Raw genomic sequence first — 53,398 nt, 5'->3', positions numbered from 1 at the left:
CTGTATGTGATGACGCGGCTGCATCTGGACCTGTTTGCCGGCCTGCCGGGCACGCTGTTTCTCGGCTTCATGGGGCTGCTGCTGGTCGTCGCCATCGTGTCCGGTGTGGTTCTCTATGGTCCGTTCACGCGGCGCCTCGACTTCGGTGTGGTCCGGACGGACGGCAGCCGCCGACGCACTTGGCTCGATCTGCACAATCTGCTCGGCATCGCGACGCTGGCCTGGTTCGGCGTCGTCGGCTTCACCGGCGTGATCAACACGCTGGCGGCGCCCATCGAACTGGCCTGGCAGGCCAATCAGCTCGTCGAGATGGCGGCGCAGGCGAAGCCGGCGTCCGGCGAGAGCCGGCACGCTTCGATCGACGCCGTGCTGCGCGAGGTCCGTGCTGCGGTGCCCGGCATGAACGTGATGACGGTGGCGTTTCCCGGCACGCCGTTCGCGACGCCGTCGCACGTCGCGATCTTTCTCACCGGCGACACGCCGATCACCAGCCGCATTCTCAAGCCGGCGCTCGCCGACGCCTCAACTGGGCACGTGGTGTCGGTGCGCGACATGCCGTGGTACGCGACTGCGCTGTTCATGTCGCAGCCGCTGCATTTCGGCGACTATGGCGGGCTGCCCTTGAAGATCATCTGGGCCCTGTTCGACGTCGCGACCATCGTGGTCCTGATCAGCGGTCTGTATCTGTGGGGAGCGAAGCGCCCGCGCCGCGGCGATGCCGAGCCTGCTGGAAGCACGGCCTCATGAGCGCGTCGCGACGACAGTGGCTGTGGCCACTCGCGCTCGCGGCTTCGACCGTGTTCGGATTGCTGTCCGCGCTGGTCGGCGAGGGCGGCCTGTGGTGGCTGCTGTGCTGGGTCGCGCTGGCATTGCCGTTGGCGACGATCGCGCTGTGCGTTGTCAGACGCCGCCTCAGCAACGATCCCTGATCTGGTGGTCCCCTCAGGTCTCCACTGGGACCGTCGCCTTCGGCTGCGGGACGGCTTCTTCGATCGTCTCGCGAATCGAGTCGATGGCGCGCTCGGCGGCGCGGGCGCCGTGGGCGATGATCTCGTCGGCGCGGTGGAAGTCGAACCAGCCGATCCGGCCGACCCGCGGCGAGATCAACAGGTCCGGCGGATCGCCGGCCAGCCGCGCCCGGGTGATGCGGTCCTGCATAATGTTGAAGGCGTCGGTCATCACCTTGGAGATGCCCGGCCGTTCCGGGCTGCCGAACAGCTCCTGCTTGACGAACCGCTCCGGCGAAAAGAACCGCGTGAATCCGCGCTTCGGCGCGGGCGGCTCCTCCGGCTCCGGTTCTGGCTCGGCTGCTGCGACATTGCCGTGCGAGAAGATCGTGGTGCCGTGGCCGAACACGTCGCTGGAGACGTTGGCGGCGATCACAATTTCGGCGCCGAGCGCACGGGCCGCGGAGACCGGCACCGGATTGACCAGCGCGCCGTCGACCAGCCAGCGATCGCCGATCAGCACCGGCGAGAAGATGCCGGGCAGGGCGTAAGATGCACGCACCGCATCGACGATGCGACCTTGCGTCAGCCAGATCTCGTGGCCGGTCGCCACTTCGGTGGCGACGCTGGCGAATTTCTGCGTCAGATCCTGTATCAGGATCTGGCCGAGCGTGGCGTCGAGCTGCGCCGCCAGCTTGCTGCCGCCGATCAGCCCGGAGCCATTGAGCCGGATGTCGAGATAACCGAAGATGTTGCGCGGCTGCAGTCGCCGCGCCCATTCCTCCAGCGTGTCGAGATGGCCTGCGACATACGCGCCGCCGACCACCGCGCCGATCGAGGTGCCGACCACCACGTCGGGCGTAATCCCATTGGCCAGCAGGGTACGAAGGATGCCGATGTGAGCGAAGCCGCGCGCCGCACCACCGCCCAGCGCCAGCCCGATCACCGGCCTGCGGATGCTGTCGAGGCCGACCTTGCCCAGTGCCGGCGGGCTCGCTTGCCCGCGTCCGATCAGATTTTCCAGCACGGCTGTCTCCTGAACTCGTCTTCCACTACGGTCGGGGCCGACCCGGCTTGCGACTCGCGTCGCTCCATCGTGCCACGGCGTTCTGAAAGCATGAATAATGCCTTGGGCGGCCGGGACTAGGGGAGAATCGTGACGCAATCACGAACCACACGTCCATACCGTTCGGTTCTGGGCCGGCTCAGCCCGGCACCGGACCGGCTTGAATTTGCCGCGTTTTCGGTGAAAACCATCGCGATGAAATTCAGGGGTAACATCATCGGGAGCCGGCTGCGCGGAATAGCCCATTGGGGGATGGTCGGGGCGTGCGTGTTGGCGCTCACCCAGCCTGCGACTGCGCAATTGTTTGGTGAGCGGCCGCCGCCGGTGCCGCCGGCCTCGGTTCCCGAGCCGCCTGCCGGTGGAGCGATCAGCCTGGCGCCGCAAAGCGGTCCCGCTGCGGCCCCGAATCTGCCCGCACCACTCACTCAGCCGCCGGTCGCCGCGGTCACGCCGCCTGCGATGTCGCCGCTGCCGCCTGTCGCCGCCGCCCCGCAGGGCGTGCTGGCGCTGACCGCGCGCTACGGCAAGGACCAGCCGGTGATCAACAGCGGCCTGGTGTGGCGGGTCTATTCCGATCGTCCCGACGACAGCGGCTCGATCAAGCTGGTGCGCGAGGACCACGGCGCCAACCCGAACATCCTGCTGCCACCGGGCAACTACGTCGTGCATGTGGCGCTCGGTCTGGTCAGCGCGGTGCGACCGGTGACGGTAAAAGCCGATACCGAGCGCGAGAATTTCGTGCTTCCAGCCGGCGGCCTGCGCATCGAAGGCAAGGTCGGCAGTTCGCGGATTCCGTCGAACCAGATCTCGTTCGCGATCTACAAGGGCAGCCAGTTCGACAACGCCCAGCGCGCCCCGCTGCTCCCCAACGTTGCCGCCGGCGACGTCGCTCTGGTGCCGGAAGGCACCTACTACATCGTCTCCAACTATGGCGATGCCAATTCGGTGGTGCGCTCCGACATTCGCGTCCAGGCCGGCAAGCTCACCGACGTCACCATCACGCACCGCGCGGCGGTGATCACCTTGAAGCTGGTCAGCGAGAAGGGCGGCGAAGCGCTCGCCAATACCTCGTGGTCGGTGCTGACGCCGGGCGGCGACGTGATCAAGGAATCGATCGGTGCCTTCCCGCGGGTCGTGCTGTCGGAAGGAGAGTACCGCGCCATCGCCAAGAACGAGGGCAAGGTGTTCGAGCGTGGCTTCAACGTCGTCAATGGCGTCGACGGTGAAGTCGAGGTGCTGGCGCGCTGAAGTCTGGCTCCGGGACTGCGCCTCACGCGATCGACGCGACGCTTCGCAGCGGCCGCGCGCAGTGTCACCATGCAGTGTCACAATGGTGAATGCGAAATAACCATTACGCGACTTAAAATCTTCATAATCAGTGGTTTGGCCGTCGTCAGGCGCTGCGTTTACATCGTCTTAATCGGGAATAGCTCGACTGCACCGCAGTTCTCATCCGCGGGGCGCTACTCGTGTCGGCTGCCGTTCCTCAACTTTCCGAAAATTCGATCAGTCAGCTTGCTGCCGATTTGACCGTGCTGCAGCGCAAGTGGCACGCGGCGATTCAGCCGGGACAATCGCTGCCGAGCTACGAAGAGGTGATGCTGGGCAGCCTCGGCCGGCTCGCGGATCATCTGGTGCTGCTGGAGATCGACGGCGAGACCCCCGAAGTGTCGCGCACCGGCCGCTACGCCCAGCGTTGGCTCGGCGACGAGCGCTGGGACATTCCGCTCGACGCATTGTCGCCGGATTGCGGCACGGCGCTGGCGCAGGCGGCATCGGGCGCGCTGCAGAACAAACGACCGCATCTCGGCACCGCGCATTGCGTCCGCGACGGTATCGTCCAGCGCTACACCATGCTGGCGCTGCCGACCGCGTCGCGCTGGGGCGGTACGCTGGTCGGCGTCTATGTCAACGAGGAGGCGCAGCGCTACAACCTGCTGGATGCGATCTTCTCCTCGACCGACGACGGCATCGTCGCGCTGACCGCGATCCGCGGTCCCGACCGCAAGCCGTTCGATTTTCAGATCGTGCACGTCAACCAGGGCGCTTCGCAGTTGCTACGCCGGCCGGTCGCCGAGCTGCGCTGGAGCCGGCTGGCGGTCGGACATCACCTCTTGTGCGCCCCTGACGTCGCGGGGCGATTGATCGATCTGGTCGATTCCGACGCCAGCGTCACCTTTGCGGTCGACAGTGGAGATCGCAATCTCAGCCTCAGCGCGACCGCATTCGGGGACGTGGTGTCGGTGACGATCTCCGACGTCACCTCGCTGAAGAAGCGCGAGGAGTCGTTCCGGCTGCTGTTCGACGGCAACCCGATGCCGATGTGGGTGTTCGACGCCCAGACCTTCGAATTCCTCAGCGTCAACGACGCGGCCGTGGCGCATTACGGCTATCCGCGCGAACGGTTCCTGCGGATGTCGCTGCGCGAGATCTGGCCGCGCGAGGAGTGGATCGCGCACGGCCAGACGCTGCTGGAGATGCGCGACAGCTATCAGTCCGAAGGCAATTGGCGCCACATCAAAGCCGATGGCTCGGAGATCCATGTGCTGACCTTCGGTCGCCGCGTGATGTTCGACGGCCGTGACGGCTTTCTGGTCGCGGTGGTCGACGTCACCGAGCGCCGCAAGGCCGAAGCCAAGATCGCCCACATGGCGCATCACGATGGGCTCACCAATCTGCCGAACCGTGCGCTGTATCAGCAGCGGCTGGAGCAGGCGCTGGCGCAGGCGCGCGGCAGCGGCGCGATGGTCGCGGTGATGTGCGTCGATCTCGATCTGTTCAAGAACGTCAACGACTCGTTCGGCCATCCGATGGGCGATCGGCTGCTGCAATGCGTCGCCGAGCGGCTGCGGCAGCAGATCGGCGACGGCGACCTGGTGGCGCGGCTCGGCGGCGACGAATTCGCGATCGTGCTGACTTCGCTCGCCACGCCGAACGAAGCCAGCACCTTCGCTGCGCGGCTGATCGAAATCCTGAGCGCGCCCTACGACATGGACGGGCTCGAAGTGGTGATCGGCGCCTCGATCGGTATCGCGCTCGCGCCGTCCGACGGCGACGAGTGCGAGGCGCTGTCGCGCAACGCCGATATGGCGCTGTACCGGGCCAAGTCTGCGGGCGGCGGCTGCCACCATTTCTTCGAGAAGGAAATGGATCGTCAGGCGCAGATCCGCCGCGACATGGAGCTCGATCTGCGGCAGGCGTTCGCGCGCGGCGAGTTCGAACTGCACTACCAACCGCTGATCGATCTGGCCGAAGACCGGATCGGCGGATTCGAAACGCTGCTGCGCTGGCGCCATCCCGAGCGCGGCATGATTTCGCCGTCCGACTTCGTCCCGGTGGCCGAAGACATCGGCCTGATCGTCGGTCTCGGCGAATGGGTGTTGCGGCAGGCGTGTCTGGAAGCGGCGAGCTGGCCGTCGGACGTCAAGGTCGCGGTCAATCTGTCGCCGGTGCAGTTCCGCAGCCGCAATCTGGTCCAAGTGGTGATCTCGGCGCTGGCGCAGTCGAGCCTGGTGCCGCACCGGCTCGAACTCGAGATCACCGAGTCGCTGTTCCTCGCCGACAGCGAAGCCAATCTGGCGACGCTGCATCAGCTCCGCAGCCTCGGCGTGCGGATCTCGATGGACGATTTCGGCACCGGCTACTCGTCGCTCAGCTACTTGCGCAGCTTTCCGTTCGACAAGATCAAGATCGACCGCTCGTTCGTGAAGGATCTCACCGAGCGGCCGGACTGCCTCGCGATCGTCCGCGCCATCGCCGGGCTCGGCCGCAGCCTCGACATCACCACGCTCGCCGAAGGCGTCGAGACCGTCGAACAGCTCGACGCGCTCCGCGCCGAAGGCTGTCACGAGGTGCAAGGCTTCCTGTTCAGCCCGGCGCGCCCGGCCTCGGAGGTTCGCGGCCTCCTGACGCGGTTCGGACGCCAGGCGTCGCAGGCGGCGTAGGACTCACCAAACCGTCACGCGACGCCGTCGCTCCCCTGCGTGCGCACCGCGCGCTCCCTCTCCCCGCTTGCGGGCAGAGGTGAAGAGGCGCCGTTCAAGGCTCAGAACCTCGTCACCACCTCCGCCAGCGACGGCCGCGGACGGTCTTCGATGTCTTTCGGCCGCGTGCCGATGTGGATGAAGCCGGCGAGCTTCTCGTCGCCGCGCAGGCCGAGGCCGCTCAGCACGTCGGGGTCGAACGCGATCCAGCCGGTCAGCCAGTTGGCGCCGTAGCCGAGCGCGGTCGCGGCGGAGACGATGTTCATGCAGCTCGCGCCGGCCGACAATTCCTGCTCCCACACCGGCACCTTGGGATGATGCTTGGGCGACGACACCACCGCGATCACCAGCGGCGCTTCGCACAGCCGAGCCTTCTCGGCGGCGATCTGCTCGGCGGCTGCCTCGGGATGCTTGCGGGCGAACACCTCGGCGATCACCTCGCCGGCGCGCTCGCGGGCGTCGCCTTCGAACACGATGAAGCGCCACGGCGTGATCTTGCCGTGATCCGGCACCCGGGCGCCGATCGTCAGGATGGTTTCCAGCTGGTCGGGCGAGGGGCCTGGCCCGGTCATCTCACGCGGCTTCACCGAGCGGCGGGTTTCGAGAAAGGAAATGACATCCGACATGGCGCTTCTCCGGCGATCCGACGATCGCTTCGCATGATGATTGGTGCCCCTTCTAGCAAATAACACGCACCCGATCGACTGCCGCGCGGCAAATCAGACAGCTTCCAACCAAGCGCGACGAGGCGTGACCGATCCCGGGTGGTGCCCAGAAATGCCTGCAAAACAATGGTTTCCTAAGTTTAATGAAACGCGACCGGCAATCTCGCCGTTGTCCGGACGAACTCGACATCGCGGGTTCTGCCGAGCGATCACCGAAAGTCGATGACCGCGTTCGACATCTACTTTCAGGAGAAACGATCATGCTTCGTGTCAAGACCACGCTCGTCGTCGCTGCCCTCGCCACCACCACGCTGTGTGGCGCCGTCTATGCGGCCGATCACCAGACCTCGCCCGGCCAGGCCACCGCACAGGATTTCTCGAAGCTGTCGAGAGACGGCTTCAACGCCTTCCAGGACATTCGCGAGGCGCGGCTGGCGCTGTTCAACGGCAAGCCGGAGGCGGCCCGCAAGGACGTCAACAAGGCGATGGAATCGCTGGAGAAGAGCAAGACGGACGACTCGGTGTTTCTCAAGGCCGAGTCCGAGATGAAGCTCAGCGCGCCGTCGGCCAGCGCGTCGCAGCAGTCCGCCAGCCAGACCACGGCCTCGACCAAGCCGGTGAAGTGGCTGCCGATCAACGGCACCATCACGGTGCAGGAAGATTATTCCGCGGTGCCCGCCAAGGTGGCCGCGCTGAAGACCGCGAATTCGCAGCTCAAGGCCGGTAAGCAGAAGGAAGCGCTCGACACGTTGAAGATGAACGACGTCAACGTTGCGGTCTCGCTCGAATCCGCGCCGATCGACGCCACCCTTAAGGGGGTCGACCAGGCGTCCAAGCTGCTCGACGCCGGCAAGTACTACGAAGCCAACGGCGCACTGATGCAGGTCGAGAACGGCGTCCGCTACTCGGTGGTCGATATGCAGGACAAGGCGCCGACCACGGCGAGCACCGCGGCTCCGGATACCAAGTCCGCACCGGCCACTACCGGCCAGGCGACGGCTGCCAAGCCGTCCGCGTCCAGCCCGCCCACAGCTAACCCGGCGAGCCGCTGACGGATCGCCATGGCCGAAGCGACGGATGATCTCCGGCCGTTGCTTCGGCCGACTTCAGGCAGGTGGTTGTTTGACGATCGGATGGTCTGTGGGCGTCATCTGAGCTTCGATATAGGAAAACCTTGCCGCCGGCGGCAATTATCGCCGCGCTCGGCGCCGGAGCAGCGCGCGATCGCATTGATCGGCAACACTTCTTCTTGGCGCGAGGTTTGCACTGCGTGTTCGGGACAACTCGCGACGGGGGCTCACACCATGAATATCACCGACCGCCAAGGCCTTGCGCTGACGCCGTACATGCACGTGACCAAGGCGGATTCGGATAAGTCCACCGACAAGAACGGGCTCGCTTTCGAAGGTGACGTGTACAGCTTCGCGGACTTGATGAAGGCGCATCCGGAAGCGGTGCGCAAAGTGACGTCTGCGGATGTCGACGAGATCGCCCGCGTCTGGCTGCAGCAGCAGGAGACGGCGCCGCGCGGCGGTTCCGACAACGAGCCGGACGACGTCTACGCCACCGTCAAGGTTGGCAACAAGGTGGTGGCGACGTTGTACAATAGCGGCATCGTCGAAATGAGTAATTCCGCCGCGGGCACCGTGGACGGTATCGTCGAGCCGTCGCTGACCGGACCGGCGATGGCGCAGTGGCGGGCGGAGACCTACGCCAAGCTGCTCGGCGGAAAGGTCGAGATCGCGGGCACCGCCAAGTCGCAAAGCGAATGGACGCCGCGCGCCGGCAGCGAACGCCAGTACAGCCGCGCCGAACTCGACGCCGCGATCGCCGCGATGCAGAAGGGCACCACCCAATCCCCCGGGCTCGACCGCAGCGCGTGAACCGGTGCCAACTTAGGCGGGACGTGAGAACGCATCGCGATTACGATGCGATCGACGCACAAACCGTTTGAGGTCGCCATGGACATCGCTCCGATCAAGTCACAGCGCGATTATCGCCGTGCCCTCAAGCAGATCGAGGAACTGATGAATGCGCGGCGGAGTACGCCGGAGGGCGATCGGCTGGACGTGCTGGTGACCCTGGTGGAAGCTTGGGAGCGCAAGCACTATCCGCTCGATCTGCCCGATCCGGTCGAAGCGATCCGCTATCACATGGAGCAGAACGATCTGCAGCCCCGCGACCTGATCCCGTTCATCGGCAGTCGCAATCGGGTGCACGAGGTGCTCAATCGCAAGCGCGATCTGACGTTGCCGATGATCCGGAAATTGCATCAGGGGCTCGGCATCCCAGCCGAGTCCCTGATCAAGAGCGCAGGCGAGGCGGCCTGACGCCGCCTCGGGTTTGGTCTCGTTCAGGCCGCTTCCCGCATCCGCTTCACGTCCGGCGGCGTCGCCTCGTCGACCAGCGCGGCGATGGCTTCGTCGGTCGGCATCACCTTCTGGCCTTCGCTGCCGAGGCGGCGGACGGAGACCGAGTGGCTCTCGGCTTCCTTCTTGCCGACCACCAACAGGGCGGGGACCTTGGCGAGCGAATGCTCGCGCACCTTGAAGTTGATCTTCTCGTTGCGCAGGTCGATGTCGGCGCGCAGGCCGGCCTTGCGCAGCGCCGCCAGCACCTTCTTGGCGTAGTCGTCGCCTTCCGACGTGATTGTGGTGACGACCACCTGCACCGGCGCCAGCCACAGCGGGAAGTTGCCGGCGAAGTGCTCGATCAGGATGCCGGTGAAACGCTCCATCGAACCGCAGATCGCGCGATGCACCATCACCGGCGCCTTCTTGGCGCCGTCGGCGTCAATGTAGAACGCGCCGAACCGCTCCGGCAGGTTGAAGTCGACCTGCGTGGTGCCGCACTGCCAATCGCGGCCGATCGCGTCGCGCAGCACATATTCGAACTTCGGCCCGTAGAACGCGCCTTCGCCCGGGTTGATCTCGGTCTTGATGCGGTTGCCGCCCTTGGCCTTGATCTCGGACAGCACCGTGGCCATCACGCGCTCGGCGTGATCCCACATCTCGTCGGTGCCGACACGTTTCTCCGGCCGGGTCGACAGCTTCACCGTCAGTTCGCCCTCGAAGCCGAAGTCCGAGTAGGTCGACAGGATCAGATCGTTGATCTTGATGCATTCCTCGGCGAGCTGCGCCTCGGTGCAGAACACATGCGCGTCGTCCTGGGTGAAGCCGCGCACCCGCATCAGGCCGTGCATCGCGCCCGACGGCTCGTAGCGATGCACCACGCCGAACTCGGCCATCCGCAGCGGCAGGTCGCGGTAGCTCTTCAAACCATGTTTGAAGATCTGAACATGGCCCGGGCAGTTCATCGGCTTCAGCGCGAACCAGCGCTTGTCCTCGGCGTCCTCGCCGGCCGATTGCGCCGCGAACATGTTCTCGCGGTACCATTCCCAGTGGCCCGAGGTCTCCCACAGCACCTTGTCGAGGATCTGCGGCGCGTTGACCTCGTCGTAGTCGCCGGCGAGGCGGCGGCGCATGTAGCCGACCAGCGACTGGAACAGGCTCCAGCCCTTGGCGTGCCAGAACACGACGCCAGGACCTTCCTCCTGGAAGTGGAACAGGTCGAGCTCGCGGCCGAGTCGGCGGTGGTCGCGTTTCTCGGCTTCCTCGATCTGATGCAGATAGGCGTCGAGATCTTCCTGCTTGGCCCATGCGGTGCCGTAGATGCGGGTCAGCATCGGGTTGTTGCTGTCGCCGCGCCAATACGCGCCGGCCACCTTCATCAGCTTGAAGGCGGTGCCGATCTTGCCGGTCGAGGTCATGTGCGGGCCGCGGCACAGATCGAACCACTCGCCCTGCTTGTAGATCTTGATGGTCTGGTCTTCGGGGATGGCATCGACCAGCTCGACCTTGAACGCCTCGCCGTTGTCGGCGAACACCTTCTTGGCTTCGTCGCGGGTCCAGACTTCCTTGGTGAACGGTTTGTCGCGCGCGATGATCTCGCGCATCTTCTTCTCGATCGCGGCGAAGTCTTCCGGGGTGAACGGCTCGTTGCGGAAGAAGTCGTAGTAGAAGCCGTTCTCGATGGTCGGGCCGATCGTCACCTGGGTGCCCGGCCACAGGCTCTGCACCGCTTCGGCGAGCACATGGGCGCAATCGTGCCGGATCAATTCCAGCGCGCGCGAATCGTCACGCGCGACGAAATCGATCGCCGCATTGTCTTCGATCGGATCGGCGAGGTCGGTCAGGGCGCCGTTCAGCGCCATCGCGACGGTGCGCTTGGCGAGCGAGGGCGAAATGCCCTTGGCGATATCGAGCCCGGTGGTGCCGCGGGGATATTCGCGGGTCTTGCCGTCGGGGAAGGTGATGATGATCTGGTCCATGGGGGCTACCGGCTTGAGGTTGGAGAGCGTGTACTGGAAGCCGGAGGTGGACGCGGAAGGCTTGTCGCCCGAAAGCTTGTCGCCCGAAGTCTTATCGGTCATCGGAAGGCTCCTCTGGCTCACTCCTGCGTACGAGCGCAGGTAAGCGGAAAGGGGCTGTATAGCAGGGGAATCGGACGATTCAAGGAACCTGGGCTCACCGAGCGGTGTCGGCCGGCTCCCGGCGGGGCGGACATCCAGCTGCCCAAAATTTTAATGCATCTGCATTTAAATCCTGCTAGCGTTCGAGCGTGTCCCGCTCTTTTGCTCCCACCGCCCTGATGCTCGGCAATTTCGTCACCGGAACCTCGGTTCTGGCGCCGGCCGGCATGTTGCCGGATCTGGCCGCCGGGCTCGGCGTGACGATTCGCGACGCCGGGCTGCTGATCACCTTCGGGGCGATCGTGCTGTGCATCGGATCGCCGCTCACCGCGTGGCTGACCAGCCGGATCGACCGCCGGCTATTGCTGACCACGACGCTGGCGGTGCTGGCGCTCGGCAATCTCGCCTCGGCGTTTGCGCCGAACTATGCGGTGCTGCTGGTGCTGCGGCTGGCGATGCTGTCGGTCGGCGCGCTGTACACGCCGCAGGCCGCCGGCGCGGTGGCGCTGATCGTGCCGGCCGAGAACCGCGGCGGCACCATGGCCTATGTGTTTCTCGGCTGGTCGCTGGCGGTGGCGCTCGGCGTGCCGCTGGTCACGTTCGCGGCCGATCATGCCGGCTGGCGCGGTGCCTTCCTCACGGTCGGCGGCATCGGCTTGATCAGCTTCATCCTGCTGTGGCTGCGGCTGCCGGGCGGCCTGACCGCGGCGCCGGTGAGCCTACGCACTTGGACCGCGGTGGGGCGCAATCGCCGCATCCTGACGCTGCTCGGGGTGTCGTCGCTGCAGACTTCCGGGCAGTTCGTGGTGTTCACCTTCTTTGGGCCGCTGCTCACCGGGTTGACCGGGGCCGGGCCGCGCGAGATCGCGCTGGTGTTCGCGATCTACGGCGTCTGCGGCTTTGTCGGCAATATCATCGCGAGCCGCATCGTCGACGGCTGGGGCGCGTATCGCACCTCGGCGCTGTTCACGTCGCTGATGCTGGCCGGCATCGCCGGCTGGACGCTCGCGGCCGGGCATTTTGCGGTGATGGCGGCTGCGGTGGCGGTGTGGGGGCTAGGATTTGCGGCGTCGAACTCGATGCAGCAGGTCCGGCTGGTGACGGCCGATCCGACGCTCGCCGGCGCGACGGTGTCGCTCAATACCTCGGTACTGTATGTCGGCCAAGCGGTCGGTTCGGCGATCGGCGGCGCGCTGTTCGCGGCCGGGCTGCTGCACGTCAATGGTTATGTTTCCACAGCGGTGCTGGGTCTGGCGCTGTGCATGGTGGTGCTTGCGACGCGCGACCGCAGCGCTTGAAAGCAGTGCAGCCGCTTCGCGTCGCGACCAGCCGTCGCAGGTAGTTCGCCGCGGTCAGCAGCAGGCGGGCACTGATCAGCACGGGCGCATGGGTCGGCGAGGCGTGCGGCGGGACCAGCATCGCGATCGCCGTGAACACGAGGCAGGTGTGAAGCGCCAGCCTGTGGTGCAGCGGCAGCGCGGGGGCGGGTGGGGCGTCGATCGAACGGGCGGCCATGGGACTCTCCAGGCGGATCCGGGATCGACGGCGCCGTCAACGCACGCCGATCGCGGCGGATCGGGTCGTGCGTTGATTGACGTCGAACGCTTACGGCCGGCGATGCCGGCGTGAGACGGCGGGGCGCGCGCCCCGTCGGAGTGTTCAGCCGAGCCGCATCGACAGCTCGACATCGCTCGCGAACGGCACCGACAGATAGCCGTTGGCCGGATCGCGCACCCGGGCGAGATAGTCCGGGCTGTGATCGGCATTATCGGCGACGATCAGCGCGCCCGGCGCGAGCCGGCTTTCGAGCAGGGCGAGAATGTCAGGATATAGTGCCTTGGCGCCGTCGAGCAGCACGAGGTCGATACGGTCGGGCAGGTCCTTGCTGAGTGTCTGCAGCGCATCGCCTTCGCGGAACTCGACCAGATCGGCGAGATCGCCGGCTTCGAGGTTGGCCTCGGCACGGACCAGCTTGGCATGCTCGAACTCGGTAGTGATCAGCCGGCCGCCGCCATTGTCGCGTAGCGCTGCGGCCAGATGCAGCGTCGAAATCCCGAACGAGGTGCCGAATTCGACGATCGTGGTGGCGCGGCGGCTGCGTGCCAGCATGTAGAGTAGCACGCCGGTTTCGGGCGACACGGCGAGGGCGTAGTCTTTCAGCCGGCCGTAAAGTGTCGCGTAGTCGGTCTTGCTACGCATCATCTGCATGGTGTCGGGCGGGAGCCGGTCGAGCTGTGGCCGCGCGGCGTCGGCTTCGTCGAACAATCGCGCCAGCAGCGGGGCCAGCGGTGAGGTGGTCAGGGTGGTCATTGTGAACTCCAGACGGGAGTGATCAGCGCGATGTTGCGCGTCCTCAGAAATACGAATAAATAGTCGCATTCGCTAATCGCATTCCCCGGGACGCCCATGGTCGATCGACGAAGTGGCTCTATTTCCACGCGAAAACAGCCACAACAGGCGCGCTCGACGGAGCTGGTCGCGGCCATTCTGGAGGCGGCTGTTCAGGTTTTGGCGAAGGAGGGCGCGCAGCGCTTCACCACCGCGCGGGTCGCCGACAAGGCCGGCGTCAGCGTCGGCTCGCTGTATCAATACTTCCCTAACAAGGCCGCGATCCTGTTCCGGCTGCAGAGCGACGAGTGGCGGCAGACTGCGGAGATGCTGAGCGACATTCTGGACGACCGCAGCGATCCGCCGCCGAAGCGGCTGCGCCGGCTGGTCCATGCCTTCATCCAATCCGAATGCGACGAGGCCGAAGTCCGCGGCGCGCTCGACGATGCCGCGCCGCTGTATCGCGACGCACCGGAGGCCCGGGCCGCGCGGAAGGCGATGGACGGGACGATGGCGGCGTTTCTGCGGGAGGCGGCACCGCACAGTTCCGATGCGACGCGGGCGCGTGCGGCCGAACTGATCGGCCGCACCCTTGCGGCGCTCGGCAAGGATTTCTCCGGCCGTCGGCGCGCAGCCGCGGAAATCACCGCCTATGCGGATGAGGTTGCCGATATGCTGTGCGCTTATCTGAAGACCTTGCGACGCGGATGACGATACGGAGGCGCGAGATGATGCGGCTGCTGATCGCCTGCGCTGCGGCGGCGGTGCTCGCCGGCTGTGCTGCGGTGCCGGCGACGATGTGTTTGCCGCCGTCGCAGCCGATGCTGAGTGCAGAGCTGGCGTTCGGCCGTAATATCGGCGATCGCCTCGGAGTCAGCGATGCCGAGTTCGCGCGCTTCACCGCCGAGGAGATCACGCCGCGGTTTCCGGACGGGCTGACGGTGGTCGACGGCGCCGGGCAGTGGCGCGACAACGCGCGCGGCGCCATCGTCCGCGAGAAAGCCAAGCTGGTGACGCTGGTGTTCGCCGAAGATCCGGCCAAGCGCGCGGCGCTGAGCGACATCGCGGAAGCCTACAAACGGCGGTTCAAGCAACAGGCGGTGATGGTTTCGGTGCGGCCGAGCTGCGTCAGCTTCTGAGCGCAGCGGCAGTGCCGCGTTCGGTGATCTGATAGTGCGTCGCCCGGGTATCGACCGAGGAGCGCTTCAGCCAACCGATCTCGACGAGCTCTTCGAACGGCAGCCGCTCGCGGGCGCCGAACACCTGGCGACGGCCGCCGGTCGCATGGATGTCACGGATCAGCTTGAAATCGTCGGCGGTCGCCATCGTCGTCTCCAGCCGCGACCGCGCAGGCAGCGCTCCGCACGCTTTCAAGTTCAGGACGTCTTGCGGGCTCGCTTCTTCGGCGCTGCCGGTGGGGCGGCCAGAGCCGCGGCGGCCTGTTCGGCCTCGCGGGCGAGCCGCAGCTCGCGCAGCCGCGCCATGTTCTTGCGCGCGGCAACGGCCTCGCGCTCGATTTCAGCCATCCGCTGTGCGCCGTCCTGCTGTTCGACGAGTTTGCGGCGCGCCCGTTCGATGCTGGTCGGGGAGGGCGTCGTGGTCTTGTTCTCGCTCATATCCGCCTCGTTTCGGTACGCGCGACAAAACCCGCTCGATCACGAGGATCGAACGGGCCCATCTACCGTTTCAGTACATCCGTGAAACGGAGACGCTGGATCAAGCCAGCGCGAGATTCTCGGCGCTGCTCTTGCCGCGCATCTTGTCGACCTTGACCTCGAACGAGACCTTCTGGCCTTCGGCGAGGCCGGTCAGGCCGGCGCGCTCAACCGCGCTGATGTGCACGAACACGTCGTTGCCGCCGTCGCTCGGTGCGATGAAGCCAAAACCCTTTTGGCCGTTGAACCACTTCACGGTTCCTGTCGTCATTTCCGTTCTCCAAAGCATATCGCCCACGCCAACATGGCGTGCTGCGTTTCAACTAATCGATGACTTTGGGAAGGAGCCCGCGGGCGCATTCAGAAAGGCACAGCGGCTAATCGAATGACGCCACAGTACAGCATCCGCCCCGCTCGTACAAGGACTATATTGTCGCGCGCCGCCTGCAATGCCTGCAACCGTACCGATAGAGACAATACATGCGTCTTCGCCTATCGGTTAGTTCGGTGTTCGGTGCCACGTATCTCGCGTCGCGATGTCGAGTTTCATGCTGTCCCACGATCCGATTCTGACCTGGTGTATCGTCGCGCTCGCCACTGCCGGCGTGATCATTCGTCCGCTGCGATGGCCCGAGGCGGTGTGGGCGGTGGCAGGCGCGTTGGCGCTGGTCGTGCTCGGACTGTTGTCGTGGCAGGACGCGCTCGTCGGCGCGCGCAACGGCATCGACGTGTATCTGTTCCTGATCGGCATGATGCTGATTGCGGAGCTGGCGCAGCGCGAAGGGCTGTTCGATTATCTTGCGGCCTACGCAGTCGAACACGCCAAGGGATCGCCGCAGCGTCTGTTCCTGCTGGTGTATGCGGTCGGCGTGCTGGTCACCGTGCTGCTGTCGAACGACGCCACCGCAATCGTGCTGACGCCGGCGGTGTACGCCGCGACCCGTGCGGCCGGCGCCGCGCCGCTGCCGTATCTGTTCGTCTGCGCGTTCATCGCCAATGCGGCGAGCTTCGTGTTGCCGATCTCCAATCCGGCCAATCTGGTGGTGTTCGGCGAACACATGCCGCATCTCGGCGGCTGGCTGCAGCAATTCACCCTGCCGTCGCTGGCGGCGATCGTCGCGACCTATCTCGTGCTCCGTCTTGCGCTGCGCCGGTCGCTCGCCGAGCAGACGATCGAAACCCGGGTGGCGACGCCGCATCTGTCGCGGGGCGGCAAGCTCGCCGCGGTCGGCATCGGCGCCATCGCGATCGTGCTGCTCACGGCCTCGGCGCTCGACGTCGCGCTCGGCCTGCCGACCTTCGTGTGCGGCCTCGTCACCACCGGAGCCGTGCTGGCGCTGGAGCGGCAATCGCCGGTTCCGGTGCTGAAGGGCGTGTCGTGGAGCGTCGTGCCGCTGGTGGCCGGGCTGTTCGTGATGGTCGAAGCGCTGGGCCGCACCGGCGTCATCAGCGCGCTCGGTGGCGTGCTGCGTGAGGCGGTGGCCGATGCGCCGCGGCTCGGCTCGTGGGCGGCCGGCATCGTCACCGCGATCGCCTGCAACATCGGCAACAACCTGCCGGTCGGCCTCGTCGCCGGTTCGGTCGCGGCCGACAATCACTTGCCGCGCGAGACCATCGCGGCGCTGCTGATCGGCGTCGACCTCGGGCCGAACTTCTCGGTCACCGGTTCGCTCGCCACCATCCTGTGGCTGGTGGTGCTGCGCCGGAACCAGATCGAAGTCACTGCCTGGCGGTTCCTCAAGCTCGGTCTCGTGGTGACGCCGCCGGCGCTGATCGCGGCGCTCGCGGCTGCGGTGTGGTGAGCAGCCAGGCGCCAGGGTGCTGATCACCGCGCGCTGTTCCAGCACGACCGCGTGAACGGTTCTGGCGAGGGCACGCGTGCCGTCTATATTCCCAGCATCCTCGTTCGCATCGATCATCCCCGCGTGAGACGTTTCGTGCTGATCCTGTTGTTGTTGCTGGTTGCGCCGATCGCCGTGTCGGCCGGAAAATATTGGCTGGGCGATCGCAGCGTCGACTGGCAGAGCGCCGACCGTTCCAGCGCCGGACTGCTGCCGCCGGCCGCACAGCATCCCGAAGCTGTGGTGCGGGTGTTCGCCGCACGCACCGTTCGCTGGCGCGGCATCTTCGCCGTGCACAGCTGGATCGTGGTCAAGCCGGCGGGCGCGTCGCGCTACACCCGCTACGACTACACCGCCTGGGGCATGCCGATTCGCGTCAACGGTTTCGTGGCGGATGGCCGCTGGTTCGGCGACGAGCCGCAACTGATCGCGGCGGCCGACGGCGAAGCCGCGGCGGTGATGATCCCGAAGATCGAAGCTGCGGTGAAGAGCTACAAGCTCGCGGCTTATGGCGACTATCGCGCTTGGCCGGGGCCGAACTCCAACACTTTCGTGGCTGCGGTGATGGCGGCCGTGCCGGAGCTACGCACCCCGCTGCCGCCGACCGCGATCGGCAAGGACTATCCGTGGGACGGCGCGTGGATCGCGTGGACGCCGTCCGGCACCGGCATTCGCGCCACGCTGGGCGGTTACCTCGGGCTGACGCTGGGATGGATCGAGGGCGTCGAACTCAACGTCCTCGGCGCAGTGCTCGGATTCGATCTGCGCCGGCCGGCGATCAAGCTGCCGGGGCTGGGCCGGATTGGTCTTGATCCGGCGTGACCGGATGCGAGCCGCAACCGCACGGCGCGGCGGGCTCCGGCGGCGGCGCGTTGACGCCGCGCCAGCGCGCATAACGCCACGGCAGATACCAGCGCGCGCCGGGAGGCGAGACTTGCGGCACCAGATCGATGCCAGACGTACCCCACGGCTGGCAACGTAGCAGCCGCGCCAGCGTCATCCATCCGCCGGCCCACAGTCCGTAGCGGCTGATCGCTTCATCCCCGTACATCGAACAGGTCGGATAGTGCCGGCAATTGTAGCCGACCAGCGGCGACAGCGTGTGCCGGTACAGCCAGATCAGGCCGCGGCCGGCATTGCGCGGCAGCCGCAGCACCAGCTCGATCCAGTTAGTTCCGCCTGTTGGTAGTTTCACGAGCATGTGCCAATTCGATGAGCGGCGTTTTGCCTGGTTCCGTTGCGGGGAACGGCGGCTCGCCGACATTTGCGCAACACTTCACCAAAACTCGCGCTCTGTTGAGCGCGGCGCAGCAAAACGCGGTGGTGTTTGCGGTTGATCAAAGTTAGCTTTTTCACAACGGTTAGGTAACAGAGACGTGACAGATTCGGTTTGGAACTTGTCACGCAGTTGCTGCCGGAGCGAAGGAAGCAAGGTTGGGACGCGCGGTTCTCTCCTGTTTGATCGGTTCAGCGCTGTGGCGGATCGCAGCGCTCGGCATCGTTCTACTCGGGTTCGCAGCCGACAGCAGCATTCCTGTCACCGCGGGGGCCAGCAGCCTGGAGGCGCGGCGGCAGCCGATGAAATTCGGCTGGGTCGCCTGCGACCCGAATTGCGGCGCCTGGATCAGCGCCGTCGGCATCGTCACCGTCGATACCCCGAAGGATTTCGAGGACTTTGCCCGCGACCGCAACCTCGGCGGCGCTACTGTGGTGCTGGATTCCAGCGGCGGTTCGGTCAACGACGCCATCACGCTGGGGCGGCGCTGGCGCAAGCTGGGGCTGGCGACCACGGTCGGGATCAGTGTGCCGGCGGCGTCGCCGCTCGGTAACCGGCCCCGAATCGACGGCAACGCCTATTGCGAATCGATGTGCGTGTTCCTGCTGCTGTCGGGCCAGACCCGGTTCGTGCCGGAAGGCGCGCGTGTTCGGGTGCATCAGATCTGGATGGGCGACCGCGCCGAGGATGCGCGCGCCGCCAGCTACACCGCGCAGGACATGTCGATCGTCGAGCGCGACATCGGCCGGCTGGCGAAATTCACCTTCGAGATGGGCGGGACCGGCGATCTGTTGTCGCTCGCGCTCAGCGTGCCGCCCTGGGAAGATCTGCACGAATTGTCGCGGGCGGAGCTGCGTGACACCAACCTGATCACCACCCAGGCGATCGCCGATCTGCTGCCCGGTCTCGGCACCGCGCCGGCCAAGACGGTGGCTTCAGCAGGGCCGAAGCCGGTGCAGGACCGGTTCGCCTCGCAGCCGGCGCCGGCCACCAAGACCGCCGAAGCGCTCCCCACCGGCGGCACCGCCCCGGCGCAACCGGGGCACTGACTCAGGGCCCGTCCTTCCGGGGCGCTCGCGCCAGCGAGCGAACCCGGAATCCCGAGATTAGACTAACCAGCACGTCATTCCGGGGCGCGCGAAGCGCGAACCCGGAATCCCGAGATTGTTGCGCATTGGTTTTCGAACGTCGAGATTCCGGGTTCCCGCGCTCCGCGCGTGCCCCGGAATGACTCGTGGAGGGGGCGGGCTTACGCTGTCGCTTTGGCGCCGTCGCGCTCGGCTTCGATCTGGTCGATGGCGTCGACCACGGCGTCGAAGGTCAACAGCGTTGAGGCGTGGCGGGCCTTGTAGTCGCGGACCGGCTCGAGCATCGCGACGTCGGCCCATTTGCCGTCGGGCGGGGCGCCGTTCTCCTTCAGCATCTTGCGCACGGTCTCGCGCAACGCTTTGAGTTCGCTCGCAGTCGAGCCGACCACATGGCTCGCCATGATCGAGGAGGAGGCCTGGCCGAGCGCGCAGGCTTTGACGATGTGGGCGAAGTCGGTGACGGTGTCGCCGTCCATCTTCAAGTCGATCGTCACCGTGGAGCCGCATAGTTTGGAATGCGCGGTGGCGCTGGCATCGGGCTGCTGCAATCGTCCGATCCGCGGAATATTACCGGCCAGTTCGATGATGCGGTTGTTGTAGACGTCGTTGAGCATGCGGCGAATTCCGTGCGGGCGCTCTGGCCACTGGTCGCCCGGGGCGGCGACCTTGGCGGTTCCGGCTTGTCGTCTTATATAGGAAGCGCGGCTTTCGAAATGAAGCCTCGCCGTGCGGCAGATTGCGCCGCGTGGAGGTTGCGAGCCGAGATCGGTCAAGCATTTGGCCGGCGAGGCTCGCCGAAGGGATCAAGACGACCGGCTGTTGTCCGCCCGTCTGCCCGGTGACACATCCGGCCCTCGAAGGCCGGTCGAACGGAGAGAAGATGGACGCCAAAATCAAGCCGATCCGCGGCACCAAGCCGGCCGAAGGCCGCCCGGAATTCCAGCCCGCCGAACTCGATCCGTCCGAGTTCCTCGAGGTCGCGGTGCAGCCCGATCAGCCGCGCCCGTCGCGCGCCGAAGCCGAGGCCGCGGTGAAGACGCTGCTGTCCTATATCGGCGAGAACACCGAGCGCGAGGGCCTGCTCGACACCCCGCGCCGGGTGGTGGAAGCCTATGACGAACTGTTCCAGGGCTATCACCAGTGCCCGAAGGAGGTGCTGGAGCGCACCTTCGGCGAGACCGCCGGCTACGACGACTTCGTGCTGGTCCGCAACATCAGCTTCACTTCGCATTGCGAGCACCATGTGATGCCGTTCTACGGCAAGGCGCACATCGCCTATACGCCGGTGGAGCGCGTGGTCGGTTTGTCCAAGCTGGCGCGGCTGGTCGATATTTTCGGCCGCCGGCTGCAGACCCAGGAGCATCTCACCGCGCAGATCGCCGCCGCGATCGACGAGGTGCTGAAGCCGCGCGGCGTCGCCGTCCTGATCGAAGCCGAGCACACCTGCATGTCGGTGCGCGGCATCGCCAAGAAGGGCGCAAGCACCTTCACCAGCCGCTACACCGGTGTGTTCCGCGACAATCCGGCGGAGCAGGCGCGGTTCATGACGATGGTCAAGGACCGCGGCTAACGCCCGAGTCCGGCAAGGCAATTCAATCGTGTCCAGCGAAACGCGTTCAACAACTTCACCCGTTGCACCCGACGACATCGAGGAAGGCGTTGTGCTGCGCCCGAAATTCGATTCGCACGGGCTCGTCACCTGCGTCGCCACCGATGCGCGGTCCGGCGACGTGCTGATGGTCGCGTTCATGAACGACGAAGCGCTCGACCGCACCATCCAGACCGGAGAGGCTTGGTACTACAGCCGCTCGCGCAAGCGGCTGTGGAAGAAGGGCGAGACCTCCGGTCACGTCCAGAAGGTGCTGGAGATGCGGGTCGACTGCGACCAGGATGCGGTGTGGATCAAGGTCGATCAGACCGGTGGCGCCGCCTGTCACACCGGTCGCCACTCCTGCTTCTATCGCCGTATCGATCGTGGCGGCGACGGCGCGCCGGTGCTGATCGAGACCGACGCCGAGCGCAAATTCGATCCGGACAAGGTCTACGGCAAATAGCCGGGTGGGTCAGGCCAACCGCCTGGCGATCTCGCGCTGCTGCTGCACCGGGTCGGGACCGGCCTTCGCGCCGGTCGGGTCGGCGATGCTGTCGATGTAGTCCATCGCAGCCGAGCGCATTTCTCCGTCCTTCAGGCTGATCACGCCGGACAGGGTCTGAATGTTCATCGAGCGGATGTTGTAGGCGGTCCAGGCGCTTTGCTGCTGCTTGCTGCCCGGCGCGCTGGCGCCCTTTTCCTTGTTGTAGAGCTCGAGCGCGGCGTTGGCCGCCTTCAGCGCATTCAGCCCGGCGATCTCTTTCAGTTCCTTGGCAGCCTCAGGATTGTCGGCGAAGTACTTCTCGATCTTCTCTTTCCACGGCCCTTCGGCGGTGACCTTGCCGAACTTGTCGACCTGGAGCCGGACGGCGTCGTCGAGATTGACGTTCATTTTTTTGAACGCGTCCGTGAGCTTGGTGGTCAAGGCATCGGTGCGCTGCTGCAGCATCTCGTCGAACGACAACGAGAGATTGGCGGTGGCCGCCTTGTCGGCATTGGCCTTGTCGAGGATCGCCTTGGCGCGATCGGACAGTTGCACCTTGTCGGTGGCCGCGGCTGTCGACGGGGTGGTCGGTACTGCGGAGCCGTTGGTGCTCGATCCGGCTTGCCCGATCGGAGCCAGACTCGTCGTCTGTGGCCAGCTCGATGTCGCGGTGGACGAATTGGCGATCGCGGTCATGACAGCCTCGCGCATCTGGGCCGGGAGACATCTCTAGACAACTACCAGAGATAGAACCAGCTACCCGGTTAAGACAAAGTTAAGAGAAGGCCGTCCCGGCTGGCGCGTCGCGGTTTTAACGTCTCGTTAACCATAGTCGCCCAAGGTTGCGCATGGTGGAGTGGGCGCTTCCGCGCGCGACGAGCGCATTGGAGCGGAGCAGGGCGATGGCGGCTGAGGTCTCAAATCCGGCGGTAAGGATCGTCGATCCGGCGCAGACCAAGGTCGCCGGCGCGATCAAGCAGGCTGCCGGCGCCACCGGCACCAGCTTTCAGTATCTGCTCGCCACCGCCAAGATGGAGTCGGACTTCAACCCGACCGCCCAGGCCTCCACCTCGTCGGCGCAGGGCCTGTTTCAGTTCATCGACCAGACTTGGCTCGGCACCGTGAAGGAGGCCGGCGCGCAGTTCGGCTATGGCCAGTATGCCGACGCGATCACCCGCTCGGCCTCCGGCAGCTACTCGGTCAGCGATCCGTCGGCGCGCACCGCGATCATGAATCTGCGCAACGATCCGGTGGTGTCGTCGGCGATGGCCGGGGTGCTGACGCAATCCAACAGCTTCAAGCTGACCGGCGAGATCGGGCGTCGTCCGTCCGACGCCGAGCTCTATATGGCGCATTTCATGGGCGTGGCCGGCGCCTCCAAGCTGATCAATGCGGCGAGCGACACGCCCAACGTCGCCGGCGCCGCGCTGTTTCCGTCCGCCGCTGCCGCCAACCAGTCGATCTTCTACGACCGCTCCGGCAATGCCCGCAGCGTCTCGGAGGTGTATTCCAATCTCACATCGCGCTACCAGGCCGCCGCCAATGCGCCGACGACGCAGAGCGCGATCGCGTCGGTCGCCGGCCTGCCGGTGACGCTGGCCTCGGCCGCGCCGTCGGCGCCGGTCGACAACGCCGCCTATCTGGCGAGTTTCCCGGACGTGCGGAATGTGACGCCCGCCCAGGCCGGCGATGCCGCGAGGACCGCCACGACGCAGCGCGGCAACGAACCGATCTTCCGCTCGCTGTTCCTCGGCGGTGATCGCCCCGAGCCGGTGTCGCCGGCCGTGCAATCGCTCTGGACCACGCCGCCGCAGGCCCAGACACAGACCCAGACCCCGATGCCGGATCTGTCGCACACCCCCGAAGTGCGCAAGCCGACCCCGCTCGATCTGTTCAGCGACCGCAACGGCACGTTCGCGAGCTGAGCGCTGGTCAGCCGCTCCGCTTTCGGCGGCTGCGTTGATTTTGCACCGAGTTGAGAAACACCCTGTCGGCTTCGATGCGGTTTTCCAGGTAGCTGACCACGGCCTTGATCCGCGCGACGTGCAGCAGGTCTTCGTGCACCGACAGCCAGATGTCGCGGGTGGTGAACAGCTCGGGCATCACCGGAGCGAACTCGCCATTGCCGGCGGCCACATAGGAGGGCAGCATCGCGATGCCTTGGCCGGCGGCGACGGCGATCGACTGCGCCACCAGGCTGGTGCTGCGAAAGATCGTGTGCGGCGGTCGCAGCACGTCGGACAGCCAGCGGTTTTCCTTGCTGTAGATGTAGTCTTCGATGAAATCGATGAAGGCGTGGGTCTCCAGCTCTTTGACGCTGCGCGGCCGGCTCTTGCCCTCGAAATATCGATCGGTCGCGTACAGCGAAATCCGAAACTCGCCGACTTTCTTGATCGACAGCCGCTTGCCGTGCGGCCGGAAGAAGCTGACGAAGATATCGGCCTCGCGCCGGCTGAGATCGAGCAGGCGGGTGTCGGTGATCAGCTCGATCTGGATCGACGGATAGATCCGGTTGAAGTCGGCAATGCAGCGCGTCAGATAGAAGCTGCCGATCCCTTCCATCGCGGCTATCCGCACCGCGCCGCCGGCGTCGGCGGTGTCGGTGCCGATCGCCTCGACGATCGAGTTGGCCTGGCTTTCCATGCCTTCGGCATATTGCAGCAGCCGCATGCCGATTTCGGTGAGCGTGAAGCCCGACTTGCTGCGCTTGAACAGCGTCGAATTCAGGCTGCGCTCGAGTTCGCGGACGCGGCGGCTGACGGTGGTATGGTCGACTTTCAGCTTGGCGGCGGCGCGGACCAGGCTGCGCTGCCGCGCCACTTCGAGGAAATAGACGACGTCGTTCCAGTCGTACCTGATGGTGCGCTGTGTCTTCGCCACGCCCGCCGCCGTCTCCCCGGCACGGCCGGCGCCGATGCGCCGACCTTCCGTCTGTGTCCGGACAGCCACCGAACGGGACTACGCCGCGACGATCGGAGCGTACGTCTCCACCAGCCGGTTTGCAAACATGTCCACCTTCGGGATCATCAGCTTCTGTCGGCAGACCGCCAGATCGATGTGCTTGGGCATCACCGCGCCGAGCTTCATCACCCGCGGCGCCGCGATGTTGATGTCCCATTGCGGGAAGCCGGTCGGCGGGATCACCACGCTGCCGCCGGGGTAGGGGCTGTCGACCCGGTTGGCGAGCACGACCGCGACGCGGTTGTCCTCGGCGCGCGGAACGGCCAGCAGTTCACGCTCGAACGGCTCGCGTAGTGCCGCGGGCCACAGGATGATATCGGCCGCACCGATGCCGAGGCAACGCGAGGTCTCTGGAAACACCGCGTCGTAGCCCGACATCACGCCGATACGCCCGAACGGCGTCTCGAACACCGGATAGTCGTGGCCAGCGACCGCCCATCTGCGTTCCTCGGCGGTCAGATGCGTCTTGCGATAGCGGCCGATCTCCTTGCCGTCCGGTCCGATCAGCACCGTGTTGACATAGAGCCCCGCCGCGGCGCGTTCGACGATCGGCACGGCGATCAGGCAGCCGTAGCGGGCGGTGATCTTCGCCACCGCCGCGAGGTTCGCCGCAGCTTCGTCGGCGGCCGCAGCGGCTTCCGCCGGCGTCAGAATGTAGTGCGCGCTGAACGCGTATTCGGGCAGCGTGATCACCTTGGCGCCGAGCTTGGCGGTGTGGTCGACCATGTCGAGCACCTCGGCGACGCTGCAGTCCGGCGTGACGTGGATCTGCACCGCCGCCACCTTGGTGACTGATTGCGACGGGATCAGCGGCCGGTCGGCGACGCCATGGACCGGCGTCTTGTCGTAGGGCAGCGCCATGATGCCGTAGGTCTCGGGGCGGCGGTCGGCGATCTTGTCGTTGGCGGTGTAGATCGATTTGTCGGCCGCGGCGTCGAGGTCGATGGTGGCAATCGACATCCCGTGGGTGTCGTAAGGCACCTTCGACAGCACGCGTCCCTTCGGATCGACGATCATGCTGCCGCCCGGATAGTAGATCGAGCGCTCGTACCCGGCCTTGGTTGCAGCGACCAGCCACACGCCGTTTTCGTAAGCGCGCGCCGGGCCCCACATGTCGGCCTGGTCCATCGCGAAGAAGTTCGCCATGTCGACGATCACTTCGGCGCCCTGCATGGTCATGGCGCGGAAGATCTCGGGGATGCGACCGTCGAAGCAGATCAACAGGCCGATCTTGCCGAGATCGGTGTCGACCACCGGGCAGCCGCGCTCGCCGAATGCGAACCAGTTCTGGTCGTGGGTGGCGAGGAATTGCTTGTGATAGTGGCAGGCGACCTCACCGTTGCGGTCGAACATGATGCCGGTGTTGAAGATCTTTTCCTTGGCCGGATCCCATTCGGTGATGCCGCTGGCGATATAGACACCGTGCTTGCGGCTGAGCGCGGCGAGCGCCTTGACGAACGGGCCGTCGGTCAGCGTCTCGGCGAGTTCGCGGCAATGCTCGGCGGAGTCGAACAGATAGCCGGTGTCCATGCATTCGGGGAACACGATCAGCTCGGCGCCCTGGCGGACCGCGTCCTCGACGTAAGCCGTCGCCAGCGCGATGTTGAAATCGAAATCGCCCAACTTGGCGAGTGTCTGCACCGCAGCGGCGCGAAACCGGCGCTTCGTCATGTCAGTCTCCAGATTGTAGGATGGTTCGAGGTGGTCGGGCCCGGCTCAGCCGGTGCCCGTCATTTCTTCACTTCCTGCCAGAAGCGATCGAGGCAGTGGCGCTTCAGCGCCATGAACGCGTCGCCGGTGGTGACTTCGAGATTGCGCGGCCACGGCAGATTGATGTCGACGATCTCGGCGACCTTGGTCGGGCGCCGGGTCAGCAGCACCACCTTGTCGGCCTGTTCGATCGCCTCGTCGAGGTCGTGCGACACCAGCAGCATCGTGGTCTTGGTCTTCATGAAGATCTTCTGCAGCTGCTCGCGCATCGACATCGTCATCTCGTAGTCGAGCGCCGAGAACGGCTCGTCGAGGAACAGCACCTCCGGCTCGGTGACCAGCGCGCGCAGGATCGACACCGTCTGCTGCTGGCCGCCCGACAGCGTGTAGGGATAGGCGTTCAGATCGATCCGGATCTCGAACTCCGCCAGCAGCTTCTCGATCCGCCGGTTGCGCTCGGCGCGCGGCACGCCCATCACCTTCAGCGGGTAGTGGATGTTGTCGATCGCCTTCAGCCAGGGAAACAGCGCCTCGCGATAGTTCTGGAACACGTAGGAGATCCGCGTCTCGGCGATGCGCTGGCCGTCGTACAGCACCTCGCCGGCGTCCATCGGCATCAAGCCCGAGATCATGTTGATCAGCGTGCTCTTGCCGCAGCCGTTGGGGCCGAAGATCGAGATGAAGTGGCCGAGCGGCAGTTCCATCTCGAAATCGTCGTAGACCACCGCGTCGTTGAAGGTCTTGCGCAGGCCGCGGATCGTCATCAGCGCCTGCCGTCCCGGCCGCGGAGACGGCGTGGACGAGTCCACTGCGGTCATGGCCGGCCGGGCCCTGAAGACGCTGCTGCTGTTCATTCGCCGAGCTCCGCCTTGGACAGCAGCTTGTCGCGGACGTTCAGCGGTCCGGCCATCACGCCTTCCTTGATGAAGATGTCGACCAGAGCCTGGTATGACTTGATATCGGTGTCGTCGAGCTCCTTGAACCCGCGCAGATAAGGCTGCGCCACCAAATCGAGCTGATCGGCCTTGATCGCGGTGTAGTGCGGCAGCACCGCCTTGTACTTGGCGAAATCGGCATTCACCAGGTCGGTGGCCTGATCGATCACCGCGACCACGCGCTTGGCGACGTCGGGACGCTCCTGCAGGAACTTGGCGGTCATCACCGAGGCGCCGGAATAGAACGGATCGGCGATCACCACCGAGCACGGATTGGTCATCGCGCGCTTGGCCTTTCCGGACGCTACTGCGATCGAGCCGACCGGCTCCAGCGACAGCGTGGCGTCGACCGTGCCGCCGACCACCGCCGGCACCTGCATGGCGACCGCAAGATCGACCAGCTTGACGTCCTTGTCCGGATCGAGCCCGGCGGCGCGCACCATGTGGCGGGAGATCGTCCGCCACTGGATGCCGGGGACGTGGCCGAGCGTCTTGCCCTTCAGGTCGGCGAACGACGTGATGGTGCTGTCCGGCTTGACGATCAGCCCGTCGTTGATGCGGTCGACCTTGATGCCGCCGCCCTGCAGCCCGAAGATCTTCAGCTTGCCCGGGAATTTCGACTCCGCGATCATCGCGATGCCGGCCGCGGCGCCGGGCGGTCCGAAATCGGCGCGGCCGGCGATCAGCGCGTCGATGATCTGGTTCGGCGATTCCATCTTGTTGGAGTCGATCTCGATGCAGGCCTTCTCGAACAGCTTCTGGTCGAGCGCGACGTAGTAGGCGGTGGTCTGCATGATCGGCAGCCACGCCGCCGTCACCTTGTCCATCTTGTCGCAGGCCGCCTGCGCGCCGCCGGCGGCGGTGAGGGTGGCCGTCACCGCGGCGGCGAACAGAAGTGATTTCGACATCGTTGTCTCCTTGTGAACGGGGGCAGCGGAGCGGGTCATTTGCCCGACCAGTGGATGATCGAGCGTTCGAGAAACAGCAGGATCAGATTGAGTCCGTAGCCCATCGCGCCGGCGATCAGGATCGAGCCGTACATGTCGGTGAGCGAGTACGAGATCTGCGCGTCGATGATGCGGTGGCCCATGCCGTCGGTGGCGCCGATGAACATTTCGGCGACGATGATCACCACCAGCGCCAGCGACACCGCGGTACGCAGCCCGATGAAGGTCTGCGGCAGGGTCTCGAAAAAGATCACGTCGCGGAAGATGCGGAGCGAGGAGGCGCCCATCGAACGGGCGGCGAGGATCCGGGTCTGCCGTGCGTTCATCACGCCGTAGGCGACGTTGAACACGATCACCAACCAGGCGGCGAACGCCGCGACCGCGATCTTGGCGAGATCGCCGAGGCCGAACAGCAGCAGGAACAGCGGAAACATTGCGGTCGCCGGAGTCGAGCGGAAGAAATCGACGATGAACTCGACCGAGCGATACACCGCCGCCTTGGCGCCGAGCACGATGCCGACCGGCACGCCGGCGACGATCGCGATCGCGATCGAATAGGCGACGCGCACCATCGTGTACCAGAAATCCTTGGTGATGCTGCCGGACCAGATCGCGCCCGCGGTGTCGCGCAGGGTATCGGTGGGCGAGGGCAGCAGGTCCCTGTTGACCCAGCCTGCGCGCGCCGCGATCCACCAGACGCCGAACAGCAGGATCGGTCCGATCGCCAGTTCAGTGGCGCGGCGCAGCCGCGCGGCCGTCGTTTTCGAGATCACTGACTGCACAACTATCTCCGGATCGTGAGGCGGATGTGTTGGTGCGCCCATCATCGCCGAGCGGAGCGGACTGAAAAGGACGAATTGTGCAACGCAATGTGCAAAAATGCATATCCAACCGGTTACGGCCGGCGATTAATTTGTAATCATACATTGTCGCGTTTATGGGCGCCCGCCATCGCGCCGCGCGGCGATGCGCCGCATCGGTCCGAGCCGCGAACTAACAACTTTGAGAGCGTTGGCGATCGACGGCGGCCCGTTCCGCTGGTGCGGAGGGGCCTTGGTGCCGTGCCGAATGGGAAAGGACGGGCGCCGAGCGCCGCGCCTCACTCCGTCAGGATGGTCGGATACAGCGTCTTCCAGAATGCGCAGTGATGCTGCGCGGCGGCGTCGAACGGGCCGAGCTGGCCGGGCGTGAGATTGAGCACCTGGGTGTCGCCGGTGAACTGCGGCCACGCCGGGGCGCCGTGCGCGGCCGGCTTGCCTGTTTTGGCGAAGCTGGTCCAGTACGCCACCATCTGGTCGGCGAGCGCCTGCGAGGCCGGCTTCAGGTCGGGGCCGGCGAGCGCCTGGGTGTTGTCGTAATGCGGGAACAGATACGGCAGCTCGGAGGAGTGCACCGCGCCCATCTCGAAGCCGGGATCGGCGGTGACCGGCGGCGCGTCGCGGTCGCCGAACACGAACGCGTACACCGGCACCGATTTGCGCAGCAGCTTGGCGGTCTGCAGATAGATGCAGTTGTTGATGCCGACGTCGGCGCGGAAATCCGACCACACCGTGCCGAGCGCGCTCGGCGCCGACGTGTAGTTCGCCGCCGGGTACTGGGCCAGCACCTTGTCGGTGTGCTCGCCGTACACCGCCTTCAGCTGGTCGGCGTAGTTGTCCGCATTGATGGTGTCGCCGGCCTGCACCGCGTAGGCGACGTAGAGCCGAAGCTCGTCGCGGGTGCCGCCGTTGATCATCGGCACCTTGACGAATTTGCCGGCCGGCAGCGCCTCGGCGCCCGGCAGCGGCACCGTCTTGGCGCCGATCACCGGCAGGAAGGTGACGATGCTGGAGCCGGCCACCTTGGTGCCGGCATCGAGCAGTTCGTCCACACTCTTGTCGCGCAGACAGGACAGCGCGGTGGCGTCGTCGCTGCAGCCCGCTTGCGCGGCGACTTTCTCGCCGACTTTGTTGCCGTCGGCGACGCTCGGCAGCGGCGTGACGCAGCCGGCGCTCTGCACGATTGCCTTGGCGAACAGGCCCGCGGTCTCGTCCGGCGCCAGGATGTGCATGCAGACGCTGGCGGCACCGGCGGATTCACCGGCCAGCGTGATGTTCTCCGGATCGCCGCCGAACGCGGCGATGTTCTGCTTCACCCAGCGCAGCGCCAGCCGCTGATCCTCGAGGCCGTAGCCGCCGTTGTGATCGGCGTCGAACGCCGGATGCGCGGTGAAGCCGAACACGCCGAGCCGGTAGTTCATCGACACCATCACCACGTCGCCCTGCCGCGCCAGATGGTCGAGCGGATACAGCGCGCTGGAGCCGCCGACGAAGGCGCCGCCGTGGATCCAGACGATCACCGCGCGCTTGCGCGCGGGCTCGCTCGCCGGTGCGGTGACGTTGAGAACCAGGCAGTCCTCGTTGTTACTTGATTCCGGAATGCCGTAGCGCTTCGGCTGCGGACAGGCACTGCCGTAGGTAGTGGCGTCGCGCGTGCCCTGCCACGGCGTCGCCGGCTGCGGCATCGCGAAGCGTAGTTCGCCGACCGGCGGTTTGGCGTAGGGGATGCCCTTGAATTCCCGCACGCCGTCATGGACCACGCCGCGCACCGTGCCGAGTGTGGTCGTCACCAGCACCGGATCGGAAGTGGCCTCAGCCGCGGTTGCGGCCGTGTAGCCCAAGCCGAGAAACAGCAGGGCGGCGGCCAGCGCGCGGCGGCGCGGCGTTCGGGCGATGTCGGGCAAGGCGATCCTCCGAGGTGGCGCGGCTGCAACGTCCGCTGCTGTGCTGTTAGCAAGCGCTGGTTCGTGCGAGGTTAAGTCACCGAAGAGGCTCGGGCCGCGCCTCGCGTCATTAACGAAACGTCAACGTTCGCAGCCGGTTATGGTGAACCCTTTGTTAAGAGGCATGGTTTATCGATTGTTGCTGTGAGGCGCCGAGAAGGCGTTGAGTGAAGTCGCGTCGGCCGGAAGTGTCATGATTGTTCGGCAGTTCATCAGTTGGATTGGTCACGCCCCGGCCGGCGAACGCGCCGAAGCCACTCGCGCTCTGGCCCGCGCCTGGTTGATCTCGGATCTCTCGATCGACGACCGCATCGCCGCCGAAGGCGCGCTGCTGTTGATGCTGGACGATCCCGCGGCGCAGGTGCGCCAGGCGATCGCCGAAGTCTTTGCCTCGACGCCCGATGCGCCGCCGACGATCGTGCGCGCGCTCGCCAATGATCAGGCATCGGTTGCGCTGCCGGTTCTGGAATTCTCGCCGCTGTTACTTGACGCCGATCTGGTCGACATCGTCGCCACCGGCGACAACGCGGTGCAATGCGCGGTGGCGCGGCGCTTCCAGCTGCCCCCGGCGGTGAGTGCGGCGATCGCCGAGGTCGGCTCGCCGGCTGCGGCGCTGGAGCTGATCGAAAATCCGCACGCCGAGCTGGCGCCGTTCTCATGGGACCGCATCGTCGAGCGCCACGGCCATCTCGCGGCGATTCGCGAGTCGATGCTGGCGCTGCCGGACCTGCCGGCGGCGATCCGGCTGGCGCTGGTGGCGAAGCTGTCCGACACCTTGCAGCACTTCGTCGTGGCGCGCGGCTGGCTCAGCGCCGACCGCGCCGCGCGCGCGACCGGCGAGGCGATGGATCGCTCCACGATCGTGATCGCGGCCAGCGCTCGCGGCGCCGATATGGCCGGCTTGATGCGGCATCTGCGCGAGACTCGCACGCTGACCGCCGGGCTGATCCTGCGCGCGCTGCTGTCCGGCAATCTGCCGCTGGTCGAGCACGCGCTCGCCGAACTCTCCGGCACCGCGCCGGCCCGTGTCGCGGCGTTGCTCGCCGACGGCGGCCGCACCGCGCTCAACGCGCTGCTCGGCCGTGCCGGCCTGCCCGAAACCGTGTTCCCAGCGTTCCGCGCCGCGCTCGCCGCCGAGCGTGAGATCGGCTTTGTCGCCAATGAGTCCGGCGCCGCGCGGCTGCGTCGCCGCATGGTCGAGCGGGTGCTGACGCAGTGCGAGACCGATCCCGACGCCGCCGGCTCGCTCTTGATCCTGCTGCGCCGCTTCGCCACCGAATTCGCCCGCGAAGAAGCCGCCGCACTGCGCGACGAAGTGATCGCGGAACAACAAGCCTGGTACGCCGCACCGGTCGCGGCGTAGCACAGCCCTGCAAGCCAACCAAAAGTCATTCCGGGGCGCTTGCGCAGCAAGCGAACCCGGAATCTCCGCTGTTGAGCGCGCGGCGTTATCACAACCTCTGGATTCCGGGTTCGCCGCTGCGCGGCGCCCCGGAATGACAAGCGCGTAGCGACCTACTCCTCCGGCACCAAGCTCGGCGCCAGGATGGCTTCCAGATGCTCGGGGCGGTCGCGGTTGACGGCGGCGAGGTAGTCGTCGGCGACGCCGCGCAGCTTGCGGTTCAGCGCGCGCTGCACTTCGGATTTCTGGCCGCCGGCGCCTTCGCGCACGATCGCCTGGATCGCGGCGACGTGGTTGGCGATCAGTTCGGCCGGCACCTTGGCGAGATCGGGCGCGTGCTCGATGATCCGGCACAGGCTGGCGGCGGTCGCGGCCGCGGCCGGGAAGCCGAAGGTCGACGCATCGCCCTTGATGTCGTGGGCGGCGCGGAACAGCGCGGCGCGATTGTCCTTGCTGACGCCGTCGCGCAGCAGATCGGCGTGGGCGGCGGCGAGCCGCTGGCATTCCTCCGCCATCCAGTCGCCGAACTCGCCGGACAGCGAGGCCAGCGCCGCTTCGGCGCGCGCCACCGGATCGTCGGCCGGCTCGGTCGGGGCGTCCTCGGCCAGCCGCCGCATCACGCGGCGCAGCGGATTGGCCTGGGTGATCACCTGATGGGTCGGGAAGGTCGCGACCTGAAGGTCGCCGGGGCGTGGCTTGCTCATGGCTCTCGGACGCCTGCTAGGTGTTGACCCGGGCTTTGTCGAGCAGCGACGGCTGCTGGATGATGTCGGCTTCGCCGCCGTGGCGCCGCTCCGGGCCGATATAGCCGGCGGTGGTGTTGCGGCGGCGATCGGGGCCGAAGTAATTGCGGGTGCGGATGAACGGGCGCGGGCTCGCCACCACGTTGAGGATGCGCTGATACAGCCCCTTCGACGAGATCGGCTTGGCGAGGAATTCGGTGACGCCGGCGTCGCGCGCCAGCGTGACGCGGCGCTTTTCCGAATGCGCGGTCAGCATGATGATCGGCGCGTAGGGATTGCCCTTGGCTTCCGGCTGCCGGATCATCTGCGCCAGCTCCAGCCCGTCGAAGATCGGCATCTCCCAATCGGTGATCAGGATGTCGGGCGAATAGTGGCTGTACATTTCGAGCGCAGTGGCGCCGTCCTCGGCTTCATAGACTTCGCGGGTGCCGAACGAATGCAGCAGCGTGCGCAGGATGCGCCGCATGTGCGGATTGTCGTCGCAGATCAGGAAGCGCAGCTTGTTGAAGTCGATCCGATACATGGCACGGCCCGGGCGCGCCTTGCGCCGATAAACGTTGCGTTAACGATAGCGGCGCGTCGTTAAGGAAGGGTTGAAGGGCAGGCGGGCCGCGCCGTGCGCCGCCGCACGCCGGCGCCCCCCGACTTTCGGCTGCGACGCCGTAGCGCAGCCTTGCCGAATCCACGGAACCCACAAGCCGGTGGCGATGGAACCCGAAATCGTGCGGACTAGGAATTGTCCTGATTCGGATGGCGCGCATGACCACGACCACCCCGCATTGCCCGACCTGCAACGTCCCCTTGGAGCTCACCGGCAATCGGCCGCTGGTGCAGGGCTATCAGGTCCGCGAATACAGATGCCCGGATTGCGGCCGCGAGACCCACCGCGCCACGCCGTGGGACCATTCGCTCACCGAGCCGCACGCGCCTTTCTATCACGACTGAATCGTGCTGCACTGCAGAAGGCGCGGGCTTAAGCAAGGATTAGCCATCGCGCACGACGGCAGGCTTCGCGGCGGCGACCGGTTGTTCCCGGTCATTCATGATTATCACTCCGGCGCCTAGCATCGTGTATCGTTCGCACAGCGACGCAGCCGGCGGTCCCACGCGGGCCGCGCGCCAATCGAAGAGAGGAACGACCATGGGTGACGATGTCGTAGCGTTCGCAGTGTTCACGCTGATCTGCAGCGCGTTCCTCGCCGGGCTGATGCTGAATTACAGCCGCCGCATCAACCGCCTCCGCAACACCGTCTCGGCGCTCACCGAGCTCGTCCCGCAACCGGTGCCGGTGCGCAGCAAGAAGGGCTGAGCGCTCAGGCCTCTCCTCCCGAGTCATTCCGCGGCGCTTGCGCAGCAAGCGAACCCGGAATCTCGCTCTGCGCCGCGCCGCCGTTCGCGCGGCCCGCCATTGCTGCTATCACGCGCGGGGCAGGCCAAGTGCCGGCCCGCTGGAGCAGCAGACGGAGGCAAGCATGGCAGTCGACAAAGTGGCCCTGATCACCGCGGGCGGCAGCGGCATGGGCGCCGCGGCGGTGCGCCGGCTGGCCGCGGACGGCTTTCGCGTCGCGGTGCTGTCGTCGTCCGGCAAGGGCGAAGCGCTGGCGCGTGAGCTCGGCGGCCTCGGCGTCACCGGGTCGAACCAGTCGAACGACGATCTGAAGCGGCTGGTCGATCAGGCGATGGCGCAATGGGGCCGCATCGACGTGCTGGTCAACAGCGCCGGCCATGGGCCGCGCGCGCCGATCCTCGAGATCACCGACGAGCAGTGGCATCAGGGGCTCGACGTCTATTTCCTCAACGTCGTCCGCGCCACCCGGCTGGTGGCGCCGATCATGCTGCAGCAGAAGGCCGGTGCCATCATCAACATCTCGACCGCCTGGGCGTTCGAGCCGAGCGCGATGTTTCCGACCTCGGCGGTGGCGCGGGCCGGGCTCGCCGCCTACACCAAGATCTTCGCCGACCAATACGCCGCCGACAACGTCCGGATGAACAACGTGCTGCCCGGCTGGATCGACAGCCTGCCGGCCACCGACCAGCGCCGCGACTCCGTGCCGATGCAGCGCTACGGCACCAGCGCCGAAATCGCCGCCACCATCGCCTTCCTCGCCTCCGACGGCGCCGCCTACATCACCGGGCAGAACATCCGCGTCGACGGCGGCCTGACGCGGGCGGTGTGAGGGCGGGGCACCCGGAGAGGCAGATCGATTGTTCAGCCGCAGCCTCCGCCCCGAGTCGTTCCCGCCTGCGCGGAGACGCCGCTGCGCGACCGATTCCGCGTGCCGCCCCTGTGACGATCGCGACCTTGCCAGCCAGGCTCCCGCTTTCTGGCATAGCGTTCATCACGAACCCTCCGGAAAATCGGTCGAGCGGGTCACATTTTCCCAGCGGTCGATGTCCTCGATCACCGCGTCGAGCTTCTCGCGCGCGCGGCGCAGTGCGTCGCTGCCGAGCAACAGGTGAAGCGGGGGCTCAGGTGAGTCGGCCAGTGTGAGAATGGCGGCTGCTGCGCGATCGGGATCACCGATTTGTCGGCCGGCCATCGCATCCAGATGGGCGAGCGCCTCGCCGACACTTGCCTCGTAAGCATCAGCGCCCTTGCTGCGACGGATCGAATGATCCGAAAGGAAGTCGGTACGGAACCCGCCCGGAGCAACTGCCGTCACCTTCAAACCGAGCGGCGCAACCTCCTGCGAAAGGCTTTGCGACAGACCTTCCATGGCCGACTTGGTCGCCGCATACATGCCGGACGCGGCCATCGGAGCGCGCCCCGCGATCGATGTCACGTTGATGATGTGGCCGGCCCCTTGTCGGCGCAAATAAGGCAATATGGCCCGGATCAGCCGGAACGGCCCGAACACGTTGACGTCGAACAGCCGTGCAACATCGGCATCGCTCGCCTCTTCGATGGCGCCGAGCAGGCCATAGCCGGCGTTGTTGACCAGCACATCGATGTGATCGACCTTCCGAAATGCCGCCTCGATCGCAGCCGGGGCGGCGCTCGGATCAGCAACGTCGAGTGACATAACGTGGAGCGTGCCGGTGCTTGCGTCGAGGTCGGACCTACCCTCGCGCACCGTTCCGATCACGGTATCGCCTCGCGCCAGTGCGGCCTGGGCCAACGCCTTTCCAAGCCCACGGGTGATACCGGTAATGAACCAAGTCTTCATGGTGGATCTCCTTCGACCGGGAGATTGCACGACCGGCTGAAGGTTATAATCGCCTAGTTTCTAACGGGGCTTGTAAGAGCCGCTTAACAGTGGTCAGCATGGCTCATGATCCATCCGAGCGAATTCGGCGCGCTTCGCGGCTTCATAGCTGTTGCCCAACAGCGCAGCTTCACGGCCGCGGCGGCAACCCTGGGTGTGTCGCCATCCGCGCTTAGTCAGCTTGTCCGCGGGTTGGAGGAGCGGATCGGCGCCCGGTTGCTCAACCGGACCACCCGCAGCGTGTCGCTGACAGAGGCAGGAAGCTTGCTGTTTGCGGAGGTCGAACCAGCGATCTCGACCCTGTCCTCAGCGATCGACCATGCCCGCGGCACCGGCAATCGTCTCATCGGCACTGTGAGACTGCACTGTTTCCATGCCGCGGCGGAGATGTTCATCGCGCCCATTTTGCCTGCTTTCACCCGAGCTCACCCAGGCATTGTGATTGATGTGACGGTGGATGACACCGTGGTTGATCTTGTCGCCAATGGCTATGACGCCGGCATCCGCATCGGCGAGGTTGTCGAGCGTGATATGGTTGCCGTGCAGCTTGGCGGAGATATCAGGCAAATTGCGGTCGCGTCGCCGAGCTATCTCGAGCAGTACGGCACCCCGAAGACGCCAGCCGATCTTCTCGCCCATCGCTGCATAAGGTGGCGGTGGCCGGGGCAGACCACGCCATATGCTTGGGAGTTTTTCGAGAACGGCAAATGGTTTTCTGTGGCGGTGGACGGCCCTTTGATCGCCAGCAGCCGTTCTTTCACGCTGGACGCAGCATTGTCCGGCATCGGTATTGCCTTCCTCAAGGAAAGCACTGTCAAGGACGCTGTTGCGGACGGACGCTTGGTCGCGTTGCTCGAACGCTGGTCGGCGCCCTTCACCGGCTTCTATCTTTGCTACCCGCAACAGCGGCAGATGGCACCGACGCTGAGGGCGTTGGTCGACGCCATCGCACAACCCTTTCGCAGCGGGTAGCAATCGCCTGCTCCCCGCGCATGCGTATCTTCGTCGATTGATTGGTGGAAAAAGCTGACAGGTCGTGCTGTATCTGCCCAGCTACTCCGGCAACAGAAGGCACACCGCGCGGCTTCTCCCCACGTCATTCCGGGGCGCGAGCAACGCTCGCGAACCCGGAATCTCATGCGATGCAGCATGCGTTCGCCGGCAGATCAATCGTTCAGCCGCAGCCTCCGCCCCAAGTCGTCCCCGCGCAGGCGGGGACCCAAGCCCCTGGCTTTGCCGGTGAGGGAAGGCGTCTGCCGCAGGACTTCAATCGAGATGCTGCGGCGTATGGGTCCCCGCCTGCGCGGGGGACGACAAGGGGGTAGGTCGTACTGTGGCTGCCCATCCCCGCCGGCAACAGAAGCCACACCACGCGGCCTTTCGCCACGTCATTCCGGGGCGCTCGCGATAGCGAGCGAACCCGGAATCTCGGCCGATGAAATTTGCGCTCGCCGGCAGATCAATTGATCGGCCGCGGCCTCCACCACGAGTCGTCCCCGCGCAGGCGGGGACCCATAGCCCCTGGCTTTGCAGGTGAGGCAAGGCGTCTGCCGCAGGGCTTCAATCGCGAGCCTGCGGCGTATGGGTCCCCGCCTGCGCGGGGACGACAAGCTGATATGTCGTGCCTGCGAGCTGATAGCTCGTCTCTGTGGCCACTGATGCCCGCCCATCCATGCGTCGTGGCCGGGCTTGTCCCGGCCATCCACGTCTTTGGTCTTGCATGGTGTTCAAGACGTGGATGCCCGCGACAAGCGCGGGCATGGCGGGGTGAATGTTGAAGCGGTTAGTCCCACGTTCAAATCGCAGGTCGATCGCGAGGCGCGAAGAGGGAGTGACGGCCGCTCCCCACAAAACCCCTCAATACCCAAACTGCTCGCTCAAGATCCGCTCTTCCAGGCTGTGCCCCGGATCGAACAGCATACGGATCGCGATGGTCTTGTCGGAGATCACTTCGACGCGGCGGACGTCGCGGGCTTCGTCGTGGTCGGCGACGGCGGCGACCGGGCGCTTGTCGACTTCGAGCACCTCCATCACCACGAAGGCGCTGTCGGGCAACAGCGCGCCGCGCCAGCGCCGCGGGCGGAACGGCGAGATCGGGGTCAGCGCCAACAGGTGGGCGTTGATCGGCAGGATCGGGCCCTGCGCCGACAGATTATAGGCGGTCGAGCCGGCCGGGGTCGCGACCATGATGCCGTCGGCGACCAATTCGCTCATCCGCTCGCGCTCGTCGATCGAGATCCGCAGCCGCGCCGCCTGATGGGTCTGGCGAAACAGCGACACCTCGTTAATGGCGTGATGGATGTGGACCTCGCCGTAGATGTCGGTGGCGCGCATCAACAGCGGATGGATCACGGTCTCGCGCGCGGCGGCGAGGCGGGTGCGCAGATCAACCGTCGAATACTCGTTCATCAGGAAGCCGACGGTGCCGCGGTGCATGCCGTAGATCGGCTTGCCGCTGCGCATCTGCTGATGCAGCGTCTGCAGCATCAGGCCGTCGCCGCCGAGCGCGACCACGACGTCGGCTTCCTGCGGCTCGGCATTGCCGTAGAGCTGCACCAGCTGCGCCAGCGCGGCCTGCGCCTCGGCGCTGGTCGAGGCGACGAAGGCGATGCGGTCGGTCGCGATGCGCGGCGAAGCGGGGCGGGACGACGGGGTGCGGTCTTGCCGCGCGGAGTTGCTCATCGAAGGCGGCCTCTGACGGCGGCGGACGGCGGGCAGGCGGTGCCGTGCCGGCCGCCTGTCACCGCCGCCGGTCTATACGAGGTGTCCGGGCATTGTCGAGCCGGGCAAGCGGGGGAGCCGCTTTGGTGCATGACCAACAATTCATGCTGATGAACGCAAACCCACGGGCGCCGTCAGGTGCGGTTCAGTGCCGCAGTTCTAGGGTCGGCACCGTGATCGAGCACCCGGCCGCTCCGGCCCCGCGTTCGGATCAAGCGAAATTCGAACCGCCTCTCTGAGGAGACTTTCCATGATCAAGACTGTGTCCGCTGCGCTCGTTGCCGTCTCGATGCTGGCCGCCCCGGCGCTCGCCGCTTCCGCCGACAAGACCCCGGCCGCGCCGGCCACCACCCAGACCGCGCCGGCCGGAAAGACCACGCAGGCCGCCCCGATGCAGAAGCAGGCCGGCAAGCATGTGCAGCGCCAAGTCGGCAAGCATCATGTCGGCAAGCACCATGCGGCCAAGCATCGCGCCAAGCACCAGGCGATGAAGGCGCCGGCCGCCAAGCAGCATCTGTCGAAGGCATCGATCCGCCACATCGCGCCGAAGCGCGGCTGATCCCCCGCGCCTCGATGCCCGCGGTGCCGCGTTTCCCCCCGCGGCACGGCGGGCAATTGATTTCGCCGCCCGGCGCGCTATTGCATCAGGTCATGCGCCGTCCTGCGATCCCATTGCCGACCTCGCTGCTGCCGCTGCGTGCCGTGCTGATGCTGCCGCTCGCGGCGCTGCTCGGCGCCTGCGCGATCGGCGGCTCGGCGTCGTTCGACAGCGATCCGCCGCAGCCGTTTCCGCAGAACTATCGCAGCGAGATCCCGGCCTTCCTGCGCACCTATCTGAACCAGCCGGCGGGCCTGCGCGATGCCGCGATGGCCGAGCCGGTGCAGCGCCCGGTCGACGGCCGGACGCGCTGGGTGTCGTGCCTGCGCTTCACCCCGCGCGGCGGCACCCCGCAGAGCATGGCGATCGTGCATGTCGACGGCCGGCTCGACCGGGTCGCGCCGCCGGACGACGAGCTGTGTACCGGCGTCGTTTACGCGCCGTTTCCCGAGCTGGAAAAATTGTCGCGCTGATCCCGACCGGATCGCAATCCGCCGCGACTAATCTGATGCGAGCCTCGGCGTGGCCGGGTTCCCGAGTGTTGCGGCGTCGTCACAGTCCTGCTGAATGAATGCTACGCCGCCGCCACCGGGCAACCAAACGATTGCCATGCTGTTTTGAGCACATCGGAACGCATCGAAAGAGGGACGACGATGAAGACGATGAGGAACACTCTGCTCGGCGCAGCGGCGGTGATCGCGCTCTCCGCTCCCGCCTTCGCGGCCGATCTGCCGCCGCGGCCCTACACCAAGGCCGCGCCCGCCTACACGGCGCCGCAGGTGGTTTACAACTGGACCGGCTTCTATGTCGGCGGCCATGTCGGCGGCGCCTGGGCCGGCGACAACAGCATCCCGGGCAATTCCGGCCGGTTCTTCGGCGGTGTCCAGGGCGGCGCGGACTATCAGTTCGCTACCAATTGGGTGATCGGTATCGAGGCCCAGTATAGCTGGATGTCGTCGAACAACACCGGGGTGATCTTCCCCGGCGGCAGCACCGCGACCGAAGACACCCGCGGCCTCGGCTCGGTCACCGGCCGGCTCGGCTATGCCTGGGGTCCGACGCTGCTCTACGCCAAGGGCGGTTACGCCTGGCGCGACAGCGACCTCAGCGTCGCGTCGCTCGGCGGCGTGCCGTCCGGCTACACCACCAGCGGCAGCCGCAACGACGGCTACACCGTCGGCGCCGGCCTCGAATATCTGTTCGCGCCGAACTGGTCGGCCAAGGTCGAGTACCAGTACTACAAGTTCGGCGACACCACCTTCACCGGCGGTCCGGCCGACGTGGTCGGGACCTCGTTCCGCAACGACGAGCACACCGTCAAGGCCGGTATCAACTACCGGTTCGGCTGGGGCGGCCCGTCGGTCGCCAAATACTGATCGACGCCCCAACCCCGTCGCACATTCTCGCTTGAGGGCCGGCCGTTGCGCCGGCCTTTTTGCGTGCGCGCGGAAGGGCTTAGCGAGCCGGGAATCGAAGGTTAACGAGGGTTAAATCCGGCGAAAAATATCGCTTGGGACTCCAAGGCTAGAATCACCCGATGGTCCGGCCATGACATCGGGTTCCAACATGACGACGATCCTGAAGACCCGCATCGACAGCGCTCCGGTCGGCCTGACCCTGGCTCTGCTGGTGGCCTGCGCGGTCAATCTCACCGTGCTGGTGCGGTGGCTGTGAGCGCTGCAATGCCGGCCGCCGCCGCGGTTGACCGGTATCAAGGCCGGCGCGCGGCGCGCAGCCAATAATCGTACCAGTTGCGGCGCCGCGGATGCGGGTGCCGCCGAGGCGGTAGCTGTTGGCGATAGCTGTTAACGGGCTACTGCGCCGTCCTTGCGGAGGACTGATCCGATGAGCGAGAGCGACGTTCTGGTGGTGGCTGCGGCCGGCCTGTCGACCTTGGTGATTTGGCTCGGCGTCGTGATCCAGGGGCGGATCTCCGCCGCCCTGGCGTCGCGGCACTGATCGGGCGCAGTCAGGCGACCGGCGAGCCGTCCACCACGATCCACGGCACCGCAGAATCGGCGGCGACGTCGTAGACGTCGACTTGGCCGCAGCGGCGGCATTCGTAGGTACGCCGTTCGCGGCCGCCGGGCGCAGGCGAATTGCGCGTCAGATTCGCGGCCGCTCCACACGCACCACAGGGGTGGAAGAAGTAGTCCCGATGCTGAAACGATCTCATGCGTGATGATTCCTCTGATCAGGGCCGAGTGTTGCAGTCCTGAGCTGAGTGGTATTGAGATGCATCAAGGTCCGTCTAGTTCCAGGCCCGCCGTTTGAGGGGGCCACCTCCCTGCGCGGACGCAGCTCAAGGCGCAGAATCCCATCGATCGAACAGGGTTTGCGGGTCGATCGGTGCCGACACCGTTCTGAACGGTGTTGGCATTGCAATCTGCCGTTGTGTGGTCGTGTTACCAATCATTTGGCATGCGATGCGAAATCTGTTGCGAACTCGTAGCGACCCCAGGCTGGCGACGGCAGGGATTCGTGCAAGAGGTGCGACACCGTAGCGAGGCGGAGTTAGTTCACGCATGTTGACCCACCATCGGCTGTCGGATAGCTGCATGCGCCGTGCTGCAGCAGCGCTCGGGCCGCGTTGGGACGCAAACTGCGCTTGCCGGAATGAGGAATCTCCCGATCATGTACGCGAACCCGAGCAGCGCCGAGGTCGTGCGCCACGTTCCTCACCGCTGGTTGATCAACCAGTGGGCAAGAGGGGGCGGTCGGATTGCTGATCCGGTGATGGTGCCGTTCTCTTTCGAACCGGCGAGTATCGATATGCCGCGCTCGATCTTGACGCGGGTGGTCGGCTCGGGCGACCGCCGACATTATCAGGTTCTTCACTATGGATCGTTGCTTTCGGCGGCCAGCGGGCTGGAGGCGCGTGGACTGAATCTCGACGAGGTTCTGTCGCCAGCGAGCCGCGACTACATCCTGGCTCAGTACGACCTCTGCTGCCGCATCCGGAAGCCGGTCTATTCGATTTCCTGCATCTCAGACGTGCACGATGTGCCAGTCGACTACGAGAAGCTGCTGCTGCCCTTCACCAATGCGCAAGGCGAAGTGCACTGCATCTTTACCGCGACACTTCTGATCAGCACCGAAGGGCGGTTCGAACGGGACGGAATCTTCGCCAATGGCGGCTTTCCGGCCCCCAATGCGGTCGCGGTATATTCAATCAACGTTGGGCACGACGACCAGCCGCACCTTAGGGCAGCAGTCTGACGACCCGGCCCGCGGCGCGTTGCGCTGCGGCTGTGGATTTGCGTCCGAACAATTCCTTCTGATCGCCTGTCGGTATGATTCTGAACTGAGCGCGCGATGCGCTGCCGTTATGCAGGATCGTGGGTGCCCACGAGGAAAATGGGTTCGATGCCGAATCAACTGTTTCGCGTCCTCTATGTCAGCCGAAACAGGATCGCAGGACCGCTCGATCAGCTGAAGTCGGAAGTTGCGGGCCTCCTTGCCACCTCTCGGATCAACAACGCACGGGTCGGCATCACCGGCGCGCTGATCGTCAACAGCGGCTTCTTCGCCCAGGTTCTCGAAGGCCCCCGGAAGGCCGTCGAGGAGGTGTTCGAGGCGATCCAGCAGGATGGCCGCCACGGCGACATCCAGGTGCTGCTCGCCACTCCGATCGCCGTCCGCGCGTTTCCGAACTGGGCGATGGCCTATGTCGGCCAATCGCCGCGCCACCAGGACGCACTCGCCTGGCTGCAAACCGAGACCGATTTTCACACCGGACACTTGGTGGGAGAACGGCTCTACAGCATCGTGATGGACATGGCCTACGCCGAGGAGGCGGGCGACGTCGCGTAGCGACGGCGGATGCCTGCAGCGGTGGGGCTGGTGCCGGCGGAGAGGATCGAACTCCCGACCTTCGGTTTACAAAACCGCTGCACTACCGCTGTGCTACGCCGGCAACGGCCAGACAGCTAGCAGCGCCGCCGCGGCTCGACAAGGCCGCAGCTGCGGTTTCCGACGGCGCGGATCGAAAGCCGACGTTAACGACGTTGCGGCGGAACGACACGGGCGGACCCGAAACCGTGCTCGCGCGTTAGGCTTACCGGCCGGTCGCAGCCGTGCCTTAACCCATCTGCCAGGCTTTTCCCTTACCGTTGGCCGCATGTCCGATCCCTTCACCTTTCGGCGCCTCGCTGCGGCGCTGGTGCTGCTGACCGCGACTGCGGCTCCGGCCTCGGCCGAGAGCGGCGGGCGGGCGATCGTGATTCCCGGCCGGCCCGGCGTGCCGATCATCATCAACGGGCGCGATGCGTCCTACGCGATGATCGAGGGCGATTGGGGGCTGGAGCGCGGCACCCACGTTCAGCCGACGATCTATGGCAGCCGGCGGGTGGTGTATCCGGAGGTCGGCCACTATTACCCCGGCTCGAACCGGCTGCCGGGCTACGGCCGGCTGGAGGTCGAGCCGCCGGCGGACCGCAAGCTGCCGAAGCCGGCCGAGAGTTTCCATCAATCCTGGGGCGCGGAATCGCTGCCGCCGCAGCCGGCGCCGCCGACCCCGATGATCGAACCCCAGGTGCTGATCGCGCCGCCGTTCGACGAGCCGCGGCCCGGCCCGCGGCCATATCGGTGACGGCGGCGGTGCCATCGACCACGATCTCGACCGACCACGATCTCGACGACGACATCGAACAGGAGCGTAGCATGCGTAACATGATTTCCGGATTGGTCGCGGCGGTCGCCGTGCTGACCGTGAGCGCCGCGCCGGCGATGGCCTGCGGGGCAGGGCTGTTCGGCGGCGGCTGCGGGACCTGCGGTCCGGTGGTCAGCCCGTGCGGCAACGGCTACGCCACGTTCGAGACCGGCTACGGCTATGGCTACGGCACCGCGGCGTTCGAACGCCTGCCGGATCCGACCCGGTATTATTACGTCAACCAGGGCCCGGCCTATACCGGCCCCGGCCGGTTCGCGCCGCGCCCCTATTACGACGAGCGCGCGGTCTCGGTGTATCGCACCGGCACCGCCTATACCGGCGGCGCCTACGCCCACGCCATGACCCATCAGGTGATCGGCGAGCCGTCCTGGGGCCCGGTGATGGTGCGCTATCACGGCCGCCACCACGCCCGCTCCTGGGCGCACCGCCATCCCCATGCCGGCTGGCACCGCGGCCATCGCCCGCATGGGCCGATGCATCGCCCGCGCTTTTGATCGGCGGCGCGCGTTTTCGGCTTTAGCGCCGGCCCATCAGGCCGAGCCGGCTGGCGCCGATATACAGCGCCAGCGCGGCGGCGTTGGAGACGTTAAGGCTCTTGATCGCGCCGGGCATGTCGAGCCGGGCGACGGTGGTGCAGGTCTGCCGGGTCAGCTGCCGCAGCCCCTTGCCCTCCGCCCCGAGCACCAGCACCAGCGGCTCCCGCAATTCCACCCCCGCAAGATCCTCCTCGCCCTCGCTGTCGAGCCCGACCGTGAGGAAGCCGCGGTCGTTCAGCTCGGTCAGGGCGCGGGAGAGGTTCTGCACCAGCACCAAGGGCACCAGCTCCAGCGCGCCGGAGGCGGATTTGGCGAGCACGCCGGTGGCTTCCGGGCTGTGCCGGGCGGTGGTGACGATCGCCTGCACGGCGAACGCCGCCGCCGAGCGCAGGATCGCGCCGACATTGTGCGGATCGGTGATCTGGTCGAGCACCAGCACGATGCCGTGCTGGGGCAGGGTGTCGATTCGCGGCGTCTCCAGCGGATCGGCCTCGGCCAGCATGCCCTGATGCACCGCGTCTGGCCCGAGCCTTCGGTCGATCTCGGAAGGACGGACGATCTCCGGTGTGATTCGGCTGTCGATGTGCTCGTCGGCCAGCCTGCGGGCGGCGTTTTCGGTTAGCCACAGCTTGCGAAACTTGCGCTGCGGATTGGCCAGCGCCGCGGTCACGGTGTGCCAGCCATACAGGATCACGGGCCCGTCGCCGTCGCGCTCGCGGGCTTCGCGGCGGAACCCGGCAGGGCGTGGCTTGCCGCGGGGGGGCCCGTCGCGGCGGGAAAAGCGGGGATTCGGCGGTCTGTCGCTCATGGCGGCGCTTGTCTCACGCCCTGTTGCGCAAGGCAATTTCACGCCGATCGTCCGATATGACGAAGGAGTGTCGAAATCGTCATGGGGTTGGTTGACTTTAGGGGGCCGCATCGCCCATAACCGCGCCGCGTTGCAGGCCCGCCCGCGGGCTCGCTTCGGCTTCCGGTCCCGGTTTTGCCTGCCACAGGCGTTCGGCCGGCGGCACGGGCGGGGGAGTGTCCCGAGTGGCAAAGGGAGCTGACTGTAAATCAGCCGCCTCATGGCTTCGCAGGTTCGAGTCCTGCCTCCCCCACCAACCAACATCTCACTGAAATTGTTGACTTATTGACGTGCCGGCGAAAGTCGCGCAGAGGCGCGTCCGGTGCCCAAAAATGGCGGGGTCCCACCTGGGTCCCGCACGCGATCAGATGCTTTTCGGCGGGAGCTTCCGTCCCCTGAGATATCCCCAGGATCCCGCAGCCGCGTAGACACGGTCGATCTCTTCCTCGAGCAGGCTGTTCGCGACGATCAGGGCCCGCACGGCCGCTACCGGGTCGCCTCCGCAGGCCTCAATGGCCTGGCCGACGGCTGCCTCGAGCTCGGCCGCGGCGGCCTACCGGTCGATCTCCAGCTGGACCTGGGGCACATCAGCGGCTTCGTTGGTATTCGGCATGGCGGCGATCTCGGCGGGTTGACGGGGCATCTGTTTTGTTCTCGTTTTGTGCCATCGTCAACGGGAGGGTGTGGACATGGCAGGACGGCGGCCGGCGAGTTGGAGGTTCCCGACCGAGAAGCAGGCTCGCGTCGAGGCGATGACGCGGCGCCTGACCGCGGAGCAGCGCAAGCGCGCCGCTGAGGCCGACGAGGAAGCCTGGTGGGCTGCCGTGCTATCGGACCCGAGGGCGCTGGGTGAGGGGGACGGGTAAGGCCGCATTGTCAGACGCGCCCATCTGCTACCCGACAACTCCGAAAGTGCCTTCGCAGCCGCCGCGGCCCGCTTCTGTCTTGAGAACGGTAGCGAGGCGGTCGAAGAAGCTTTCGTCGCCAACGCAAGGCCGACTCATGATCCTGTCGATGGCCGCGAGCGCCAGCGGCGAGTTCTCACGCAGGATCCGGCGGAGTTCGTCTTCTGCAATCTGCGCGCGGCGCCGGCGGATGATCTCAGCCTCGGCCGCGTTGAGGTGGAAGACGATGGTCTCGGTCATGACGGCTTTCCTCCGCGAACGTTCCCGACCAACCCATCCATGATCCGCTTCCGGGTATGGTCGTTGGCCTCTGCCGCATCGACGAGGAGCTCGATCGTCCTCATCAGACTGCCTCCAGTCATGCGCTCGCTCATCGAGTGCAGAGACCGCAATACGTGGCCGGGAACGTGATCGTGGAGCAGCTTGCGGAGCTCGTCGTCGGCGACCTGCGCGCGCCGTTTGCTGATAATCGCAGCCTCGGCCTGGTTGAGGTGGAAGACGGTGGTAGTCGTTGTGGTTATGATGCTCTCCTGTCATGAGATCCGAACAGCGAACGCTCAATCAATTCCGCTTTGCGCATCTCGCGCTTGATACGGCGCCGATCGCGTCCTTTGAATTTGCGGAACACCCCAAGTAGAATCGGCCTCCTTGCCATCTCTACCTCGAGATATTCCTCCATGCTGGTGTAGCTGCTCATCACTCGCTCCTGTTTCCATTGCCTGCGCAGATCTCCGGCACCGTATCCCGCGGCGCCGTCGGGTCGATCTGTTCGATCTCGTCGGCCATACGTCGCATGTTGTCGCACTCATCGGCGGTGATCTCGTCGATCTGCCGCCGGACGTTGACGTAGATCGCCCCCGCGAAATGCGCCGTCGTGCCGGCGCCGACGGCGAAGACCAGGGCGATCAGGCGGAGGGTGGTGGGCATAGCGTTAGCAGCAACGCGTACGATCGATCTTCCAGTCAGGCGTAACCTTGACTGCGGCGCCTGCATCCGTGGTGCCGGATGTCTGAGTTTTGAACTTGAAGACGCCGGGATTCATCAAGACGAATCCCATGCTCTCGAATTCCTTCAGCTTCGCAGCACGGCGCTTCTCGTCGTTCAGGTAATGGATCACATCAGCGAGCCTGCCGTTCGCGCGCTGCTTGCCGAACATGACGGATACTTCGTCGAGATACTTGGTGTAGTCGGATTCATTCAGGCGAAGCCACTCCGAGAACAGCTTTACTTCTGCCACCGAGTGAGCGATCTGCGTCCCGAGCTTGTCGGCCTCGCTGAAAGAGGCAATAGATCTGATCGCGAATGCGAAGTCGTCGAAATTGCGGTCCTTGAGCGCCTGCGCTGCGGACCTGAGGTGCTTGCCGATGAGTTCAGTGATGGTCATGGCTATCTCCCGGGTGACGATCTCGAGAATCGTCACCCGGTTTCCTGAGAGTGCCAAGCGATATTTTTGCGACCGATTAGTACGACGTTGCCATCATTACTAATCGTACGACGATGTCATCATTACTACGTCAATTGCCCGTCGGCTGCGAGTCTTCCGCGTCGTCGAGGCGCCACAACCGGTCCGTCGCGCGCGCCCACCGCATGCTGGGGTCGACCCAGACGAGGCGCCCGGTGCGCATGTGCTCGCCGTCCTCGAGCTCTGGATGACCGTAGGCGCTCCCCATCAGCTTGAGGACCTGGCGGCCTGACTCATTCGTGATCAGGACCGCCCAGTCGTCGAGCCGCGGAGCGATCTGCATCTCGACATCCGGCGGCGGCACGTTCCGCAGGTACCGATCGACGTCCTCGTCGGTCAGCGCAGACATCACGGCGTCAACGTCGTCCATGTCGGTCTCCTCAGTGCCGCGGCGCGCAGGCGTCGCGCGCTTCGAGGGTCGCCTCGACCAGGCGCGTCAGCTTACGCATCGAGAAACGCTCCCGCACCCATGCCCGGCCGATGACGTCGAGCTCGTCGGGCGCCAGGGGCGGGGCCCCGGCGCGCGCATCGTCGTCTCGCTCGATGTCCTGCATGACCAGCGCCGCCAGGGCCGGCAGGTGCGCCAGCGAGGGGGACGGGACCTTGATCATCCGGAAGCGGTCGCGCAGATAGCTCGGGAGCCGATCGGTCGAGTTTGCGGTGGCGACGTGGTTGACGTGCGAGAGATCGAGCTCCGCGTCGAGGCCGACGTCGCGATAGCGGCAGGACGTCTCGCGCTCGAGAAAAGGCGTCATCGCGCTCCACAGATTGCCGTTCATGGTGCTGTCCGCGGCCTTCTCGATCTCGTCGACCATGACGATGGGATTTGCGCGCATCGACGCTGCTATCGCGCGCGAGGGCACGGAGGGGGCCGACGAGTGCCATGACCTGTTCGTGCCGGCGAAAAATCCGTCGGCCGACGCCGTCGCGTCGACCCGGTAGACATAGACGCCCAGGAGCTCGGCCAGGCGCCGCACCAGGCGGGACTTGCCTGAGCCCGGGGGACCGACGAGAAGCGTCGGCCGCAGCTTGACGGGCTCTCCGGAGCGCAGATCCTGCGTCAGCGTCGCCACCGCGGCACGCGCGTGCGGGTACTCGGCCTCCAGCGCCCGCCTGACCGCATAGGCGTCGCGGCAGACGACCAGGGCGACGTCGGCGGCGTCGAGATTCTTCCAGACGTCGGGCAGGTGTTTCCGCTCGGTCGGCGCCTCCGTCATCACGACGACGGCGGGCCCATCAGGCGCCGGCCTGAGGCGCGGTGACGACGGGAGGCGGCGCTTCCGGCGTAGCCACGCGGCGGCCTGCTCGGCGTCGGATGCATCTTCGTCGACCTCCTGATCGAGATCGCTGGCCCGGACGATCTTCATGTCGGTCTCGCGCGCGGCGAATTGGAAGATCGATTGCTTGACGTGTCCGTATTCTCCGGAGGCAGCATGGAGCCAGATTTTCAAGCGCGCCTGCAGCTTTGCCTTGTCGGCATCCGACCAGTGGCAGCGGTCGGCGAGATACATCAGCGCCGGCAGCACCGGCAAAAACGTCCGCGTGTCGGCCGGGTCTGCGGCGAGCATGCGCCACGCGAGCGCGGTCGCGCCGGCCAGGCCGTCGTCTGCTCGCTCGGACAAGGTGTTCGACATCCGTCGGCACTCTGTTCGCCACCATGATCGGCGGTCCCCGTCTTGCGGAGGCGTGCTGGACACAGACAGGACGGCCGGAAGCTTCGCTTTGGTCATGCCGGCGACCTTGCTCGTGTAGTGCACGACCAGTTTCACTGCAGCGGTCTCGTCGTCGCACATGAGCACAGAGAGGGGCACGCCGTCGAAGACCTTCCTCATCGTCGTCGAATCCTTCGGTGGCGTGGCCCGCGAGACCTCGGCTTCGGAGATGGCGAAAAGGTCGCGATCGTCGTGCTCGTATTCGCCGGCGTGGGCCGCCAGCCACACGCGCACGCGGGCTTTGATCTCGTCGTCCTTTTCCGGCCACCGGACCCTGCGCGCGAGTTGCTGGAGGTCAACACCAACGGCGCAGGTCTCCGGATCCCGTGGCGACGCCGCAAGCATCCACCAGCACAGAGCGGCCTCGGCGGCGCGCGGCCCACCGATCGCTTCGAGGTCCGCGGCGATCACCCGGCACGCTTCCGACCAGAGTTTTTCATCGACGCCGGTCCCTCGCAGCTTCTGCATCTCCGCGAGGTCGGGATACGGACGGTCTGGCCGGCCGCGCAGCGCGTTCTCGGTGGTCGCGATGGCGTGTTCGACAGCCTCACGCTGCGTCTGGAACAGCAGCGCCACGAGGGCGGCGGTCTGGCGCTCGACGATTTCAGGCTCATCCGGCGCCGGCGCGCACTCGGCGCGGTCCTCTTCGACGGTCGTCAGCCAGTAATCGCTCGTATCGCGTTTCGAATCGCTATCTGGCATGCTATTTGACCGTACGACGTTGCCATCATTGGCCTCGATCGTATGACGATATATCCACCTTTTTCAAGGATTAGGGGCTTCCATGGTTAAGGATTCGAAACCCGTTCAGAAGAAGTCGCAGGCCCCGCCGCGGCCCGGGCGCCAGGCTCGCCCGGACGACGTCCGGTCAGCGCGGCTGATCCTCCGGGCCCACCCGGATCTCATGAAGATCCTCACGGTTCGGGCCCGTGCGGCCGGCGTCTCGAGATCGCGGTACGTTGAGAGGCTACTCGTCGCGTGGCTCAATGCGGACCCAAGGAATCCGCGGATGGACGCGGTCGGCAAAATTTTGGGCGGCTTCGGGCAGGCCCGCTACGCTGCTATGTCGACGCTCAGCAAGGCCGAGCGGTGGACGCGCTACTCCGCCGCTCACGCTGCGATCTTCGGGGTGCCGCTTCCTGAGGCCGAATTCGAGGATCCTTCCCTCTGGTGGGACGAAGCCAAGAAGCTCGTCGAAGGCGACGACGAAGACGCCGGACAAGACAACTAACGTTTCGGGATTCGAAACGTTACGTTTCGAGATTTTGATGATCAGAATTTCGAAACGTCGCCGAGATCTCGGAAGATGGCCGAGAAGTATCAACGCAGTCAGTCACATAGTCATCTCGTGTGCCAAGTTGCCATCATTACTATCACTCGGGATTCATCTCGGTTCATCCGGCCCGGCTTCGGGAAATCTCGGGCTCCGACGACATTTCGAATCTCGAAACGTCACCGAGATATGCCGAGCAATCCGTCCTCTTTTCCACAGATATGGTGGCAACTTCGTACAATGAAATCAATGACTTGACACTCTCTATCCTTAGCCAGATGCTGTCGGCTTGATCGCCGACCCTGGGCATCTCCAAGTTGACCGACGCCGCAGCAGAAACCGCACCGAAGACGAAGCGTCCGCGCCCGCCGCGGATGCCGCCGTTGCACGCGTTCCAGTCGTGGGACCTACCGAAGGATTTCCAGGACTTTCACCGCGCCGACGAACACGACACGATCGAAGAGGCTCTCGACGCGATCGATCCAGACACCTTTATGAACAAGGCGGCCGGACGCTCCCAGGGCGTCCTCGTCGTGCGGACGCTCCGGACGCGAGACATACTCCCGCCAGATGCGCTCGCTGGCCTCAGCGACGCCGAGCTCGACGGGGTCGAGCGCGAGGAGACGCGGACGATCACCGGATCGGACGGCTACCGACACTCATCGCGCGGCGACGACAGTCAGCACGCCGGTCTCGTGGCATTCCAGAGCGAGTCCGAGGAGCGCGGCGCCCTCGCGTACGCTGAGAAGCGCCTGAAGCAGGCTGCGAAGCGAGCGCGCCGTGCGGCCCGGGCGAAGGTAGTTTCCAAGGTCGAGGCTGAGGAAGAATCGGCATACGAGGCCAAGCAGAGGCTCGCAAAAGAACTACTTGGGAAGCGGATCGCCGAGGAACGCCGGGACGCGATCAGAACTCGTCTTCGCGACGGTTTTTTGCACACCAGCAGTAAAGAGATCGCCGGCTTCAGGTACGCCCCATTCCACGAATTTTTCAGCGACGACGTCCGCTACCGCTCAGAGATCGGGTCCCCGTCGCTGGCGCGGTGGGCGCAGATCGCTCCGCGCGACGCGCGCTGCGGGACTGACAAGGCCGTCCTGATGCGGGCGGCGACTAAACTCTTCGCGTTGGACGCGCCCTACGTCGAGTTGTCGAAGGTTCGCCTCTGCTATCTCGTCGTCGACTTCGACAGCGTGTGGGAGAGCTACGAGTCTTTCCATGCCGCGCTGCTGGCGATCCTGGGCCCGGACCGCATGCCAAACATCATCACCGGACGCAGGGACCCCTCCGGTCGCTTCTGCCGGCCTCACGCATTCTGGCTCTTGAAGCCCGAAGCGTGCGTCTGGAACAATTTGCCACGGACGATCATCGACGAGAACGGCGTCGAGCAGCATCTTGGCGACCCGCGATGCCAAAAGCGCCCGGTGCAAAAATTTTGGCGGACGCTCAGGTCGTTGGTCGACCTACTGATCCCGCTCGGCGCAGACCCGGCGATGACCAACATTTTCCGCCCAAAGAACCCTCTGTCTCCGTACTGGCAGACCATCGTCGTCCAGGATGACAGGTGGTACGAGCTCGACGATTTCGCGTCGATCCCCGGATATGCCCAGCGGCCGGACGAGCACGCGATGTTCGAGCGCGCGGCCAAGCTGGCGGCCGAGACCGAAGGCGCATCGCCGAAGTTGTCGAACCCGATCTGGAGGACGGTGGGCGCGACGATCGAGCCGATGGTCGCTGAGATCCTGAAGACGCGCGACTTCCCCGCGGGTTTTATCGACGCCAAGCGTTCCTGCAAACTGGCCGACTGGTTCGACGCGCGCGTGCGGCCCCTGGTCGAGCCTGAGCTCGCAATGGCCGACGACAGCGAGGAGGCCGCAGCGGCCCTCGACGCGGTCCTGCAGCGCCGCTGCGCATTCGCCGCGCGCTACATCAACCACCGCCTGGCCAAACCGGCCAGGTACCGGGGCCGCGACCGCGTGGCCATCGCCGAGGACGGCCTTGAGACGACCAAGGCCCGACAGTCACTGTCCAGCCGGGTCACCGGAGAAGGACGGACGACGAAGGTCATGGACCGTATGTGCCGTGAGCTCGTCGTCGTCCTGTGGACCCAGGGTGAGATCCGCAAGACCGAAGCGATCAAGTCCCTCGGCATGGTGTCGCCGTCGACGGCCTACAAGCACTGGGACGAAGCGATGAAGGCACTCGGTCTCGTCAAGTGCGAGCGTGGCGTTTTCAGGCGTGCAAATGCAGTATCTGCAAAGGTTTCCGATGGATTCCGCGACGGTGCCCATAAGATAAAAAGCCAGCCCACCTCCGTTGCTTCGATCAATCCTTCCGCCCGTCCGACGGTCGATGCTGTCGTCGTGGAGCACGGTGTCGGCGCTCATTCGTCCGGTCATCCGGTCGATCTCACCGTCGACCGGCCTATTCTCGTCAACGTCGATCATTCTGATCCCGGTATCCGGCCAGTCGGAACGGTCAACCGTGCCTCCGTCGGTCAGGATACCGATCCTCCATGGTCGGATGACTGGCCTGAGCAGGGTGCCAACTATCAGCATCCAGGTGATCACCGGCCTACGCAGGATGACGACGGTCTGCTCTTGGAGAGCACTTTGAGC

At 65.9% G+C, this 53,398-nt stretch carries 60 protein-coding genes and 2 tRNA genes (1 of these 62 cut by a window edge); 33 read left to right on the top strand and 29 right to left on the bottom strand.

The annotated features are described in order from the left end of the window. Window positions 1-747 carry the 3' portion of a PepSY-associated TM helix domain-containing protein gene (locus DNX69_RS00315; RefSeq protein ID WP_110783893.1) on the top strand. The gene continues 369 nt to the left of window position 1, outside the view, so only the last 747 of its 1,116 coding nucleotides appear in the window; the start codon falls outside the window, past its left edge; the stop codon is at window positions 745-747. Then, a complete protein-coding gene (locus DNX69_RS00310; RefSeq protein ID WP_110783891.1) occupies window positions 744-929 on the top strand; it encodes a hypothetical protein in 186 nt (61 codons plus the stop codon). Before DNX69_RS00315 ends, DNX69_RS00310 begins: the two co-directional genes overlap by 4 nt. Window positions 930-942: 13 nt before the next feature. On the opposite strand, the gene DNX69_RS00305 is transcribed toward DNX69_RS00310, so the two are convergent. Further along, window positions 943-1,974: a patatin-like phospholipase family protein gene (locus DNX69_RS00305; protein WP_110783889.1), complete on the bottom strand. Its 1,032-nt coding sequence runs from the start codon at window positions 1,972-1,974 to the stop codon at window positions 943-945. Window positions 1,975-2,265: 291 nt separating this feature from the next. Between DNX69_RS00305 and DNX69_RS00300 the strand changes: the two genes are divergently transcribed. Further along, a complete protein-coding gene (locus tag DNX69_RS00300; RefSeq protein WP_234826808.1) occupies window positions 2,266-3,261 on the top strand; it encodes a hypothetical protein in 996 nt (331 codons plus the stop codon). A gap of 221 nt (window positions 3,262-3,482) precedes the next feature. Then, window positions 3,483-5,957, top strand: a complete 2,475-nt coding sequence (locus tag DNX69_RS00295) for a putative bifunctional diguanylate cyclase/phosphodiesterase (protein ID WP_110783886.1) — start codon at window positions 3,483-3,485, stop codon at window positions 5,955-5,957. A 101-nt stretch (window positions 5,958-6,058) separates the two neighbouring features. On the opposite strand, the gene DNX69_RS00290 is transcribed toward DNX69_RS00295, so the two are convergent. Further along, a complete protein-coding gene (locus DNX69_RS00290; protein WP_110783885.1) occupies window positions 6,059-6,622 on the bottom strand; it encodes a nitroreductase family protein in 564 nt (187 codons plus the stop codon). A gap of 299 nt (window positions 6,623-6,921) precedes the next feature. Between DNX69_RS00290 and DNX69_RS00285 the strand changes: the two genes are divergently transcribed. The 3 genes from DNX69_RS00285 to DNX69_RS00275 all read left to right on the top strand — a co-directional run bounded on the left by DNX69_RS00285 (window position 6,922) and on the right by DNX69_RS00275 (window position 8,991). Beyond that, complete coding sequence (locus tag DNX69_RS00285; RefSeq protein ID WP_165825142.1) at window positions 6,922-7,713, top strand: YfdX family protein; 792 nt, start codon at window positions 6,922-6,924, stop codon at window positions 7,711-7,713. 252 nt (window positions 7,714-7,965) lie between these two features. Then, complete coding sequence (locus tag DNX69_RS00280) at window positions 7,966-8,544, top strand: hypothetical protein (RefSeq protein ID WP_110783882.1); 579 nt, start codon at window positions 7,966-7,968, stop codon at window positions 8,542-8,544. 78 nt (window positions 8,545-8,622) lie between these two features. Beyond that, entirely contained in the window at window positions 8,623-8,991 is a 369-nt protein-coding gene (locus DNX69_RS00275) for a helix-turn-helix domain-containing protein (RefSeq protein WP_110783880.1), read from the top strand. Window positions 8,992-9,014: 23 nt separating this feature from the next. Here the strand turns inward: DNX69_RS00275 and thrS are convergent, their stop codons facing one another. Beyond that, window positions 9,015-11,093 (bottom strand): threonine--tRNA ligase, encoded by a 2,079-nt coding sequence (gene thrS / locus DNX69_RS00270; RefSeq protein WP_110783878.1) that lies wholly within the window; start codon window positions 11,091-11,093, stop codon window positions 9,015-9,017. 218 nt (window positions 11,094-11,311) lie between these two features. Between thrS and DNX69_RS00265 the strand changes: the two genes are divergently transcribed. Beyond that, complete coding sequence (locus DNX69_RS00265; RefSeq protein ID WP_110783877.1) at window positions 11,312-12,430, top strand: MFS transporter; 1,119 nt, start codon at window positions 11,312-11,314, stop codon at window positions 12,428-12,430. A gap of 361 nt (window positions 12,431-12,791) precedes the next feature. Here the strand turns inward: DNX69_RS00265 and DNX69_RS00255 are convergent, their stop codons facing one another. Next, on the bottom strand, window positions 12,792-13,442 hold the full coding sequence (locus DNX69_RS00255) for an O-methyltransferase (protein ID WP_110783873.1): 651 nt from the start codon (window positions 13,440-13,442) through the stop codon (window positions 12,792-12,794). Window positions 13,443-13,538: 96 nt separating this feature from the next. On the opposite strand from DNX69_RS00255, the gene DNX69_RS00250 reads away from it, so the two are divergent. Further along, complete coding sequence (locus DNX69_RS00250; protein WP_110783872.1) at window positions 13,539-14,171, top strand: TetR family transcriptional regulator; 633 nt, start codon at window positions 13,539-13,541, stop codon at window positions 14,169-14,171. A gap of 17 nt (window positions 14,172-14,188) precedes the next feature. After that, window positions 14,189-14,599 carry a DUF3574 domain-containing protein gene (locus DNX69_RS00245; RefSeq protein WP_110783870.1) on the top strand — a complete coding sequence of 137 codons (411 nt, stop codon included), beginning with the start codon at window positions 14,189-14,191 and terminating at the stop codon, window positions 14,597-14,599. Here the strand turns inward: DNX69_RS00245 and DNX69_RS00240 are convergent. From DNX69_RS00240 to DNX69_RS00230, 3 genes are all read right to left on the bottom strand, one after another. Continuing rightward, the gene (locus DNX69_RS00240) at window positions 14,589-14,786 is read right to left on the bottom strand and encodes a TenA/THI-4 family protein (RefSeq protein WP_110783869.1); all 198 of its coding nucleotides are present in this window, start codon (window positions 14,784-14,786) and stop codon (window positions 14,589-14,591) included. The genes DNX69_RS00245 and DNX69_RS00240 overlap by 11 nt on opposite strands. Before the next feature lie 50 nt (window positions 14,787-14,836). Next, the gene (locus DNX69_RS00235; protein ID WP_110783867.1) at window positions 14,837-15,076 is read right to left on the bottom strand and encodes a transcriptional regulator; all 240 of its coding nucleotides are present in this window, start codon (window positions 15,074-15,076) and stop codon (window positions 14,837-14,839) included. 100 nt (window positions 15,077-15,176) lie between these two features. Continuing rightward, on the bottom strand, window positions 15,177-15,386 hold the full coding sequence (locus tag DNX69_RS00230; protein ID WP_110783866.1) for a cold-shock protein: 210 nt from the start codon (window positions 15,384-15,386) through the stop codon (window positions 15,177-15,179). A gap of 277 nt (window positions 15,387-15,663) precedes the next feature. Here DNX69_RS00230 and DNX69_RS00225 point away from each other — a divergent pair, with 277 nt between their 5' ends. Together DNX69_RS00225 and DNX69_RS00220 are read left to right on the top strand one after the other, a co-directional pair. Then, entirely contained in the window at window positions 15,664-16,917 is a 1,254-nt protein-coding gene (locus DNX69_RS00225) for an arsenic transporter (RefSeq protein WP_110784130.1), read from the top strand. A gap of 123 nt (window positions 16,918-17,040) precedes the next feature. Beyond that, window positions 17,041-17,778, top strand: a complete 738-nt coding sequence (locus DNX69_RS00220; RefSeq protein WP_110784128.1) for a DUF3750 domain-containing protein — start codon at window positions 17,041-17,043, stop codon at window positions 17,776-17,778. Here DNX69_RS00220 and yidD read toward each other — a convergent pair. Further along, window positions 17,735-18,157, bottom strand: a complete 423-nt coding sequence (gene yidD, locus DNX69_RS00215) for a membrane protein insertion efficiency factor YidD (RefSeq protein ID WP_165825141.1) — start codon at window positions 18,155-18,157, stop codon at window positions 17,735-17,737. The two genes, DNX69_RS00220 and yidD, sit on opposite strands and share 44 nt — an antisense overlap. Window positions 18,158-18,390: 233 nt before the next feature. Between yidD and DNX69_RS00210 the strand changes: the two genes are divergently transcribed. Further along, window positions 18,391-19,281: a hypothetical protein gene (locus tag DNX69_RS00210; RefSeq protein WP_110783862.1), complete on the top strand. Its 891-nt coding sequence runs from the start codon at window positions 18,391-18,393 to the stop codon at window positions 19,279-19,281. 200 nt (window positions 19,282-19,481) lie between these two features. Here DNX69_RS00210 and DNX69_RS00205 read toward each other — a convergent pair whose 3' ends face one another. Continuing rightward, entirely contained in the window at window positions 19,482-19,934 is a 453-nt protein-coding gene (locus tag DNX69_RS00205; RefSeq protein WP_110783861.1) for an iron-sulfur cluster assembly scaffold protein, read from the bottom strand. A gap of 266 nt (window positions 19,935-20,200) precedes the next feature. Here DNX69_RS00205 and folE point away from each other — a divergent pair, with 266 nt between their 5' ends. Beyond that, entirely contained in the window at window positions 20,201-20,890 is a 690-nt protein-coding gene (gene folE / locus DNX69_RS00200; RefSeq protein ID WP_110784127.1) for a GTP cyclohydrolase I FolE, read from the top strand. Window positions 20,891-20,918: 28 nt separating this feature from the next. Continuing rightward, window positions 20,919-21,374: a phosphoribosyl-AMP cyclohydrolase gene (gene hisI, locus DNX69_RS00195; RefSeq protein ID WP_110783859.1), complete on the top strand. Its 456-nt coding sequence runs from the start codon at window positions 20,919-20,921 to the stop codon at window positions 21,372-21,374. Window positions 21,375-21,383: 9 nt separating this feature from the next. Here the strand turns inward: hisI and DNX69_RS00190 are convergent, their stop codons facing one another. Beyond that, entirely contained in the window at window positions 21,384-22,091 is a 708-nt protein-coding gene (locus tag DNX69_RS00190) for a hypothetical protein (RefSeq protein WP_110784125.1), read from the bottom strand. Between the two features lie 206 nt (window positions 22,092-22,297). Here DNX69_RS00190 and DNX69_RS00185 point away from each other — a divergent pair, with 206 nt between their 5' ends. Continuing rightward, window positions 22,298-23,320: a transglycosylase SLT domain-containing protein gene (locus DNX69_RS00185; RefSeq protein WP_110783858.1), complete on the top strand. Its 1,023-nt coding sequence runs from the start codon at window positions 22,298-22,300 to the stop codon at window positions 23,318-23,320. Window positions 23,321-23,327: 7 nt separating this feature from the next. On the opposite strand, the gene DNX69_RS00180 is transcribed toward DNX69_RS00185, so the two are convergent. From DNX69_RS00180 to DNX69_RS00155, 6 genes are all read right to left on the bottom strand, one after another. Beyond that, window positions 23,328-24,275: a LysR family transcriptional regulator gene (locus tag DNX69_RS00180; RefSeq protein WP_110784123.1), complete on the bottom strand. Its 948-nt coding sequence runs from the start codon at window positions 24,273-24,275 to the stop codon at window positions 23,328-23,330. A gap of 78 nt (window positions 24,276-24,353) precedes the next feature. Beyond that, a complete protein-coding gene (locus DNX69_RS00175; RefSeq protein ID WP_110783856.1) occupies window positions 24,354-26,027 on the bottom strand; it encodes a carbon-nitrogen hydrolase family protein in 1,674 nt (557 codons plus the stop codon). A gap of 59 nt (window positions 26,028-26,086) precedes the next feature. Then, window positions 26,087-26,884: an ABC transporter ATP-binding protein gene (locus tag DNX69_RS00170; RefSeq protein WP_234826802.1), complete on the bottom strand. Its 798-nt coding sequence runs from the start codon at window positions 26,882-26,884 to the stop codon at window positions 26,087-26,089. A gap of 32 nt (window positions 26,885-26,916) precedes the next feature. Continuing rightward, window positions 26,917-27,909, bottom strand: coding sequence for an ABC transporter substrate-binding protein (locus tag DNX69_RS00165; RefSeq protein ID WP_110783852.1), 993 nt, complete (start codon window positions 27,907-27,909; stop codon window positions 26,917-26,919). A 35-nt stretch (window positions 27,910-27,944) separates the two neighbouring features. Further along, the gene (locus tag DNX69_RS00160; protein ID WP_110783851.1) at window positions 27,945-28,730 is read right to left on the bottom strand and encodes an ABC transporter permease; all 786 of its coding nucleotides are present in this window, start codon (window positions 28,728-28,730) and stop codon (window positions 27,945-27,947) included. 317 nt (window positions 28,731-29,047) lie between these two features. Then, window positions 29,048-30,670, bottom strand: a complete 1,623-nt coding sequence (locus DNX69_RS00155; protein WP_110783849.1) for a carboxylesterase/lipase family protein — start codon at window positions 30,668-30,670, stop codon at window positions 29,048-29,050. A 232-nt stretch (window positions 30,671-30,902) separates the two neighbouring features. Here DNX69_RS00155 and DNX69_RS00150 point away from each other — a divergent pair, with 232 nt between their 5' ends. Next, window positions 30,903-32,072 carry a DUF2336 domain-containing protein gene (locus tag DNX69_RS00150; protein WP_110784122.1) on the top strand — a complete coding sequence of 390 codons (1,170 nt, stop codon included), beginning with the start codon at window positions 30,903-30,905 and terminating at the stop codon, window positions 32,070-32,072. A 152-nt stretch (window positions 32,073-32,224) separates the two neighbouring features. Here the strand turns inward: DNX69_RS00150 and DNX69_RS00145 are convergent, their stop codons facing one another. Both DNX69_RS00145 and DNX69_RS00140 read right to left on the bottom strand, forming a co-directional pair. After that, the gene (locus tag DNX69_RS00145; RefSeq protein ID WP_110783848.1) at window positions 32,225-32,815 is read right to left on the bottom strand and encodes an Hpt domain-containing protein; all 591 of its coding nucleotides are present in this window, start codon (window positions 32,813-32,815) and stop codon (window positions 32,225-32,227) included. A 16-nt stretch (window positions 32,816-32,831) separates the two neighbouring features. Next, entirely contained in the window at window positions 32,832-33,377 is a 546-nt protein-coding gene (locus tag DNX69_RS00140; protein WP_011158922.1) for a response regulator, read from the bottom strand. Window positions 33,378-33,613: 236 nt separating this feature from the next. Here DNX69_RS00140 and DNX69_RS00135 point away from each other — a divergent pair, with 236 nt between their 5' ends. From DNX69_RS00135 to DNX69_RS00130, 3 genes are all read left to right on the top strand, one after another. Further along, entirely contained in the window at window positions 33,614-33,799 is a 186-nt protein-coding gene (locus DNX69_RS00135) for a hypothetical protein (protein WP_234826801.1), read from the top strand. A 196-nt stretch (window positions 33,800-33,995) separates the two neighbouring features. Then, on the top strand, window positions 33,996-34,163 hold the full coding sequence (locus tag DNX69_RS26180) for a hypothetical protein (RefSeq protein ID WP_165825140.1): 168 nt from the start codon (window positions 33,996-33,998) through the stop codon (window positions 34,161-34,163). Between the two features lie 163 nt (window positions 34,164-34,326). Further along, window positions 34,327-35,031, top strand: a complete 705-nt coding sequence (locus tag DNX69_RS00130) for an SDR family oxidoreductase (protein ID WP_110783845.1) — start codon at window positions 34,327-34,329, stop codon at window positions 35,029-35,031. A gap of 162 nt (window positions 35,032-35,193) precedes the next feature. Here the strand turns inward: DNX69_RS00130 and DNX69_RS00120 are convergent, their stop codons facing one another. Then, window positions 35,194-36,021 carry an oxidoreductase gene (locus DNX69_RS00120; protein ID WP_110783844.1) on the bottom strand — a complete coding sequence of 276 codons (828 nt, stop codon included), beginning with the start codon at window positions 36,019-36,021 and terminating at the stop codon, window positions 35,194-35,196. A gap of 105 nt (window positions 36,022-36,126) precedes the next feature. Between DNX69_RS00120 and DNX69_RS00115 the strand changes: the two genes are divergently transcribed. Beyond that, window positions 36,127-37,032 carry a LysR family transcriptional regulator gene (locus DNX69_RS00115; protein ID WP_110783842.1) on the top strand — a complete coding sequence of 302 codons (906 nt, stop codon included), beginning with the start codon at window positions 36,127-36,129 and terminating at the stop codon, window positions 37,030-37,032. An 885-nt stretch (window positions 37,033-37,917) separates the two neighbouring features. Here DNX69_RS00115 and DNX69_RS00110 read toward each other — a convergent pair. Continuing rightward, a complete protein-coding gene (locus DNX69_RS00110; RefSeq protein ID WP_207803091.1) occupies window positions 37,918-38,742 on the bottom strand; it encodes an NAD kinase in 825 nt (274 codons plus the stop codon). Window positions 38,743-39,031: 289 nt separating this feature from the next. Between DNX69_RS00110 and DNX69_RS00105 the strand changes: the two genes are divergently transcribed. The 5 genes from DNX69_RS00105 to DNX69_RS00090 all read left to right on the top strand — a co-directional run bounded on the left by DNX69_RS00105 (window position 39,032) and on the right by DNX69_RS00090 (window position 41,338). Beyond that, complete coding sequence (locus tag DNX69_RS00105; RefSeq protein WP_110783840.1) at window positions 39,032-39,340, top strand: His-rich protein BRANT; 309 nt, start codon at window positions 39,032-39,034, stop codon at window positions 39,338-39,340. Window positions 39,341-39,432: 92 nt separating this feature from the next. Further along, the gene (locus DNX69_RS00100; protein ID WP_110784117.1) at window positions 39,433-39,852 is read left to right on the top strand and encodes a hypothetical protein; all 420 of its coding nucleotides are present in this window, start codon (window positions 39,433-39,435) and stop codon (window positions 39,850-39,852) included. A 189-nt stretch (window positions 39,853-40,041) separates the two neighbouring features. Further along, entirely contained in the window at window positions 40,042-40,755 is a 714-nt protein-coding gene (locus DNX69_RS00095; protein WP_207803098.1) for an outer membrane protein, read from the top strand. Window positions 40,756-40,927: 172 nt separating this feature from the next. Next, window positions 40,928-41,053: a hypothetical protein gene (locus tag DNX69_RS26730; protein WP_283809307.1), complete on the top strand. Its 126-nt coding sequence runs from the start codon at window positions 40,928-40,930 to the stop codon at window positions 41,051-41,053. A gap of 171 nt (window positions 41,054-41,224) precedes the next feature. Then, window positions 41,225-41,338, top strand: coding sequence for a sodium:solute symporter (locus DNX69_RS00090; protein WP_110783836.1), 114 nt, complete (start codon window positions 41,225-41,227; stop codon window positions 41,336-41,338). Window positions 41,339-41,348: 10 nt separating this feature from the next. Here DNX69_RS00090 and DNX69_RS00085 read toward each other — a convergent pair whose 3' ends face one another. Next, the gene (locus DNX69_RS00085) at window positions 41,349-41,555 is read right to left on the bottom strand and encodes a hypothetical protein (RefSeq protein ID WP_110783835.1); all 207 of its coding nucleotides are present in this window, start codon (window positions 41,553-41,555) and stop codon (window positions 41,349-41,351) included. 458 nt (window positions 41,556-42,013) lie between these two features. On the opposite strand from DNX69_RS00085, the gene DNX69_RS00080 reads away from it, so the two are divergent. Next, window positions 42,014-42,598, top strand: coding sequence for a hypothetical protein (locus DNX69_RS00080; RefSeq protein ID WP_110783833.1), 585 nt, complete (start codon window positions 42,014-42,016; stop codon window positions 42,596-42,598). A gap of 147 nt (window positions 42,599-42,745) precedes the next feature. Then, the gene (locus tag DNX69_RS00075) at window positions 42,746-43,192 is read left to right on the top strand and encodes a BLUF domain-containing protein (RefSeq protein ID WP_110784115.1); all 447 of its coding nucleotides are present in this window, start codon (window positions 42,746-42,748) and stop codon (window positions 43,190-43,192) included. Window positions 43,193-43,220: 28 nt separating this feature from the next. Here the strand turns inward: DNX69_RS00075 and DNX69_RS00070 are convergent. Beyond that, window positions 43,221-43,295 (bottom strand) — tRNA-Thr (locus tag DNX69_RS00070). Between the two features lie 204 nt (window positions 43,296-43,499). Here DNX69_RS00070 and DNX69_RS00065 point away from each other — a divergent pair. Together DNX69_RS00065 and DNX69_RS00060 are read left to right on the top strand one after the other, a co-directional pair. After that, complete coding sequence (locus DNX69_RS00065; RefSeq protein WP_110783831.1) at window positions 43,500-43,970, top strand: hypothetical protein; 471 nt, start codon at window positions 43,500-43,502, stop codon at window positions 43,968-43,970. A 71-nt stretch (window positions 43,971-44,041) separates the two neighbouring features. Beyond that, entirely contained in the window at window positions 44,042-44,545 is a 504-nt protein-coding gene (locus tag DNX69_RS00060) for a hypothetical protein (protein ID WP_110784113.1), read from the top strand. 22 nt (window positions 44,546-44,567) lie between these two features. Here the strand turns inward: DNX69_RS00060 and rlmB are convergent, their stop codons facing one another. Beyond that, window positions 44,568-45,395, bottom strand: a complete 828-nt coding sequence (rlmB, locus tag DNX69_RS00055; protein ID WP_110783830.1) for a 23S rRNA (guanosine(2251)-2'-O)-methyltransferase RlmB — start codon at window positions 45,393-45,395, stop codon at window positions 44,568-44,570. A 209-nt stretch (window positions 45,396-45,604) separates the two neighbouring features. Between rlmB and DNX69_RS00050 the strand changes: the two genes are divergently transcribed. After that, window positions 45,605-45,690 (top strand) — tRNA-Tyr (locus DNX69_RS00050). Window positions 45,691-46,327: 637 nt separating this feature from the next. Here DNX69_RS00050 and DNX69_RS00040 read toward each other — a convergent pair. The 6 genes from DNX69_RS00040 to DNX69_RS00015 form a co-directional block, all read right to left on the bottom strand. Continuing rightward, a complete protein-coding gene (locus DNX69_RS00040) occupies window positions 46,328-46,579 on the bottom strand; it encodes a hypothetical protein (RefSeq protein ID WP_110783828.1) in 252 nt (83 codons plus the stop codon). 277 nt (window positions 46,580-46,856) lie between these two features. Continuing rightward, the gene (locus DNX69_RS00035; RefSeq protein ID WP_110783826.1) at window positions 46,857-47,036 is read right to left on the bottom strand and encodes a hypothetical protein; all 180 of its coding nucleotides are present in this window, start codon (window positions 47,034-47,036) and stop codon (window positions 46,857-46,859) included. Continuing rightward, window positions 47,036-47,266: a hypothetical protein gene (locus tag DNX69_RS00030; protein WP_110783824.1), complete on the bottom strand. Its 231-nt coding sequence runs from the start codon at window positions 47,264-47,266 to the stop codon at window positions 47,036-47,038. The genes DNX69_RS00035 and DNX69_RS00030 overlap by 1 nt, the downstream gene beginning before the upstream one ends. A gap of 4 nt (window positions 47,267-47,270) precedes the next feature. Next, window positions 47,271-47,759, bottom strand: a complete 489-nt coding sequence (locus DNX69_RS00025) for a hypothetical protein (protein WP_234826800.1) — start codon at window positions 47,757-47,759, stop codon at window positions 47,271-47,273. A 94-nt stretch (window positions 47,760-47,853) separates the two neighbouring features. After that, complete coding sequence (locus DNX69_RS00020) at window positions 47,854-48,171, bottom strand: hypothetical protein (RefSeq protein ID WP_110783823.1); 318 nt, start codon at window positions 48,169-48,171, stop codon at window positions 47,854-47,856. 10 nt (window positions 48,172-48,181) lie between these two features. Further along, window positions 48,182-50,215 carry an AAA family ATPase gene (locus tag DNX69_RS00015; protein ID WP_110783821.1) on the bottom strand — a complete coding sequence of 678 codons (2,034 nt, stop codon included), beginning with the start codon at window positions 50,213-50,215 and terminating at the stop codon, window positions 48,182-48,184. 307 nt (window positions 50,216-50,522) lie between these two features. Between DNX69_RS00015 and DNX69_RS26475 the strand changes: the two genes are divergently transcribed. Beyond that, window positions 50,523-50,744 carry a hypothetical protein gene (locus DNX69_RS26475; RefSeq protein WP_234826799.1) on the top strand — a complete coding sequence of 74 codons (222 nt, stop codon included), beginning with the start codon at window positions 50,523-50,525 and terminating at the stop codon, window positions 50,742-50,744. A gap of 359 nt (window positions 50,745-51,103) precedes the next feature. Then, window positions 51,104-53,398 (top strand): hypothetical protein (locus DNX69_RS00005; protein WP_133255946.1); only part of this gene is annotated, 2,295 nt, incomplete at its 3' end.

This window comes from Rhodopseudomonas palustris (genome assembly GCF_003226555.1).
In the GTDB taxonomy this organism is placed as follows: Bacteria; Pseudomonadota; Alphaproteobacteria; order Rhizobiales; family Xanthobacteraceae; genus Rhodopseudomonas; species Rhodopseudomonas palustris_I.
Note: the sequence above shows the minus strand (reverse complement) of the source record. Positions and strands in the feature narration are given on the sequence as shown.

What these genes read in the sequence shown, in the direction of transcription:
- DNX69_RS00245 (WP_110783870.1), top strand. Translation starts at nt 14,189, where the DNA reads ATGATGCGGCTGCTGATCGCCTGCGCTGCGGCGGCGGTGCTCGCCGGC.
- DNX69_RS00235 (WP_110783867.1), bottom strand. Translation starts at nt 15,076, where the DNA reads ATGAGCGAGAACAAGACCACGACGCCCTCCCCGACCAGCATCGAACGG.
- DNX69_RS00140 (WP_011158922.1), bottom strand. Translation starts at nt 33,377, where the DNA reads ATGTATCGGATCGACTTCAACAAGCTGCGCTTCCTGATCTGCGACGAC.
- DNX69_RS00250 (WP_110783872.1), top strand. Translation starts at nt 13,539, where the DNA reads ATGGTCGATCGACGAAGTGGCTCTATTTCCACGCGAAAACAGCCACAA.
- DNX69_RS00130 (WP_110783845.1), top strand. Translation starts at nt 34,327, where the DNA reads ATGGCAGTCGACAAAGTGGCCCTGATCACCGCGGGCGGCAGCGGCATG.
- DNX69_RS00255 (WP_110783873.1), bottom strand. Translation starts at nt 13,442, where the DNA reads ATGACCACCCTGACCACCTCACCGCTGGCCCCGCTGCTGGCGCGATTG.
- DNX69_RS00035 (WP_110783826.1), bottom strand. Translation starts at nt 47,036, where the DNA reads ATGAGCAGCTACACCAGCATGGAGGAATATCTCGAGGTAGAGATGGCA.
- DNX69_RS00135 (WP_234826801.1), top strand. Translation starts at nt 33,614, where the DNA reads ATGACCACGACCACCCCGCATTGCCCGACCTGCAACGTCCCCTTGGAG.
- DNX69_RS00310 (WP_110783891.1), top strand. Translation starts at nt 744, where the DNA reads ATGAGCGCGTCGCGACGACAGTGGCTGTGGCCACTCGCGCTCGCGGCT.
- DNX69_RS00290 (WP_110783885.1), bottom strand. Translation starts at nt 6,622, where the DNA reads ATGTCGGATGTCATTTCCTTTCTCGAAACCCGCCGCTCGGTGAAGCCG.
- DNX69_RS00150 (WP_110784122.1), top strand. Translation starts at nt 30,903, where the DNA reads ATGATTGTTCGGCAGTTCATCAGTTGGATTGGTCACGCCCCGGCCGGC.
- DNX69_RS00100 (WP_110784117.1), top strand. Translation starts at nt 39,433, where the DNA reads ATGCGCCGTCCTGCGATCCCATTGCCGACCTCGCTGCTGCCGCTGCGT.
- rlmB (WP_110783830.1), bottom strand. Translation starts at nt 45,395, where the DNA reads ATGAGCGACAGACCGCCGAATCCCCGCTTTTCCCGCCGCGACGGGCCC.
- DNX69_RS00145 (WP_110783848.1), bottom strand. Translation starts at nt 32,815, where the DNA reads ATGAGCAAGCCACGCCCCGGCGACCTTCAGGTCGCGACCTTCCCGACC.
- DNX69_RS00285 (WP_165825142.1), top strand. Translation starts at nt 6,922, where the DNA reads ATGCTTCGTGTCAAGACCACGCTCGTCGTCGCTGCCCTCGCCACCACC.
- DNX69_RS00105 (WP_110783840.1), top strand. Translation starts at nt 39,032, where the DNA reads ATGATCAAGACTGTGTCCGCTGCGCTCGTTGCCGTCTCGATGCTGGCC.
- DNX69_RS00265 (WP_110783877.1), top strand. Translation starts at nt 11,312, where the DNA reads ATGCTCGGCAATTTCGTCACCGGAACCTCGGTTCTGGCGCCGGCCGGC.
- DNX69_RS00020 (WP_110783823.1), bottom strand. Translation starts at nt 48,171, where the DNA reads ATGGACGACGTTGACGCCGTGATGTCTGCGCTGACCGACGAGGACGTC.
- DNX69_RS00090 (WP_110783836.1), top strand. Translation starts at nt 41,225, where the DNA reads ATGAGCGAGAGCGACGTTCTGGTGGTGGCTGCGGCCGGCCTGTCGACC.
- DNX69_RS00165 (WP_110783852.1), bottom strand. Translation starts at nt 27,909, where the DNA reads ATGTCGAAATCACTTCTGTTCGCCGCCGCGGTGACGGCCACCCTCACC.
- DNX69_RS00300 (WP_234826808.1), top strand. Translation starts at nt 2,266, where the DNA reads ATGGTCGGGGCGTGCGTGTTGGCGCTCACCCAGCCTGCGACTGCGCAA.
- DNX69_RS00190 (WP_110784125.1), bottom strand. Translation starts at nt 22,091, where the DNA reads ATGACCGCGATCGCCAATTCGTCCACCGCGACATCGAGCTGGCCACAG.
- DNX69_RS26730 (WP_283809307.1), top strand. Translation starts at nt 40,928, where the DNA reads ATGACATCGGGTTCCAACATGACGACGATCCTGAAGACCCGCATCGAC.
- DNX69_RS00175 (WP_110783856.1), bottom strand. Translation starts at nt 26,027, where the DNA reads ATGACGAAGCGCCGGTTTCGCGCCGCTGCGGTGCAGACACTCGCCAAG.
- DNX69_RS00085 (WP_110783835.1), bottom strand. Translation starts at nt 41,555, where the DNA reads ATGAGATCGTTTCAGCATCGGGACTACTTCTTCCACCCCTGTGGTGCG.
- DNX69_RS00075 (WP_110784115.1), top strand. Translation starts at nt 42,746, where the DNA reads ATGCCGAATCAACTGTTTCGCGTCCTCTATGTCAGCCGAAACAGGATC.
- DNX69_RS00015 (WP_110783821.1), bottom strand. Translation starts at nt 50,215, where the DNA reads ATGCCAGATAGCGATTCGAAACGCGATACGAGCGATTACTGGCTGACG.
- DNX69_RS00095 (WP_207803098.1), top strand. Translation starts at nt 40,042, where the DNA reads ATGAGGAACACTCTGCTCGGCGCAGCGGCGGTGATCGCGCTCTCCGCT.
- yidD (WP_165825141.1), bottom strand. Translation starts at nt 18,157, where the DNA reads ATGCTCGTGAAACTACCAACAGGCGGAACTAACTGGATCGAGCTGGTG.
- DNX69_RS26180 (WP_165825140.1), top strand. Translation starts at nt 33,996, where the DNA reads ATGGGTGACGATGTCGTAGCGTTCGCAGTGTTCACGCTGATCTGCAGC.
- DNX69_RS00170 (WP_234826802.1), bottom strand. Translation starts at nt 26,884, where the DNA reads ATGACCGCAGTGGACTCGTCCACGCCGTCTCCGCGGCCGGGACGGCAG.
- DNX69_RS00275 (WP_110783880.1), top strand. Translation starts at nt 8,623, where the DNA reads ATGGACATCGCTCCGATCAAGTCACAGCGCGATTATCGCCGTGCCCTC.
- DNX69_RS00230 (WP_110783866.1), bottom strand. Translation starts at nt 15,386, where the DNA reads ATGACGACAGGAACCGTGAAGTGGTTCAACGGCCAAAAGGGTTTTGGC.
- DNX69_RS00030 (WP_110783824.1), bottom strand. Translation starts at nt 47,266, where the DNA reads ATGCCCACCACCCTCCGCCTGATCGCCCTGGTCTTCGCCGTCGGCGCC.
- DNX69_RS26475 (WP_234826799.1), top strand. Translation starts at nt 50,523, where the DNA reads ATGGACGCGGTCGGCAAAATTTTGGGCGGCTTCGGGCAGGCCCGCTAC.
- DNX69_RS00185 (WP_110783858.1), top strand. Translation starts at nt 22,298, where the DNA reads ATGGCGGCTGAGGTCTCAAATCCGGCGGTAAGGATCGTCGATCCGGCG.
- DNX69_RS00120 (WP_110783844.1), bottom strand. Translation starts at nt 36,021, where the DNA reads ATGAAGACTTGGTTCATTACCGGTATCACCCGTGGGCTTGGAAAGGCG.
- DNX69_RS00240 (WP_110783869.1), bottom strand. Translation starts at nt 14,786, where the DNA reads ATGGCGACCGCCGACGATTTCAAGCTGATCCGTGACATCCATGCGACC.
- DNX69_RS00115 (WP_110783842.1), top strand. Translation starts at nt 36,127, where the DNA reads ATGATCCATCCGAGCGAATTCGGCGCGCTTCGCGGCTTCATAGCTGTT.
- DNX69_RS00080 (WP_110783833.1), top strand. Translation starts at nt 42,014, where the DNA reads ATGTACGCGAACCCGAGCAGCGCCGAGGTCGTGCGCCACGTTCCTCAC.
- DNX69_RS00225 (WP_110784130.1), top strand. Translation starts at nt 15,664, where the DNA reads ATGCTGTCCCACGATCCGATTCTGACCTGGTGTATCGTCGCGCTCGCC.
- folE (WP_110784127.1), top strand. Translation starts at nt 20,201, where the DNA reads ATGGACGCCAAAATCAAGCCGATCCGCGGCACCAAGCCGGCCGAAGGC.
- DNX69_RS00040 (WP_110783828.1), bottom strand. Translation starts at nt 46,579, where the DNA reads ATGACCGAGACCATCGTCTTCCACCTCAACGCGGCCGAGGCTGAGATC.
- DNX69_RS00060 (WP_110784113.1), top strand. Translation starts at nt 44,042, where the DNA reads ATGCGTAACATGATTTCCGGATTGGTCGCGGCGGTCGCCGTGCTGACC.
- DNX69_RS00110 (WP_207803091.1), bottom strand. Translation starts at nt 38,742, where the DNA reads ATGAGCAACTCCGCGCGGCAAGACCGCACCCCGTCGTCCCGCCCCGCT.
- DNX69_RS00065 (WP_110783831.1), top strand. Translation starts at nt 43,500, where the DNA reads ATGTCCGATCCCTTCACCTTTCGGCGCCTCGCTGCGGCGCTGGTGCTG.
- DNX69_RS00280 (WP_110783882.1), top strand. Translation starts at nt 7,966, where the DNA reads ATGAATATCACCGACCGCCAAGGCCTTGCGCTGACGCCGTACATGCAC.
- DNX69_RS00205 (WP_110783861.1), bottom strand. Translation starts at nt 19,934, where the DNA reads ATGCTCAACGACGTCTACAACAACCGCATCATCGAACTGGCCGGTAAT.
- thrS (WP_110783878.1), bottom strand. Translation starts at nt 11,093, where the DNA reads ATGACCGATAAGACTTCGGGCGACAAGCTTTCGGGCGACAAGCCTTCC.